Below are 57,671 nucleotides of genomic sequence, written 5' to 3'. Positions count from 1 at the left end.
AATACTTTATCGTGCGGCCCAAAGACGCTCTGTGGACGCAGAATCGTGAAGCGGGTATTGGGGTTGGCCTGCGCCAGCAGTTGGATCACCTCTTCGCTGGCCGCTTTGCTGCGGGCAAACTCGTTGGCGAAACGGTGCGGGCGGAAATCTTCGGTGATATCGCGATGATGATGGTAATCAAAGTACAGCGACGGCGAAGAGATATGGATGAAGTTGCGAACGCCCCACGCGACGGCCCACTCACCCAGACGGCGGGTGGCGCGAACGTTGGCTAAGTCGAAAGCGGCCTGCGTGCCCCACGGCGAGGTAAAACTGGAGCAGTGCCACAGCGTGTCGACGCCGGCCAGCATCACTTTGGCCTGGGAGGAAACCAGCTCGGTCAGGTCAGCATGGACGAATTCCGCGCCCATTTTTTCCAGCAGTTTGCCCATCGCTTCGTTGCGACCGCTCGCTCTGACGCTGATGCCTCTGCTACGCAGATATTCAACCGCGTTTCTGCCTAACCCGCTGGTGGCGCCGGTGACCAGTACCTTCATAATCATCCACAGTGTTAAAAAAGTTTTTCGTGCGCATTCTTCCGTTTATTTCACTCGTATGCAATGGGAAACTAAGACGAAAAAGGGTTATTGCGCACTTTTTCCTGTCGCTTCTTCTGCCAGACGGGTGATACGCCGCGCCATTCCCCGGAAGATAAACAGATGTGCCGGGATCATCAACAGCCAGTACAGTAATCCTGGCATACCGTGTGGATGCCACCAGGCGCGAACGTCCAGTTCCCGATGCGTGCCTTTATCGACCATGGTAAAGCTCAGACGACCAAGGCCCGGCGCCTTCATGCCGAACAGTAAGGTTAGCGCTTTTTCCGGCTCAACGATAATCACCTTCCAGCTGTCGACGGTATCACCTACCTGTAGCATATCTCGCGGCGGGCGGCCTTTGGCGAGCCGATGGCCGACCAGCAGATCCATCGCTGCGCGCGTTTTCCACAGTACGTTACCGAAGAAATAGCCCTCTTTACCGCCCAGACGATTAACTACCTGCCACAGGGCGGGGAGGCTCGCGGAAGTCTGTACGGTAAAGCCAGCTTGCTTGGCAAAAAAGCCGTACTCGGGTCGCCAGCGGGCAAAGGCCTGCGCGTCGTAGCCCCAGTCGCTGGAGTTGGCGAGCTTTTTTTCCTCTTCCAGCGTGCGGCGCACCGCTTCGTCGAAAGGGATCAACTGCTGCGGGATCAGCGCCCGCAGCGTGCGATCGTCCGCCAGCAGATCGTGCTTTAATCCCTGGATCAGCGCTTTGGCGATCGTCGGCGGCACGGAGGTAATTACGTTTAAGAACCACACCGAGATCCAGCTGGTGGGAAGTGGGATCGGGATAAGCGGCCGATGGCGACCGCTGACCGCCATAAAATGTTCAAACTGCTGCTGGTAGGTCAGCTCCTCCGGGCCTGCCGCTTCGAACACGCGGTGCTCCGTTGACGGATGGTTTAAGAGTTCGACCAGGTAGACCAGCAGGTTTTCCAGCGCGATAGGGGTGGTACGCGAACGTACCCAGCGCGGCGGGGTAAGTACCGGCAGGTTGTACACCATGTCGCGCATCACCTCAAAAGCGGCTGAACCTGCGCCGACAATGATGCCGGCACGCAGTTCGCTCACCGGTACGCCCGCGCTGCGCAAAATATCGGCGGTGAGCTGGCGGGCGCGCAGATGCGGGGACTGTTCATGTTCCGGAGCCTGGAGCGAGCTTAAGAAGATCAGCTGCTTAACCGGGGTTATCAGTAGCGCGTCGCGCACGTTTTCCGCCACCCGACGTTCGTGCTTAATAAAATCTTTACTCTCACCCATACCGTGTACCAGGTAGTAGACGGTATCGACGCCGTTAAGCAGCCTGGCGACATCGGTGGTTTTTTCCAGATCGACCGAATAACAGGTCACGCCCGGAAGTTGAAGTTTTTGCAGCCGCTCAATACGACGCGCCACGGCCCGCACGGTATATCCGCGCTGGCTTAATTCAGACACCAGGTGCTGGCCGATATAGCCGCTGGCACCAAAAACCAGAATAGTACGTGGCACGTCAGGCTCCTTAGCGGGCTAAAAAGGCTTTCCAGTGTGAGACGACTTCCGTGAGCTGCTGGCGATTAACGTCCAGATGGGTCACCAGGCGCACGACAGGGGAGGCGTTAATCAATACCCCACGTTCCTTCATGTACTCACCCAACTGGGCAGCGTGAGCGTCGCCGACGCGGACAAACAGCATATTGGTATCATGGCGCATCACATCCGCACCAATCTCACGCAGCTGCCCGGCAAGCCATGCGGCGTTGTTGTGGTCATCCTGCAGGCGGGCAACGTTGTTTTTCAGCGCATACAGCCCGGCTGCCGCCAGAATGCCTGCCTGGCGCATTCCACCGCCGGTCATTTTACGCCAGCGGTTTGCTCGCTTAATGTAGTCGTGGCTGCCAACCAGCAGTGAACCAACCGGTGTGCCGAGGCCTTTAGAGAGGCAGATGGTGAACGAGTCGCAGTACTGGGCGATATCTTTAAGCTCGCAGCCATAGCTGACCAGGGCGTTGAAGATGCGTGCGCCGTCTACGTGCAGTGCCAGGCCGCGCTCGCGGGTAAATTCCCACGCGTCTTTCAGGTACGCTTGCGGCAGCACTTTGCCGTTGTGGGTGTTTTCGATGCTCAGCAGCTTAGTGCGCGCGAAGTGGATATCGTCGGCTTTGATTTTCGCCGCCACTTTATCGAGCGGCAGCGTGCCGTCTGAGGCGGCATCAATAGGTTGTGGCTGGATACTGCCCAGCACCGCGGCACCGCCCGCTTCATACAGATAGTTATGCGCGCCCTGGCCGACAATATACTCTTCACCGCGTTCGCAGTGGCTCAGCAGGGCTACCAGGTTGGCCTGGGTACCGGTAGGTAAGAAAAGCGCCGCCTCTTTACCAGACAGTTCAGCGGCGTATTGCTGGAGGGCGTTAACGGTAGGGTCGTCGCCATAAACATCATCACCGACCGGTGCGGCCATCATCTCTTCCAGCATGGCGCGCGTCGGGCGGGTTACGGTATCACTGCGTAGGTCGATCACGGCATTTCCTTTTAACTCAGAATAATGCCCCCATTTTTACCTGAGCCAGTGGTTTTTCGCCAGTTTGATCGCGTCACCCTCATTCGGTTTTTTATCTTCGGTTCTCTATCGATCCTGGTTACGTTGGGCGCAAATCGAACCAATGGTTAGGGTTAAAATAAGCAATGAGGGTAGTGTATTAACGTTTTAGTCAATGAGATTATTCAATTTTTATATTAGCATTTTTAATGCAAAGTGACGTGTATCATTAATATAAATATACTTTTTATGCCTTTACCCATAATTTAAATTCCCGTAATGACATAGCGTTAATCAAAGTGGTAATAATAATGTGTGTAAAAGAAATGTGATTTTTAAAGCCAGCAACTTAATGATGTTGAATTATTTTTGTTGCAAAGATCATTCCTGTTACATTTTAAAAAATAAAAACATATATGTTTATTGCTATTGTTAAATATCTTTAAAACTCTGGGGAAATGATGATTTCATTTGTGACCAATAATTTTCCACTCATGAAGGGAATGGAAGGCATAATACAAAAGTGTGATAGTTTTAACTGTGAGCCTTGCTTTCTGATCATTGATACAACGATGCCAGAGGCATTGATGTATTTGAATTCCAATAAATTAGTGACGGCATGTGGTATTTTTATGCTTGTTAATAACATAAATGAAATATACCTACTACAGCATGTTAATTTCGTCTGTCCGGTGATATATATCGAATTATCATCAGAAATAAATGAAATTGAATCTAAAGTTAATGATTTTATCAGGAATGCAAAATCCAGAAATAACTGTCATTATAATATTGGAAATATCTTATTTCAAAGACTAGTGCCGAGAAATGAGTTATTGGCGGTTCGAATGTTTTTTATGGGGGAGGATATACTGACAATATCAAAAGAGTTGCGAGTCAGTAAAAAAAGCGCTCTGAATTACATACGCAATGCAATGGTTAAATTAAACTTAAAATTTAGCGTGCAAAGCTATAATTTGTTCCGAACCTACGAATTCCTCGTTCAACGAACGTATCTGAAAAAAGATTGTGGCTATGATGGTGTGTATGATGAAATAAAATGTTTATTGATCAAAAATCGTATCAGGCTAACTATCCTGGCGGTATAAGAATCACCAATTTGTTACCCTCTATAATTTATCCCCGCTATGAGTGCATCATACGTGGGGATAGTATAAACAGAGTATTAGTAACAATACCATTAAGAACATCACCAACAATTTATCTCGCATTCTTTTCTGCATCCATCAGATTATAATACAATGATTTCCATATTCTTCATCAGACATATTTATTGAAGATACCCATGCTACTGACATGGATTGAAAATATACAGCATGAAGGATTGATATTAAATATTAAGCTTGAGTAATTAAGTACTATTCCATTATATGATTAATTATACAAATGTTTATCCGATTGATAAGGTGGTAGCTTATAGTTAAAGTGAAAAATCCTAAAGCCGATTCAAAGTCTGGTTATTTAAAATAGTATAACTAAAGGTCTAAATCAGAACGTCGTGTAATGGATTTATTTCTGACTCCACTAAGTGGTCTATGAGTCGTCGTTCAGTGCTTTTCTTTGTATTTACCCGATTGAATTGTGATACAGGTTACACTTTCAGATTAAATCCGTCGTTTCACTCAAAAAATACCCTTATTTTCAGCAGGTATTTTTCGTAAATGAGAAGTAGTACGGTAAATGTTCTACAGGGATAAACAGGGAAAAAATTTAAATGATTATAAAGTTGCTCCAGGCAGTGAACCGCACGTTGTCGCACGAGGATTTTGGCAAATTATTACTGCGTCTTGTCGTCGGCGGCCTGATGCAGTTCCATGGGCTGCACAAGTTGTTTGATGGGGTTGACGGGATTAGTGCGATGCTGGTAGCAAAAGGGCTGCCGGGCTTTATCGCCTATGGCGTGCTGGTGGGTGAGGTGGTTGCGCCTATCCTGCTGATCCTCGGGGTACTGACCCGCCCTGCGGCGCTGGTGTTAGCGTTTACGATGGTTGTGGCATGGCTGATGGTTGGGCTGGATAAAACCGTCGCACTGGATAAAACCGGGGCATGGGCGATTGAAAGTCTGGTGTACTTCTTTGTGGCGGCGCTGGCGATTGCGTTTCTCGGTGCTGGCAAATATGCGCTGGGCGGGAAATCAGCCTGGCAATAGTTTGGATTCGGACCGACATCTCGGCAGACGGTAATGCAGGAAAGGGTGAAAATGCGCTCGGGTGCTTGAGGCTATCTGCTTCAGGTACTCTGCGGTAGATAGAGAAAAGCCCCACTCGACTCTAAATCGAATGGGGCCCCTATATGCTCGACGCATACAGGCTAGCCTCTTACCCGCCGAAAGGCAAGGAGATGTTAGCCATGAAGCAGCAAAGCTGGAGATTTATCACATTGATAATTATCTGTATTACCGTTGTTATGGTGGTGCTGATAACGAGAAAAGATCTCTGCGAGGTGCGTCTGAAAACGGGGCAAACCGAGGTGGCTGTTTTACGGCTTACGAATCCGAGTAAGAGCACCGGCGGGGAGTCATCCCCGCCACTCTTTATGTGTTGGCTATCTTCATGGCACCCACAGACGTAAAAAAGGCCACCCGGCAAAACCGGGTGGCCTTTTCACATCGTAGCGCCGATTACGCCAGTACCAGATCGCCCTGCGGATGGCAGGAACAGGCCAGTACGTAGCCGTCGGCGATTTCTGCCTCGGTCAACGTCATGGTGCTGGTAACCGTATACTCGCCGGAAACCACTTTGGTTTTACAGCAACCGCAAACGCCTGCGCGGCATGCGGCAACGATTGGCATTTTGTTACTTTCCAGCGCGTCCAGCAGCGTGGTGCCGACCGGTGCGTAGAACTCTTTTGCCGGCTGCAGCTTGGTGAACTTCAGGCCGCTGGTTGCTGCATCAGCCACCGGGGTAAAGAACTTCTCTTTAAAGAAGCGCGTCACGCCAAGCGCCTTCACCTCTTTCTCGACCATATCCATGTACGGCGCTGGGCCGCAGGTCATCACGGTGCGAGAAGCCAGGTCCGGCACGCTTTTCAGCAGTTCAGTACTCAGTCGGCCAGAAACAAAGCCATGGGTTGCATTATTTTCCGCGACCAGCGTGACCGGATACTGGCGCCACTCTTCGGCAAAAATGACATCCTGTGGCGAGCGCACGTTAAAAATAACCTGGACATCGGCCTCTGGACGGTACTTCGCCAACCAGCGACGCATCGACATAATCGGCGTAACGCCGCAGCCGGCGGCCAGCATCAGGAACTTGTCATCTGCTTTATCTTCACAGGTAAATTCACCCATCGCATCGGACAGCCAGATGTAGTCGCCGCGCTTCACATCGCGGGTCAGCCACTGCGAACCGGCACCGTCATCAATACGGCGGACGGTCAGCGTAATGTATTCGCTCACGCCCGGCGTAGAGGAGATAGTGTAAGCACGCAGCGTATCCGCTGAGTTGCGCACGCTGACCAGTGCATACTGCCCGGCGTGGTACGGATAATAGTCGTGGCAGAGCAACGAAATTGTCCATACGTCCGGCGTTTCCTGATGGATGTGGTGAACCTGCATCCGCCATGGGCACTGATGTGTTGGCATTGTCATTCTTTACTCCTTACGCGCTCAGCAGCTGCTTCATATCTTCTTCAACGGTGGTCACGGAACGCAGACCGAATTTCTCGTTGAGGACTGCCAGCAGGTCCGGCGTGAAGAAGCCTGGTGCAGTTGGGCCAGTGACGATGTTTTTCACGCCCAGAGAGAGCAGGGTCAGCAGGATCACAATCGCCTTCTGTTCGAACCAGGAGAGCACCAGAGACAGCGGCAGGTCGTTCACGCCGCAGCCCAGTTTTTCTGCCAGCGTTACCGCCAGGATAATGGCAGAGTAAGCATCGTTACACTGACCGGCATCGACCAGACGCGGCAGGCCTTCGATATCGCCGAACTCCAGCTTGTTGAAGCGGTATTTACCGCAGGCCAGGGTCAGGATCAGGCAGTCATCCGGTACGCTGGTGGCGAAATCGGTGAAGTAGTTACGTTCACCGCGTGCGCCGTCGCAGCCGCCGACCAGGAAGATGTGACGCAGTTTTTCGCGGCTCACCAGATCGATCAGAGTATCCGCTGCGCCCAGCAGGGTCTGACGGCCAAAACCAACGGTGATCAGGTGTGGGATTTCGCTGTACGGGAAGCCAGCCATCTGCTGTGCCTGAGCGATAACCGGGCCGAAGTTGTCGCCTTCAAGGTGGCTTACGCCCGGCCAGCCGACGATGCTACGGGTCCAGATACGGTCGTCGTACGCGCCTACGGTTGGGTCGATGATGCAGTTAGAGGTCATCACGATTGGGCCAGGGAAGCGGGCAAATTCAACCTGCTGGTTCTGCCAGCCGCTGCCGTAGTTACCGATCAGGTGTTTGAATTTACGCAGCTCTGGGTAGCCGTGTGCTGGCAGCATTTCGCCGTGGGTATAGACGTTAACGCCGGTGCCTTCAGTTTGCTCCAGCAGGTTGTAAAGGTCTTTCAGGTCGTGGCCGGAGATCAGAATACATTTACCTTCGGTCGCTTTCACGTTGACCTGAGTTGGCGTTGGGTGACCGTATTTAGTGGTTTCACCGGCGTCCAGAATGCTCATCACTTTGAAGTTCATCTGGCCGATTTCCATTGAACACTCCAGCAGAGCGTTCATGTCGGAAGGCCAGGTGCCCAGCCACGCCATGATTTTGTGGTACTGCGCGTAGATGTCGTTGTCGTACTGGCCGAGAACGTGGGCATGTTCCATATAGGCCGCCGCACCTTTCAGGCCGTACAGGCACAGCAGACGCAGGCCCATAATGTTTTCACCGATAGCTGCTTTATCTTTGTTTGGGGTGAACTCAGCGGCCTGCTGTTGCAGGGCTCCCAGATCGTCGCTGGCCAGCTGCAGGTCAGCCATTGGGTTATCAACGGTGGCGTTGGCATCTACGGCCAGGCACTGTGCTTTCAGCGCATCACGCATCGCGATGGCTTCACGGGCATAGCCAACGATACGTGGGGAATCGAAGTTAACGTTAGTCAGGGTAGAGAAGAACGCGCGCGGGGCGAAGTTATCGACGTCGTGGCTGATAATGCCGTATTCGCGAGCTTTAACCGCCCATGCGGACAGACCTTGCAGGGACGCAATCAGCAGATCCTGCAGATCGGACGTTTCTGCGGTCTTACCGCACATACCCTGTGCATAAGAGCAGCCGTTCCCTGCCGGAGTACGGATGGTTTGTTCACATTGCACACAAAACATGGTCACACCTTTTAAAGTTATATTTAATATACATGTTTAAGGGTAAGCCTGGTGCTTAGCCTTGAAAAGGGATTTCTGGTGCAACTTAAAGGGAGGTTGATTTAGCGCAATTTTGGCGGCAGCCGGGGCTACCGCCATAGAGGTATCAGGCGGTGAAGAAGGCCATCATCAGAGGAACCAACAGGCTCAGCAGGAAGCCGTGGACGATGGCAGGTGGCACCATTTCTACGCCACCGGAACGTTGTAGCACCGGCAGGGTAAAGTCCATTGACGTTGCGCCACATAGCCCCAGCGCCGTTGAGCGACTGCGGCGAACCAGACCGGGGATCAGCATGATGGCGAGCAGTTCGCGCGCGAGGTCATTAAAGAAGGTGGCGCTGCCGATCACCGGGCCATAAGCATCAGTCAGAAGAATACCTGAGAGCGAATACCAGCCGAATCCAGAAGCCATCGCCATTCCGGTTTTAATCGGCAGTCCGAGCAGAAAAGCGTTAATCACCCCGGCTACCATAGAGCTTGCGACCACCACCAGCGCAATTAGCATGCCACGGCGATTGAGAATTATCTGTCGCAGCGTCATACCACTATTTCTCAGCTGAATACCTACAAGGAACAGGAGGAAGATAAGCGTATATTCGCTGGCGTCGGTGGCATGCTGTAAAAAAGCAAAACCGCTTAGTCCAACCACAAAACCGGCTATAACCACAAAGCACAGTTTTAATGATTCCAGCGCCATGGCGACGCGGGACGGTAATTTTTCCTGATGGTGTGGATGCCCCCACGGACGCACTTTTTCAAGCCACATTAGCGCCAGCATATTGCACGCTAAAATAACCACAATACTAATGGCGGAATAGTGGAAAATAGCTAACAGGTTATCCGCCAGATTATCCAGGAATGCCAGACTGATCCCCATAAAGAAGAGAATAAGATAAACAATCCAGCTCAGCAGACGGTTGATTAGCTGCAGCGCGCTGCGGTGGGTGAGGGGGATAAGGTAGCCGATAATGAGTGGCACCAGAATGATTAGCAATCCCGATAACATGGCGAGCTCAGTTCCTTGCAGTGTTGAAATAGCGCACAGACACTACCGAAAACCCCATTCTGAGTAAAGCCACGAAAAAAGAAAGACCCGACAAAGCCGGGTCTTTCTTATGTAGCCCGATCAAGCGAAGCGCCGCCGGGGATACCCGGAGTCGGCGCCTGAGCGCCTCGTCCGGGCTACAGCCGTATTATTTCTTTTCCAGCAGGGTGCGATAAATCAGACCACCGAGGATACCGCCGATAATTGGCATGACCCAGAAGAGCCACAGCTGGTTCAGTGCCCAACCGCCCTGGAAGATAGCCACTGCAGTACTACGCGCCGGGTTAACAGAGGTGTTAGTCACTGGGATGCTGATCAGGTGGATCAGGGTCAGCGCCAGACCGATAGCAATAGGGGCGAAGCCCGCTGGCGCATTTTTATCAGTTGCACCGTGGATAACCAGCAGGAAGCCACAGGTCAGTACGATTTCAATCACGATAGCGGACAGCATGGAGTAGCCACCCGGTGAGTGTTCGCCGTAGCCGTTAGAAGCGAAACCACTGGCTGCTGCGTCAAAGCCTGCTTTACCGCTGGCGATGAGATACAGAATAGCAGCAGCGATAATCCCGCCCACAACCTGAGCAATGATATAACCGATAACGTCTTTAGCTGGGAAACGACCGCCCGCCCACAGGCCCAGCGTCACTGCCGGGTTAAAATGGCCGCCAGAAATGTGCCCTACAGCAAAAGCCATGGTGAGAACGGTTAAACCGAACGCCAGCGCCACACCCGCAAAGCCAATCCCTAACTCTGGGAATGCTGCAGCCAGAACCGCACTGCCGCAACCACCAAATACCAGCCAGAAGGTGCCAAAGCACTCTGCAGCCAATTTTCTAAACATAACCACCTCGAATTAAAAATATCATCGTCATAAAGGATGACGACTGAATTTATACCGGCCTGAATTGAGCGGCAGGCATAGTCAGCGCTATTTTAGAAACTAACGTCATCCCTTAACCAGTTAAATAAATACGCGAACTTTGATACAAAACAATGTGGTGTTAATCCTTGAGCAATTCATTCTTTAATTTAGAGTGTAGTGCATTATTTTCGGAATAATCGTGAAGAGTGATTGAGAGCGCATTTTATTACTTTGCACGGTTAATGACGCCTTCTTCTACCTGAAAGTAATGGAATGAGCGGATGTCAACGCCCCTCCATGCCGCTATACTGCGAGAATGAAAGGAGAGCAGGCGTATTGTGTTACGGAGGAGTTATGCTTCTTGAGCGCACCGAGATTGCAGGGTTTCGCGGCATCAACCGTTTGTCGTTAATGCTGGAACAAAATAATGTCTTAATCGGCGAAAACGCCTGGGGTAAGTCGAGTCTGCTGGATGCATTGACGCTGCTGCTTTCCCCGCATGAAGGGCTGTATCACTTTGTCCGCAACGATTTCTGGTTCCCGCCCGGCGATGTTCAGGGGCGCGAACATCATCTGCATATTATTCTGACCTTTCGCGAGAACGAGCCGGGACGCTACCGCGGGCGTCGCTACCGTGGCCTCACCGGCTGCTGGTCGCTGTGCCCTGACGGCTATCAGCGCATTTTCTATCGCCTGGAAGGTGAACTGGCCGCCGACGGTAGCGTACTGACTTTACGCAGCTTTATCGACAGCGACGGCCAGGCGCTGGAACTGGATGATATCGATGCCTGCGCGCGCGAACTGATTCGCCTGATGCCGGTGCTGCGCCTGCGCGATGCCCGTTTTATGCGTCGTATTCGTAACGGCACCGTGCCGAACGTACCGGATGTCGAGATTACCGCTCGTCAGCTGGATTATTTGTCGCGTGAGCTGGTCACCAGCCCACAGAACCTGAGCGATGGGCAAATTCGCCAGGGGCTCTCGGCGATGGGGCAACTGCTCGAACACTACTTTTCAGAACAGGGATCCGGCCCGGCGATTCAGCGCCTGATGCGTCGGCGCTCTCACGATGAACAGCGTAGCTGGCGCTATCTCGATCTTATTAACCGCATGATAGATAAACCCGGCGCCCGCAATCACCGGGTGATCCTGCTGGGCATGTTTGCCACCTTATTGCAGGCGAAAGGGACGGTCAGGCTGGATAAAGACGCTCGCCCGCTGCTGCTGGTGGAAGACCCGGAAACCCGACTGCACCCCATTATGCTCTCTGTGGCCTGGAGCCTGCTGAACTTGTTGCCATTGCAGCGTATTGCCACCACGAACTCTGGTGAACTGCTGTCGCTGACGCCGATGCAGTACGTTTGCCGTCTGGTGCGTGAATCGTCCCGCGTTTCCGCCTGGCGCTTAGGGCCGGAAGGGATGAACGCTGAAGATAGCCGCCGCATCTCCTTCCATATCCGCTTTAACCGCGCTTCATCGCTGTTTGCCCGCTGCTGGCTGCTGGTGGAAGGCGAGACGGAGACCTGGGTGATTAACGAACTGGCGCGCCAGTGCGGCCATCACTTTGATGCTGAAGGGGTGAAGGTGATTGAATTTGCCCAGTCGGGGTTAAAGCCGCTTATTAAGTTTGCGCGCCGGATGGGCATTGAATGGCACGTGCTGGTCGACGGTGATGAGGCCGGGAAGAAGTATGCCGCCACCGTGCGTGGTTTACTCAACAACGACCGGGATCAGGAACATCATCACCTGACCACGCTGCCGGCGCTGGACATGGAACACTTTATGTATAAGCAGGGATTTTCCAGCGTCTATCATCGCGTTGCTCAGTTACCGGAGAATATCCCGATGAATATGCGTCGGGTGATTACCAAGGCTATCCATCGCTCGTCAAAACCCGATCTGGCCATTGAAGTGGCGATGGAGGCGGGCCGGCGGGGGACTGAAGCCGTACCGCCTTTACTGAAGAAAATGTTTTCCCGCGTCGTCTGGCTGGCGCGCGGGAAGGCAGATTAGCGCTTGCTGGTCTGCAAAATCTGCTGCTGGAGCGTATCCAGCAGCTCGTAGCGGCGGCGGTACTCCGCCCGTTTTTTGCTGGCAATCTCTTCCATGGTTTTACGTGGCAGCATCAGCGGCAGCACGTAATCTCCTTTGCTATCTACCGTTGCGCTGAGCGATTCCCAGAAGCTGTTGTAATCGGCATGCAGTTTGTCGCGTTTTTTACGACGATAGCGCAGGCTCTGGTAGATATGCGTCTCGTTGCTGACGGCGCGAACGTGTTCTACCGACAGCGGTGTCGCCAGCGTTAACAGCGCATCCACCACCAGGCGTTTCGGGAACAGGCCATGACAGGCTTTTGTTGCTGTCTGGATTAGCTGATGTGGAACGTGCGCCTTCGCCCCCTGCAAACCCCCAATATAAAAGGTATCCGCCCCGTTGAACTGGCATAACGTAAACGTTAGCTCCGCCAGCACGGTGTTGTTTTCATCACGAAACGTTAGCGTTGCTTCACCTTCTTTATCCTGCATGGCATCTGCGTTGAGGCGAATAGCGTACTGCTGACCGTCTTTGCCGTTAATGGTCGCCAACAGCGCGCCGTGCGGTGAGAGGTAGCCTTTCGTTACATGTTCCGGCAGATGGCTCAGCAACTGCTGGTAGTGCCAGCTTAACGCCTCGATGGTCTGTTGATGATCGGTGTGGACAGACAACCACGGACGGTGCAGACGGCACGGTAGACCAGGCTGTACATCAAGGATCTGTTTTAAATGTGGTTGTTTTGCCAGGTTCGCCAGCAGCTTGCCGGTCATGCGCGGCGTGCTCAGTGAACGCAGCATGAACTTAAAGCGATAGCCTGGATTTTCCCACGCTCGGCCAGGCGTTAACGCACCGGTTGATAGCAGCCGAAAGAAATGCCAACTGGATTCTGGCTGCAGGGCAGTGGAGAGGGAAAGTTCGGCGAGGCTGGACATAGGAATAATCTCATAAGAAAGATTTGCCTATTTAAGCAACGAGATTCTCAACACAATTTCAACAAATGTAAGAATTGTGGAGATTAATCTTTGTTGATGAAGCGTTTAGGTTTGGTGGCGTCTGTTTTTTTCGTATTTCTACGCACCACATCAGCAGTGCGTAGAAAAAGAGATTAGCGCTGGCCAAAGAGCGTCGACATTTGCGTGCCAATGGTATCCAGCAACTCAAAGCGGCGGCGGTACTCTGCGCGTTTTTTGCTCGCAATTTCGGCAAGATCTTTGCGGGCAATAGTGACAGGGATATGGAAATAGCGGTTTTGATCGCATTCACCGCCTACGGCTTCCCAAAAGCTGTCGTAATCCGAAAGGACGGCTTTGTTTTTATCGTGGTAGCGCTCGCCACGGAAAATATGGACCGTGTTGCTGACGGCGAGAATTTGTTCCACCTGCAGACGGCCTGCAAAGTGGCAAACGGCTTCCATCACCAGGCGTTTCGGGAACAGGCCGTGGCAGGCTTTGGTCGCTTCCTGAATGGCTTCATGAGGAAGTTCACGTTTACCGCCCTGCAGGCCACCGATAAACAGCGTCCGTTGGTTCTGATAGCTCAGGATGGTAAAGGTCATTTCCGCCAGCGTATCGCCATTCGCGTTACGCATCAGGATAGTGCTATCGCCCTCTTTGTCGAGATTGACATCCATGGTCAGTTCAATGCTGAAGACCTCACCGTTTTTCCCCTCTAGTTTTGCAAGTGGGAAATACTGCGAATTCAGATAGGTCTCAAACTCTTCAGGGGACATTGCCTCGGATAACAGCTTATAGTGATAACGCAGCGCATCCACAATCAAAGGGCGAGGGAAATTGACCGCCAGATAAGGACGATGCAGTCGCACCGGCAGGCGAGGTTGACGGGCCATGACCGCGTTAAGATTTGACCATTGAGATAATTCGTGCATCCAATCGCGGTTTAAGCGTGGCATCAATAAAGAACGCACCATAAACTTCCGCCGGAAGCTGTTTTTATGCCAGTGTTCGCTAGGACGCCACTGCCCGCTGAACAGGCTAAAAAACAGCCCAAGGCTGGAGAAAGAATGCGCTGGAGGAAGAGAGTTATCACTGAGCTGAGACATTGATGGCGACCTGATATAAAAAACTTTTCCAAAGTTTACAATTGGAAAACTAAACCAATTCTCAATCATCGGAAAATTCTTAGATATCTTTAGTGATTGTTTATATTTTGTTTACGCTTGCCTTTTCATTCTGATGGATACACTGGGGAATTCAGGATTTTTATGAACATCAAGGGAAAGTTTAAAAAACGCTATGCAATCGCGGCAATCGTCGTGATTATCGCCGTGATAGCAGTCTGGAAAAAGCTGAACGCGCCGTTGCCCAACTACCAGACGTTGATTGTCCGTAAGGGCTCCCTGGAGCAGAGCGTGCTGGCTACCGGTAAGCTTGACGCGCTGCGCAAAGTAGACGTTGGTGCGCAGGTGAGCGGGCAGTTGAAAACGCTGTCGGTAAGCATTGGCGATAAAGTCGCGAAAGATCAGCTGTTGGGGGTGATTGACCCCGAACAGGCGCAAAACCAGATAAAAGAGGTAGAAGCCACGTTGATGGAACTGCGAGCGCAGCGCCAGCAGGCTGAAGCCGAATGGAAGCTGGCGAGTGTAACCCTTTCACGCCAGCAGCAACTGGCAAAAACCCAGGCGATTTCGCGCCAGGATCTGGATACCGCTGCCACCGAAATGGTGGTGAAAAAGGCGCAGATTGGCACAATTGACGCACAAATTAAGCGAAATCAGGCCTCTCTTGATACCGCCAAAACCAACCTCGATTTCACGCGTATCGTCGCGCCTATGGCGGGTGAAGTTACGCAAATTACTACCCTGCAGGGGCAGACGGTGATTGCCGCCCAGCAGGCGCCGAATATTCTGACCCTTGCCGATCTCCGTACGATGCTGGTGAAAGCGCAGGTGTCGGAGGCTGATGTTATCCACCTTAAACCAGGGCAGAAAGCCTGGTTTACGGTGCTGGGTGACCCGCTGACGCGTTATGAAGGCACGCTCAAAGACATTCTGCCAACGCCGGAGAAGGTCAACGACGCCATCTTCTACTATGCCCGTTTTGAAGTGCCTAACCCGCAGGGCGTTTTGCGCCTCGACATGACGGCTCAGGTACATATCCAGCTCAGCGGCGTAAACGATGTGCTGACCATCCCGCTTTCCGCGCTGGGCGAGAACGTGGGAGACAACCGCTACAACGTGCGTCTGCTGCGTAACGGCGAGGTGAAAACCCGTGAAGTCGTGATTGGCGCGCGCAACGACACCGATGTGGAAATTGCCAAAGGGCTGGACGCGGGCGATGAGGTGATTACCGGAGAAGGTAAAACCGGGGCTGCACAATGACCGCACTGCTTGAACTGAGCAACATCCGCCGCAGCTACCCGTCCGGTGACGGCAGCGTGGATGTGCTTAAAGGCATCTCTCTGCAAATTAACGCCGGTGAGATGGTGGCGATTGTCGGCGCTTCCGGCTCGGGTAAATCCACCCTGATGAATATCCTCGGCTGTCTTGATAAGCCTACAAGCGGGACTTATCGGGTTGCCGGGGTCGATGTCGCGACGCTGGATAGCGATGCGCTGGCCGCGCTGCGGCGCGAGCATTTTGGCTTTATCTTTCAGCGCTACCATCTGCTGTCTCACCTGACGGCCGCGCAGAATGTTGAAGTGCCAGCCGTCTATGCTGGCATGGAGCGCAAAGCCCGTCTTGAACGCGCGGAAGAACTGCTGCAGCGTCTTGGGCTTGCCGATCGCGTGGATTATGCCCCTTCGCAGCTTTCCGGCGGCCAGCAGCAGCGCGTCAGTATCGCCCGCGCGCTGATGAACGGCGGCCAGGTGATACTTGCTGATGAACCCACGGGGGCGCTCGATACCCATTCGGGTGAAGAGGTGATGGCTATCCTGCATCAGCTAAAAGAGCAGGGTCACACCATTATTATCGTCACCCACGACCCGCAGGTTGCCGCACAAGCCGAGCGAGTGATTGAGATTCGTGACGGCGAAATTATCCATAATCCGCCCCCGCGTCAGACGACGATGGCGGCGCGCAAACCCGCGGTTCAGAATGCGTCCGGCTGGCAGCAGTTCAGCAACAGCTTCCGCGAAGCGCTGTCGATGGCCTGGCGCGCGATGGTTGCCAATAAAATGCGCACGCTGCTGACCATGCTGGGCATTATCATCGGCATCGCCTCTGTGGTCTCTATCGTGGTGGTGGGCGACGCGGCCAAGCAGATGGTGCTGGCGGATATTCGCGCCATTGGCACCAACACCATTGACGTCTATCCGGGGAAAGATTTCGGCGATGACGACCCGCAGTATCAGCAGTCGTTGAAATACGATGACCTGCTGGCGATTGAAAAGCAGTCGTGGGTCAGTTCCGTCACCCCATCGGTGTCAAAAAACCTGCGCGTCAGGGCGGGCAATATTGATGTCGCCACCAGCGTTCAGGGCATCGGTCAGCACTATTTTAACGTCTACGGTATGACCTTCAGCGAAGGGAACACCTTTAACGATGTGCAGGCCGCGGAGCGTTCACAGGTGGTGGTGCTTGATAGCAACACGCGACGTCAACTGTTCCCGAATAAAGTCAATGTGGTGGGTGAAGTCATCCTGGTCGGCAATATGCCCGCGACGGTTATCGGCGTGGCAGATGAAAAACAGTCGATGTTTGGCAGCAGCAAAATTCTGCGCGTCTGGTTACCTTACTCGACGATGTCCGGGAGGGTGATGGGACAGACGTGGCTCAACTCGATTACCGTCAGGGTGAAAGAGGGTTACGACAGCAGCCTTGCAGAAGAGCAACTCACTCGGCTGTTAAACCTGCGGCACGGGAAGAAAGATTTCTTTGTCTGGAACATGGACAGCGTCTTGAAAACGGCTGAACGCACCACACATACATTACAGCTGTTCTTAACGCTGGTGGCGGTGATTTCGCTGGTGGTGGGCGGCATTGGGGTGATGAACATTATGCTGGTGTCGGTGACCGAGCGTACCCGGGAAATCGGCATTCGTATGGCGGTTGGGGCGCGAGCCAGCAACGTGCTGCAGCAGTTCCTGATAGAGGCGATCCTGGTCTGCCTTGTCGGCGGCGCGATCGGTGTGGCGCTTTCCATGATGATTGCGCTGCTCTTACAGTTGGTGCTGCCGGGATGGGAAATTGGCTTCTCGCCGCTGGCGCTGCTGACGGCATTTATCTGCTCGACGCTGACCGGCGTGCTGTTTGGTTGGTTACCTGCGCGCAACGCCGCCCGGCTCGATCCGGTCGATGCGCTGGCGCGGGAATAAGCGCAAAAGAAATGAAAAAATGCCAGTCAGAAGGACTGGCATTTTGACAGCGGGATGTACACAATGGGGCAGTAACTAGGCGGCTGTTTCTGCTTCCAGAGGGATAATCACGCTGGCATGATTACCTTTCGGCCCCTCGTGGACATCAAACTGGACGGATTGCCCGGCTTTTAACGTTCTGTACCCATCCATCTGGATGGTGGAGTAATGGGCGAAGATGTCCTCGCCACCGCCTTCCGGGCAAATAAAACCGAACCCTTTAGCATTGTTGAACCACTTAACAGTACCCATTTCCATACTTCGACATCCTTCGTAACACTATTATACGTTTATAAGTAGATGGAATGAACCGGTGGTGGAGTCAGGAGTTGTTCAAAACCTCACCAACTCTCGCCAGTACAATTTAGATATTTCGCACAATGCGTCAAGCGTTTGAGGGAGGCTGAAGGGGGAAAATGCATCAAAATTTGAAGCAGTTAACGCTATTGACGGGAATGTGACAGAGTTCGCGAATGACAGCTATAGGTGATAGCTATCTATGATCTACAGTAAATTTAGAACGTGTATGCACAGGAGCAAGTGGCGGCGTAGCAGACGGTAAATGTGTCATTAATACCGTCAATACTACGAGGCGCTAAAGTGCAAACAGGAACGTCAGCAGCACGAGATGACACCCACAATGATGACTGACAATGAGTAAGACCAGAGACTGGCTGGATTTCGACCAGCTTTCGGCAGATAAACTTCAGGATGGGCTTAAGCCCCCATCGATGTATAAAGTGATATTGGTCAATGATGATTACACTCCGATGGAGTTTGTTATTGACGTGTTACAAAAATTCTTTTCTTATGATGTAGAACGCGCAACACAACTGATGCTAACGGTTCACTATCAGGGTAAAGCAATTTGTGGTGTCTTTACGGCAGAAGTCGCCGAGACCAAAGTTGCCATGGTGAATCAGTACGCGAGGGAGAACGAGCATCCACTGTTGTGTACGCTGGAACAAGCCTGATACAGGCATGAAAATTGGGGGAGGTGCCTATGCTCAATCAAGAACTGGAACTCAGTTTAAACATGGCTTTCGCCAGAGCGCGCGAGCACCGTCACGAGTTTATGACCGTCGAGCATCTGTTGCTGGCTCTGCTTAGCAACCCATCAGCCCGTGAAGCGCTGGAAGCGTGCTCGGTCGATCTGGTGGCGCTGCGTCAGGAACTCGAAGCCTTCATCGAACAAACCACGCCGGTGCTACCGGTCAGTGAAGAAGAGCGTGAAACGCAACCGACGCTCAGCTTCCAGCGTGTTCTGCAGCGCGCGGTCTTCCACGTCCAGTCTTCTGGGCGTAGCGAAGTCACCGGCGCTAACGTCCTCGTGGCGATTTTCAGCGAGCAGGAGTCGCAGGCTGCGTATCTTCTGCGTAAACATGAAGTCAGCCGCCTTGACGTGGTGAACTTCATCTCTCATGGCACGCGTAAAGACGAGCCAAGTCAGCCTTCCGATTCCGGGAATCAGCAGACTAACGAAGAGCAAGCAGGCGGGGAGGAACGTATGGAAAACTTCACCACCAATCTTAATCAGCTTGCTCGCGTCGGGGGAATTGACCCGCTGATTGGCCGCGACAAAGAGCTGGAGCGCGCCATTCAGGTGCTGTGCCGTCGCCGTAAGAATAACCCGCTACTGGTGGGTGAATCCGGTGTCGGTAAAACGGCGATTGCGGAAGGCCTCGCGTGGCGCATTGTGCGTGGCGATGTGCCGGAAATCATGGCCGACTGCACTATCTACTCGCTCGATATCGGTTCGCTGCTGGCGGGCACCAAGTATCGCGGCGATTTCGAAAAACGCTTTAAAGCTCTGCTCAAGCAGTTAGAGCAGGACACCAACAGCATTCTGTTCATCGACGAAATCCACACCATCATCGGTGCGGGTGCCGCGTCGGGTGGGCAGGTAGATGCCGCGAACCTGATTAAACCGCTGCTCTCCAGCGGCAAAATTCGGGTAATGGGCTCCACCACGTACCAGGAGTTCAGCAATATCTTTGAGAAGGACAGGGCGCTTGCGCGTCGTTTCCAGAAAATCGATATTACCGAACCGTCGGTAGAAGAGACCGTACAGATCCTGAACGGCCTGAAGCCGAAATACGAAGCGCACCACGATGTCCGTTACACCGCGAAAGCGGTACGTGCGGCAGTGGAGCTGGCGGTGAAATACATCAACGATCGTCATCTGCCGGATAAGGCCATTGACGTGATTGATGAGGCAGGCGCTCGCGCCCGTCTGATGCCGGTGAGCAAGCGTAAGAAAACGATCAACGTGGCGGACATCGAATCCGTGGTCGCGCGTATTGCGCGTATCCCGGAGAAAAGCGTCTCCCAAAGCGATCGCGATACGCTGAAAAACCTCGGCAACCGTCTGAAGATGCTGGTATTCGGCCAGGATAACGCTATTGATGCGTTGACCGAAGCCATTAAGATGAGCCGCGCAGGCCTCGGCCACGATCATCGTCCGGTGGGCTCCTTCCTGTTTGCTGGCCCGACTGGGGTGGGTAAAACGGAAGTAACCGTCCAGTTGGCGAAGGCGATGGGCATCGAACTGCTGCGTTTCGATATGTCCGAGTATATGGAACGCCATACGGTGAGCCGCCTGATCGGTGCGCCTCCGGGATACGTTGGTTTTGACCAGGGCGGCCTGCTGACCGATGCGGTTATCAAGCATCCGCACGCGGTACTGCTGCTGGACGAAATCGAAAAAGCGCACCCGGACGTCTTTAACCTGCTGCTGCAGGTGATGGACAACGGCACGCTGACCGATAACAACGGTCGTAAAGCCGATTTCCGTAACGTGGTGCTGGTGATGACCACCAACGCCGGCGTACGTGAAACCGAGCGTAAATCGATTGGCCTTATCCAGCAGGACAACAGCACCGACGCGATGGAAGAGATCAAAAAGATCTTTACGCCAGAGTTCCGTAACCGTCTCGACAACATTATCTGGTTCGATCATCTGTCGACTGACGTGATCCACCAGGTCGTCGATAAGTTCATCGTCGAGTTGCAGGTTCAACTGGATCAGAAAGGCGTGTCGCTGGAAGTCAGCCAGGAGGCCCGCAACTGGCTGGCCGAGAAAGGCTACGACCGTGCGATGGGCGCGCGTCCTATGGCGCGTGTGATTCAGGACAACCTGAAAAAACCGCTGGCCAACGAACTGCTGTTTGGCTCGCTGGTTGACGGCGGCCAGGTCACCGTGGCGCTCGACAACGAGAAGAACGAGCTGACCTACGGCTTCCAGAGTGCGCAGAAGCATAAGCCAGAAGCGGCGCATTAACGTTAATCACATGCGGTAAAAACAAAAACCGAGCTGACAACAGCTCGGTTTTTTTATGCGCCATCTTCGGTGTTTCACGCTGACATTCCATTTTCGCAAATTTGAACAGCTGGATAATAACCAGACGTAAGGGTTGGCATGATGGAGGCAGAAGATAACCAGGCGGTGGCATAATGTTTTCGAAATTGTTATCGGTGATTTTACTCACCTGCGCGTTATTCTCTGGCCAACTTATGGCCGGCCATAAAGGACATCAGTTTTTGTGGGTTAAAAATGCCGATCACCAGCTACGTCATGAAGCGGATAGCGATGAGCTACGCGTGGTGGCGGAAGAGTCAGCGGAAGGGCTGCGTGAGCACCATCACTGGCAAAAATCGCGTAAACCGGAAGCGCACAATTTATGAGGTCATGTGGAAAAGGAAAAAAAATGCCCCGCAATAAGCGAGGCATTACTATTCAGCAAATAGCGCTCGGCGAAAGTAGCGCCAGACGCTCATTATCTGCGGAGGTTAGCGACTACGGAAGACAATGCGGCCTTTGCTCAGGTCGTACGGGGTCAGCTCAACAGTCACTTTGTCGCCCGTCAGGATACGGATGTAGTTTTTGCGCATTTTACCGGAGATATGTGCAGTAACCACGTGCCCGTTTTCCAGTTCTACGCGGAACATGGTATTAGGTAACGTATCAAGAACGGTACCCTGCATTTCAATATTGTCTTCTTTGGCCATCTAATCCTCTGGGGTATCACTACCGTAATTTGAACCGGCAAGATAATGCCGAAGTTCATCAAGTAAGTAAAGAATTGTCCGTCTTAATCGGCGAAAGTCGTTTTTGCGCATTACCCTTTCACCACACAAATGCATCGTGTGATGGGCACGAACCAGGCCGGAAACAGCAGGATAAACGTGGGCGTTATCTGACTCGAAGATTCCCAAACGTCGGCGGGGTAAAAGGCAGAAGCGACTCTCGTCGGCAATTATATCATCCTGATGGCAATTGTGCTGAAATCATTTACGCTTCAGGTAAAAAGAGCGCTCGGGGTACCCAAAACTTATCGGCAAGCGGCTGCATGCGGAGCGTATTGAGATGCTCGAGGTAGTCGCGACGCGGGATTTCCTCCGCGCCCAGGGAAGCGGTGTGGCTATTGAGCACCTGACAGTCGATGAGTTTGCCACCCGCCTGACGGAATGCCTCGCAAAAGACGTACAGCGCCGTCTTAGAGGCGTTCTCCGCGCGGCTGAACATCGACTCGCCGCAGAACAGTTCGCCCATGGCAACGCCGTACATGCCGCCTACCAGCGTGTTTTCCTGCCATACCTCGATAGAGTGCGCATGACCAAGTTCATGCAGGCGATGATAGGCCTGGCTGATACTGGTTGTGATCCAGGTACCTTCGTGACGATCCTGCGCGCAGCCGGCGATCACATCGCTAAAGGCGTAGTTGATCGTCACGCGATAAGGGGAGGTTTTGTGAAACCGCTTCATGCTGCGGCTGAGGTGAAACTGCTCAGGCCACAGCACGGCGCGGGGATCCGGCGACCACCAGAGAATGGGATCGCCGGGCGAAAACCACGGAAAAATGCCGCGCTGATAGGCCATCAGCAGGCGCGCGGGGCCGAGATCGCCCCCTAAAGCGAGCAGTCCGTTTGGTTCACGTAATGCGCCCTCAGGCGAGGGAAACGCGATCGAGTGTCGAGAAAGCTGGACAAGGCGCATGTCGCGATGACCTCACGAAACAGGGTTAACTAATCATAGTCTACAGACGCTGTTTAAACTGGTAGTAACGGCCTTGTTTTGCCAGCAGTTCTGCGTGATTACCTTGCTCAATAATTTGCCCGTTGTCCATGACAATTATCTGATTAAATCGCGCCAGCCCGCGCAGACGATGGGTCACCATCAGCAGCGTTTTATGACGCATTACGTCGGCCAGTAGTTCAAGCACCTGGCTCTCGGTGGTGGCGTCTAACCCTTCGGTCGGTTCGTCCAGCATCATCAGCGGTGCATCGTGCAGCAATGCCCGCGCAATCCCCAGTCGACGCAGCTCGCCGCCGGAAAGCTGACGTCCACCTTCACCCAGCCAGCTGTTCAGCCCGGCGTCTTCCAGCAGCTTCTCAAGACCGGTACGGCGCAGAACCTCGCTGAGCGCTTCATCGCTCGCGTCAGGCTTCGCCAGCAACAGGTTGTCGCGCAGGGTCGCGCTGAACAGATGCACGCGCTGCGGCACCAGGCTGATGGTCTGACGCAGCGTCTGCTCATCAAACTGGGTCAGCGGCATGCCGTTCAGCAGAATCTCGCCCTGCTGTGGGTCCCAGGCGCGGGTGAGTAACTGGAGCAGCGTCGATTTACCGCAGCCGGTACGGCCGAGGAGGGCGATATGCTGACCCGCAGTAATATTCAGAGACAGATTATTCAGCGCAGGCTGCGTTTGCTGAGGGTAGGTGAATGACACCCGATCCAGCGTCAGCGATACCTGTTGAGGACGCGCCACGGCCTGCTCTGGGAAGGTCACTTCCGGTTGCTGTTCAATAATCTGGCTGATACGCAGCGCTGAGGCGATAACCTGCCCAAGATGCTGGAAGGCGCCGGTCACTGGCGCCAGCGCTTCAAAGGCCGCCAGCGCACAGAATACAAACAGCGCAATCAGCGCGCCGGGTTGGCTGTTGCTACCAACGCCGCCAGCGGCTAACCACAGCATGGAGACCACGGCGACGCCGCCAATTAGTAGCATTAACGCCTGTGACAGAGCGGTCAGTTCAGACTGACGGCGCTGGGCGTCGTGCCAGTTGAGTTCGGTTTGCTCCATCTGCTTCCGATAACGCTGGCTGGCGTTAAAGATAGTCAGCTCTGCCTGCCCCTGCAGCCAGCCGGTTAACTGTTGGCGATACTGCCCGCGCAGGCTCGTCAACTGCTCACCTGTGGGTTTACCTGCGCGATAGAACAGCGGCGGTAGAACCAGCAGCGTGGCCAGCATAATGCCGCCGAGGGTAAGCGCCAGACCAACGTCCAGCAGACTAAGCCCGGCAGTCACCACCAGAATGACGACTAATGCACCGACTAATGGCGAAATGACGCGCAGATAGAGGTGGTCGAGCGTATCGACGTCCGCCACCATGCGGTTGAGCAGTTCGCCCTGACGAAAACGCGCCAGCCCGGCGGGCGACAGCGGCAGCAGCTTGCTGAAGGTAAAGACGCGCAGATGTTGTAAAACGCGGAAGGTCGCATCATGACTGACCAGGCGCTCAAAGTAGCGCCCGGCAGTACGGATAATCGCCGCGCCGCGCACGCCAGCGGCAGGCAGCATGTAGTTGAAGGTGTAAGCGCCCGCGAACCCGACAACCGCTGAAGCAGAAAGGAACCAGCCGGAAAGGGTCAGTAAGCCAATGCTCGCAAGCAGGGTGATAATCGCCAGAACAACGCCCAGGCTTAACAGCCACTTGTGACGTTTATAGAGCGCCAGATAAGGCAACAGTGCGCGCATTTAAATCTCCTCCTGACGGCTAGCCAGCAGGCTGGCAAACACGCCGTTAGCATCAACCAGCTGCTGATACGTTCCCTGCTCAATAATCTGACCGTTTTCCATCACCCAGATAGCATCCCAATCGGTAATACCTTCCAGCTGGTGGGTGACCATCAGCGTGGTTTGTTGGGTGGAGGCTTCGGTCAGCGCCTGCATCACACGCTGCTCGCTGTGGGCATCCAGACTGGCGGCAGGTTCATCCAGCAGCAGCAGACGGCAGGGGGCGAGTAGGGCGCGGGCGACAGCGACGCGCTGAGCCTGACCCACGGACAAACGTGCGGCCTGTTCGCCGACCACGGTGTCGATACCGTCAGGAAGCTGTGGCAGGAATTCGCTGACCCAGGCTTTATCCAGCGCCTGCTGCAACTGTTGCTCGCTGGCCTCCAGATTGCCGAGCAGGACGTTCTCACGCAGCGTAGCCGCCGGAAGCTGCGGGTTTTGCCCGACCCAGCTCATCATGCGGTGCCAGCCTTCCGGGTGCAGATTGCGTAATTCAACGCCGTTCACTTTCAGCGAACCGCTGTAGGGAAGGAAGCCGGACAGGGCGTTCAACAGCGAGCTTTTCCCGGAGCCGCTCAGGCCAACCAGCACGGCGCGTTGCCCGGCGTTAAGCGTAAAGTTCAGCGGCCCAACCAGCATTTTGCCTTCCGGCGAGGTGATAAACAGATCCACGGCGCTGAGAGTAACCGGTTCGCTGGTCTCCAGCGTCTGGTCGCCCTGTTCCGGATGCGCCAGCGGCGCTTCGAGGAATGTTTTCAGGCTGTCGGCGGCACCCACGGCCTGTGCCTTGGCGTGATAGAAGGTGCCTAAATCACGCAGCGGCTGGAAGAACTCAGGGGCCAGGATCAGCGCCAGGAAACCGGAGGAGAGCGTCACGGCAGTGCCGTAGCTGCCGAAGTTTAGTTCGCCAAGGTAGGAGAAGCCGAAATAGACGGCGACCAGCGCAATGGAGAGCGAAGTAAAGAACTCCAGCACGCCGGAGGAGAGGAAGGCCAGTCGCAGGACTTCCATCGTACGTTGACGGAAATCCTGCGAGGCCTCGCGAATGCTTTCCGTTTCTGCTTCGCCACGACCAAAGATACGCAGCGTATCCATGCCCCGCAGACGGTCGAGGAAGTGACCGCTCAGGCGCGCCAGCGCCAGGAAGTTGCGACGGTTGGCATCGGCCGCGCCCATTCCCACCAGGGCCATAAACAGCGGAATTAACGGTGCCGTCATCAGCAGTATTAATGCGGCGACCCAGTTGGAAGGGAAGATCGCGACCACAATCAGCAGCGGCACGCAGGCTGCCAGCGCCATCTGCGGCAGGTAGCGGGCATAGTAATCGTGCATGTCATCGATTTGCTCGAGGATAAGCGTCGCCCAGCTACCGGCTGGCTTGCCCTGAATCCAGGCCGGACCAGCCTGCTGCAGGCGGTCGAGCACCTGGCGGCGAATTTCAAATCGAATCTGTTGCCCGGCGTGAAAACCAACGCGCTCCCGCAGCCAGACAACCCAGGCGCGCAGGATAAAGATCAGCACCAGCTGGATAAACGGCAGCAGCAACGCTTCTCGCGGGATGTTCTCCATAATCATGTGATGGAGAATGCGGGCAAGGAACCAGGCCTGGGCGATGATCAGTACACCGCTAACGAAGCCGAGCAGACGGGAGGTCATCAACCAGCGGCGTGACAGGACGCTTTGCTGTTTGAGCCAGCGGGTGAGTTCTTGTTGGCGACTTTTATTCATTGGGCGCTTAGCAGGTGCTTATGGCTAATGGTTTCAGTTATGGGCGCGGCAATGTTACATCGCAGAAAAAATAAAGGCGACTTATCGTCGCCTTTTTTACTTTTGTTACTGACTTGTAAAGATTATTTGCACGCGTCAGCCAGACCGTCGAGGTAGCGCTCAGCGTCCAGCGCGGCCATACAGCCGGTACCCGCAGAGGTGATCGCCTGACGGTAAATGTGGTCCATCACGTCACCCGCCGCGAACACACCAGGAATGCTGGTTTGTGTTGCGTTGCCGTGAATGCCGGACTGCACTTTGATGTAGCCGTTTTCCAGCGCCAGTTGACCTTCGAAGATCGCGGTATTTGGGCTGTGGCCGATAGCGACGAACAGACCCGCGACGTCCAGCGACTCAATGTCGTCGTTTTCAGTAGAACGCAGACGCAGACCGCTCACGCCCATCTGGTCGCCGGTCACTTCTTCCAGCGTACGCTTGGTGTGCAGCACGATGTTGCCGCTTTCCACTTTATCCATCAGACGTTTGATCAGGATTTTTTCAGCACGGAATGAATCACGGCGGTGAATCAGATGCACTTCTGATGCGATGTTGGACAGATACAGCGCTTCTTCCACGGCGGTGTTGCCGCCGCCGATGACCGCGACTTTCTGGTTGCGGTAGAAGAAACCGTCGCAGGTAGCACAGGCGGAAACGCCGCGGCCTTTAAACGCTTCTTCCGACGGCAGGCCCAGGTAGCGAGCAGAGGCGCCGGTGGCGATGATTAACGCATCGCAGGTGTATTCACCGCTGTCGCCGGTGAGACGGAACGGACGGTTTTGCAGATCCACGCTGTGGATGTGATCGAAAATAATTTCGGTCTCAAACTTAGTGGCGTGCTCGTGCATACGTTCCATCAGCAGCGGACCGGTCAGGTCGCTTGGATCGCCAGGCCAGTTTTCCACTTCTGTGGTGGTGGTCAGCTGACCGCCTTTTTCCAGCCCGGTAATCAGTACCGGCTGCAGGTTTGCGCGTGCAGCATAGACCGCAGCGGTGTATCCCGCAGGTCCAGAACCAAGGATTAACAACTTACTGTGTTTGGCCGTGCCCATGAGATCCCCATAATTGTTGGCAGACATTGCTCTGGATTGTAGGGAATTTGTAGACGTAAAAAAAGAGCACAGCGATTTTGTTAACGATATGTGTAATAGAATGAGCCGATTGATTGGCTATTTTAACATCAAAAAATATAACTATTTCTACTGCCAGGCTGATGATTATAAGACGATTACATGTGAAACCGGACCCAGGATTCATGAATATCTGGCATGTTGTACTAAAAAAAGATGTTTTGCTTTGACAATCCCCTAAGCTTTTGCGACAACATTCAAGGAAGAAGAAAAGCAGTGTTTCGCGTGTGGTGAATTTTCATGCACGCAAATGCCATTTTTACCCGGATCACTGAAATCTACGTATGGTGTGGACAGACATCATACGTGATGTCGGAGGGTGGCCGTGAGGCGCCGGGGCTTCTCATACGCATACCCTGGGATATTCGTCGTTGCAGCAACAATGGCGCATTGAAATCGGGAGAAGGCTCTGAACAGTGAAGTGCACAGAGTCAAGACAGGAGTAGGGAAGGAATACAGAGAGACAATAATAATGGTAGATAGTAAAAAACGCCCTGGCAAAGATCTCGACCGCATCGACCGCAACATTCTCAATGAACTGCAAAAAGATGGGCGTATTTCGAACGTCGAGCTTTCCAAAAGAGTAGGACTTTCTCCGACCCCGTGCCTTGAGCGCGTACGTCGTCTGGAACGACAGGGTTTTATTCAGGGCTATACCGCGCTGTTAAACCCGCATTACCTGGATGCATCGCTGCTGGTTTTTGTTGAGATTACTCTGAATCGCGGTGCGCCAGACGTGTTTGAACAATTTAACGCCGCTGTGCAAAAACTTGAAGAAATTCAAGAGTGTCACTTGGTTTCCGGCGATTTCGACTATCTGTTGAAAACCCGCGTACCGGACATGTCGGCTTACCGTAAACTTCTTGGCGAGACCCTGCTGCGCCTGCCAGGCGTGAACGACACCCGTACTTACGTCGTTATGGAAGAGGTTAAGCAGAGTAATCGTCTGGTAATTAAGACCCGCTAAAACGGAACAGGTGCAAAATCAGCGTAGTTTGATTACACTCCTGTTAATCCATACAGCAACAGTGTCGGCGCAATCTGGCACTGTTGTCCGTTTTAGCATTCGGCACCTGGAGAGCCTTTCTTGAGCCAGGAATATACAGAAGACAAAGAAGTCAAACTCACAAAACTCAGCAGCGGACGCCGACTCCTTGAGGCGTTACTCCTTTTATGCGCCATTTTTGCCGTTTGGTTAATGGCTGCACTACTGAGCTTCAATCCTTCCGATCCTAGCTGGTCGCAAACGGCCTGGCACGAACCGATCCACAATTTATGTGGCGCACCAGGCGCATGGCTGGCCGATACGCTGTTCTTCATCTTTGGCGTAATGGCTTATACCATACCGGTCATTATTGTTGGTGGCTGCTGGTTTGCCTGGCGGCATCGTTCGAACGATGAGTACATCGACTACTTCGCCGTCTCGCTGCGCCTGATTGGCGTACTGGCGATCATCCTTACTTCATGCGGCCTCGCGGCGATAAACGCCGATGACATCTGGTACTTTGCCTCCGGTGGCGTGATTGGCAGCCTGCTCAGCACCGCGCTGCAACCGATGCTGCACAGCAGCGGCGGGACCATCGCGCTACTCTGTATCTGGGCCGCGGGCCTGACGCTGTTTACCGGCTGGTCATGGGTCAGCATTGCCGAAAAAATGGGCAGTTGGATCCTCAACATTCTGACGTTCGCCAGCAACCGAACCCGTCGTGACGACACCTGGGTTGATGAAGACGAGTACGAAGAAGAAGACGAATATGAAGACGACGGCGAGGAGACGCAGAAAGCGTCGCGTGAATCTCGTCGTGCGCGCATCCTGCGAGGTGCACTGGCGCGCCGTAAGCGGATCGCCGAAAAATTCTCTAACCCGATGGTGCGTAAAACGGACGAGGCGCTGTTCTCTGGCCGTCGTATGGACGAACCGGAAGAGGCGGGCCACTGTGGGGCTCAGGTCGATCCTGATGATGTGCTGTTCTCTGGTGCCAGCGCGACGCGTGCCGCCGAATATGATGAGTACGACCCTCTACTGAGAGGTCATACCGTCGCTGAGGCCGTTGCCGTTACAGGCACAGCGGCGTGGGCCGCCGACCCAACATTAGCTGCGCCGTCCATGAACGAGCAGCCTGTTGCTGCACCTGCCGTTGAATGGCAGGCCGTTCCTGCTCCAACGGCGGGTGAACCGGTTATTGCACCGACGCCAGAAGGATGGCCGCCGGTGCAGCAACCTGCTTATGAGCAGCCGCAGTATGCGCAACCGCAGCAGCCTGCTTATGAGCAGCCGCAGTACGCGCAACCTCAGCAGCCTGCTTATGAGCAGCCGCAGTATGCGCAACCTCAGCAGCCTGCTTATGAGCAGCCGCAGTATGCGCAACCGCAGCAGCCTGCTTATGAGCAGCCGCAGTACGCACAACCTCAGCAGCCTGCTTATGAGCAGCCGCAGTACGCACAACCTCAGCAGCCTGCTTATGAGCAGCCGCAGTACGTACAGCCGCAGCAGCCTGCTTATGAGCAGCCGCAGTATGCGCAACCTCAGCAGCCTGCTTATGAGCAGCCGCAGTACGCACAACCGCAGCAGCCTGCTTATGAGCAGCAGCAGTACGCACAACCTCAGCAGCCTGCTTACGAACAGCTACAGCAAGAACAGCCATATACTGCTGAATCGGAATATCTGAACGTGCCTCAGGCTGAACCAGCACCTGTCGTTGAGCCAGAACCGGTGGTGGAAGAGGAGGTTAAACCTGCTCATCGTCCGCCGCTGTACTATTTCGAAGAAGTGGAAGAGAAACGCGCACGTGAGCGTGAACAGCTGGCGGCGTGGTATCAACCCATTCCGGAACCGTTAGCGCCAATGGAACAGCGGGCATCGACCGCGCCGTCCATTCCGGTTTCTGTGCCAGAACCTTCCACTGCCGTTGCACCGGTTGCTGCCAGCGTTCGCCATGCGGCAGCGGCAGCCGCTGGAACCGCCGCCGCAGCTGCGGCCTCAGCGCCGCTGTTTAGCCCAGCTGACGGCCCGCGCTCGCAGGTCAAAGAAGGCATTGGCCCACAGTTGCCGCGCCCTAATCGCGTTCGCGTGCCGACGCGCCGTGAGCTGGCCTCATACGGCATCAAGCTACCGTCGCAGCGGATGGCCGAGGAGCGCGCTGCTCGTGAAGCTGAGCGCTATCAGCCTGAGGATAATCAGCCGCTGACCGACGATGAAGCCGATGCGCTGCAGCAGGATGCGCTGGCTCGCCAGTTTGCCGCCTCGCAGCAGCAACGTTATGGCGAAGAAGCGGACGAGCAGGATAGCTATGCGTTCGAAGAGAACGATGAAGATGCCGCCGCAGAAGCGGAACTGGCGCGCCAGTTCGCCGCGTCTCAGCAGAATCGCTATGCCAGTGAGCAGCCAGAGGGGGCGCATCCGTTCTCCCTCGACGATTTTGAATTCTCGCCGATGAAAACACTGGTGGATGAGACACCGAAAGCGCCGTTGTTCACGCCGAGCGTGATGCCGGAGCCTGCGGTGACGCCGCCGCCTCAACAGCATTATCAACAGCAACAACCGCCGCAGCATGCTCAAAGCTATCACCAGCCTCAGCATGCGCCGCAGCAACAGTATGCTCAGCCGCAACAGCATGTGCAGCAGCCTGCACATCAGCCGGTAACGCCACCGCAGCAGGAGAGCCTGATTCACCCGCTGCTGATGCGTAACGGTGACGATCGTCCGCTGCAAAAGCCGACGACGCCGCTGCCGTCGCTGGATCTTTTAACGCCGCCGCCAACGGAAGTGGAACCGGTAGATACCTTTGCGCTGGAACAGATGGCGCGTCTGGTGGAAACCCGACTGGCCGACTATCGCATTAAAGCGGACGTTGTGAACTACTCGCCAGGTCCGGTTATCACCCGCTTCGAGCTGAATCTGGCACCGGGCGTGAAGGCTGCGCGTATTTCGAACCTGTCCCGTGACCTGGCGCGTTCGCTGTCGACCGTTGCTGTGCGCGTGGTAGAAGTTATTCCTGGCAAACCGTACGTTGGCCTGGAACTGCCGAATAAAAAACGTCAGACCGTCTACCTGCGCGAAGTGCTGGATTGTGACAAATTCCGCGATAACCCATCGCCGCTGACGGTGGTGCTGGGTAAAGATATTGCCGGTGAGCCGGTGGTGGCCGATCTCGCGAAAATGCCACACCTGCTGGTTGCCGGTACCACCGGTTCCGGTAAGTCCGTCGGCGTGAACGCCATGATCCTCAGTATGCTCTATAAAGCGCAGCCTGAAGACGTCCGCTTCATCATGATCGACCCGAAAATGCTGGAACTGTCAGTGTATGAAGGGATCCCGCATCTGCTGACTGAAGTGGTCACCGACATGAAAGACGCCGCTAACGCCCTGCGCTGGAGCGTCAACGAAATGGAGCGTCGCTACAAGCTGATGTCGGCGCTTGGCGTACGAAACCTTGCCGGTTATAACGAAAAAATTGCCGAAGCGGCGCGCATGGGCCGTCCGATTCCGGACCCTTACTGGAAACCGGGCGACAGTATGGATGCCACGCATCCGGTGCTGGAAAAACTGCCGTATATCGTCGTGCTGGTCGATGAATTTGCCGACCTGATGATGACCGTCGGCAAGAAAGTGGAAGAACTGATCGCCCGTCTGGCACAGAAAGCGCGTGCAGCGGGTATCCACCTGGTGCTGGCAACCCAGCGTCCATCGGTGGATGTGATTACCGGTCTTATTAAGGCCAACATTCCAACCCGTATTGCGTTTACGGTTTCCAGTAAAATTGACTCCCGTACTATCCTTGACCAGGGCGGCGCTGAGTCACTGCTGGGCATGGGGGATATGCTCTATGCCGGTCCGAACTCGAACAACCCGGTGCGCGTGCACGGCGCATTTGTCCGTGACCAGGAAGTCCACGCGGTGGTACAGGACTGGAAAGCGCGCGGTCGTCCGCAGTATGTTGATGGCATCACCTCCGACAGTGAAAGCGAAGGCGGTGGCGGTGGCTTTGATGGCGGCGAAGAGTTAGATCCGCTGTTCGATCAGGCGGTCAATTTCGTGACCCAGAAACGCAAAGCGTCAATCTCCGGCGTACAGCGTCAGTTCCGCATTGGCTACAACCGCGCTGCGCGTATCATCGAACAGATGGAAGCGCAGGGGATCGTCAGCGAACAGGGGCACAACGGCAACCGTGAGGTGCTGGCACCGCCGCCGTTCGATTGATTGCAAAGATGGGTAAATAAGTCAAAATTCAGTATTTTCTTCTGTCACCGCTCTGGGCGAAGTCTTAGAGTGAGTGCCAGAGGCTCTCCTGCCGGGAGCATGAGGCTAATTAAGGATTATTAATGAAAAAGATCGCGATCACGTGTGCATTACTTTCCAGCTTTGTTGTCAGCAGCGTATGGGCTGATGCCGCAGGCGACCTGAAAAGCCGTCTCGATAAAGTCAGCAGCTTCCATGCTAGCTTCACTCAGAAAGTGACTGACGGCAGCGGCAACGCGGTTCAGGAAGGTCAGGGCGATCTGTGGGTAAAACGTCCAAACCTGTTTAACTGGCATATGACCCAACCAGATGAAAGCATCCTGGTGTCTGACGGTAAAACCCTGTGGTTCTACAACCCGTTTGTTGAGCAGGCTACCGCCACCTGGCTGAAAGACGCGACCGGCAACACGCCATTTATGCTGATTGCGCGTAACCAGGCCAGCGACTGGCAGCAGTACAATATCCAGCAGACCGGTGATGATTTCGTACTAACGCCGCGCGGCAACAATGGCAACCTGAAGAAATTCACCATCAACGTAGGGCGCGATGGCACAATCCATCAGTTCAGCGCGATTGAGCAGGACGATCAGCGCAGCAGTTACCAGCTGAAGTCGCAGCAGAACGGCGCAATTGACGCCTCCAAATTCACCTTTACACCGCCGCAGGGCGTGACGGTGGACGATCAGCGTAAGTAAGAGGCCGGCGTGAGCAATTTGTCGCTCGATTTTTCCGATAATGCATTTCAACCTCTGGCCGCCCGTATGCGGCCAGAAAACTTAGCGCAGTATATCGGCCAGCAGCATCTGCTGGCTGCAGGTAAGCCATTGCCTCGCGCTATTGAAGCCGGCCATCTGCACTCGATGATCCTTTGGGGGCCGCCGGGCACCGGCAAAACGACCCTGGCGGAAGTGATTGCTCGCTACGCCAGTGCCGATGTTGAACGGATCTCCGCTGTCACCTCCGGGGTGAAAGAGATTCGCGAGGCCATTGAGCGCGCTCGACAGAACCGCAACGCCGGTCGCCGCACCATTCTGTTCGTCGATGAAGTCCACCGTTTCAACAAAAGCCAGCAGGACGCCTTTCTGCCGCATATTGAAGATGGCACCATCACCTTTATCGGTGCAACCACTGAAAACCCTTCGTTTGAGCTCAATTCGGCGCTGCTCTCCCGTGCGCGCGTCTACCTGCTGAAATCCCTGACCACTGAGGATATTGAGCAAGTACTTACTCAGGCGATGGAAGACAAAGCGCGCGGCTACGGCGGGCAAGATATTGTTCTACCTGACGAGACGCGTCGTGCAATTGCTGAACTGGTGAACGGCGACGCCCGGCGTGCGCTGAACACGCTGGAAATGATGGCCGACATGGCAGAGCTTGATGATTCCGGCAAGCGCGTGTTGCAGCCTCAACTTCTGACCGAAATTGCCGGTGAGCGCAGTGCCCGCTTTGATAACAAAGGCGACCGCTTCTATGACCTGATTTCGGCGCTGCATAAATCGGTTCGCGGCAGCGCGCCCGATGCCGCGCTCTACTGGTATGCCCGTATTATCAGCGCAGGCGGCGATCCGCTGTACGTTGCGCGCCGCTGCCTGGCCATTGCCTCTGAGGATGTCGGTAATGCTGACCCGCGCGCTATGCAGGTGGCGATTTCGGCTTGGGATTGCTTTACCCGCGTCGGCCCGGCCGAAGGGGAGCGTGCTATCGCCCAGGCGATTGTCTACCTGGCCTGTGCGCCGAAAAGCAACGCGGTCTACACCGCCTTTAAAGCCGCAATGGCTGATGCTCGCGAACGCCCTGATTACGATGTGCCAGTGCATCTGCGCAATGCGCCGACCAAACTGATGAAAGAGATGGGCTATGGGCAGGAGTATCGCTACGCCCACGATGAGCCCAACGCCTACGCTGCCGGCGAAGAGTATTTCCCCAGCGAAATGGCACAAACGCGCTACTATCACCCGACTAACCGAGGTCTTGAAGGCAAGATTGGCGAAAAGCTCGCCTGGCTCGCTGAACAGGATCAAAATAGCCGCACAAAACGCTACCGCTAGTGCAGTCGTTGCGGTAATGTTGTCGATGTACCTCTGCGACCACGGGCTGTGGTCGCATACTCCACTTTCAATTCGATAAGCATAGGATAAGCATGCTCGATCCCAATCTGCTGCGTACAGAGCCAGACGCAGTCGCAGAAAAACTGGCACGCCGGGGCTTTAAGCTGGATGTAGATAAACTTCGCGCTCTTGAAGAGCGTCGTAAAGTACTGCAGGTAGAAACTGAAAATCTGCAGGCAGAGCGTAACTCGCGATCGAAATCCATCGGCCAGGCGAAAGCACGCGGGGAAGACATTGAGCCTTTACGCCTGGAAGTGAACAAGCTTGGCGAACAACTTGATGCCGCTAAATCAGAGCTGGATGTTCTGCTGGCTGAGATTCGCGATATTGCACTGACCATCCCGAACATCCCGCATGACGACGCACCGATTGGCCGTGACGAAAACGACAACGTTGAAGTTAGCCGCTGGGGCACGCCGCGCGAATTCGATTTCGAGATCCGCGATCACGTGACGCTGGGCGAAATGCACAGCGGGCTTGATTTTGCCGCGGCAGTGAAGCTGACCGGTTCACGTTTCGTCGTGATGAAAGGCCAGATTGCCCGTATGCACCGCGCACTGTCGCAGTTCATGCTGGATCTGCACACTGAACAGCACGGCTATAGCGAAAACTATGTGCCTTACCTGGTGAACCAGGACACGCTGTATGGTACGGGCCAGCTGCCAAAATTCGCCGGTGACCTGTTCCATACTCGTCCGCTGGAAGAAGAAGCTGACAGCAGCAACTACGCGCTGATCCCAACGGCAGAAGTACCGCTGACCAACCTGGTGCGCGATGAAATCATCGACGAAGACGATCTGCCGATAAAAATGACCGCACACACGCCGTGCTTCCGCTCCGAAGCGGGTTCCTACGGTCGTGACACTCGTGGTCTGATCCGTATGCACCAGTTCGATAAAGTTGAGATGGTGCAGATCGTGCGTCCAGAAGATTCCATGGAAGCGCTGGAAGAGATGACGGGCCATGCGGAGAAAGTCCTGCAGTTGCTGGGTCTGCCGTATCGTAAAATTATCCTCTGCACCGGTGATATGGGCTTCGGCGCCTGCAAAACCTATGACCTCGAAGTCTGGGTTCCAGCGCAGAATACCTACCGCGAGATCTCCTCTTGCTCTAACGTCTGGGATTTCCAGGCGCGCCGCATGCAGGCTCGCTGCCGCAGCAAGTCCGACAAGAAAACGCGTCTGGTTCACACCCTGAACGGGTCTGGCCTGGCCGTAGGTCGTACGCTGGTTGCCGTGCTGGAAAACTACCAGCAGGCAGATGGTCGCATTGAAGTGCCTGAGGTACTGCGTCCATACATGAACGGTCTGGAATACATCGGTTAATCCTTCCTGTTCTACAAAAAAGCGCCGCAAGGCGCTTTTTTTATATCCGCATTGATACTGAACAATACCTCTCTCGGTAGAACGTTTAATACTCCCTTCTAAGTAACACCAGCATATAAAACTACAATAATAACATTTCGTTATATAAATAACTATATAACGAATCATGTTTTCAATGTTAGCAACGAAGTGAGAGTCCATGAAAACTGAAACCCCCGATGCTTTACTGGCAGCTGAGGTCAGCCGTCGTGGTTTGATGAAAACCACGGCCATAGGCGGACTGGCGATGGCCAGCAGTGCGTTTACGCTTCCCTTCAGCCGTATTGCGCACGCCGCAGAAGCGATTGCGCCGACTACGGCGGTAGAGCGCGTGACCTGGAGTGCGTGTACGGTAAACTGTGGAAGCCGCTGCCCGCTGCGCATGCATGTTGTCGATGGCGAGATTAAATACGTCGAAACGGATAACACCGGCGATGATAACTACGATGGTCTGCATCAGGTTCGCGCCTGTCTGCGCGGCCGCTCTATGCGTCGTCGCGTCTATAACCCGGACCGTCTGAAGTACCCGATGAAGCGGGTTGGCAAACGTGGCGAAGGCAAATTCGAGCGCATCAGCTGGGAAGAAGCCTTTGATACCATTGCCGATAATATGAAACGGCTGATCAAAGATTACGGCAACGAATCTATCTATCTTAACTACGGCACCGGTACCCTCGGCGGTACGCTGACTCGCTCCTGGCCACCGGGTAAAACGCTGGTGGCACGTCTGATGAACTGCTGTGGTGGTTATCTGAACCACTACGGTGACTACTCTTCCGCACAGATTGCCGCAGGCCTGAACTACACCTACGGCGGCTGGGCCGACGGCAACAGCCCGTCAGATATCGAAAACAGCAAGCTGGTCGTGCTGTTTGGGAATAACCCTGGTGAAACACGCATGAGCGGCGGCGGGGTGACCTACTACCTGGAGCAGGCGCGTCAGAAATCTAATGCGCGTATGATTATCGTTGACCCGCGTTATACCGATACCGGTGCCGGGCGCGAAGACGAGTGGATCCCAATCCGCCCGGGCACCGATGCGGCGTTGGTTTCGGCGCTGGCGTGGGTGATGATCACTGAAAACCTGGTCGATCAGCCGTTCCTCGATAAATACTGCGTCGGTTACGACGAAAAAACGCTCCCTGAAGGTGCGCCGGCCAACGGTCACTACAAAGCCTATATCCTTGGGCAGGGCAGCGATGCCACGGCGAAAACGCCGGAGTGGGCATCCACCATTACCGGTATTCCTGCTGAGCGCATCGTGAAACTGGCGCGCGAAATTGCGCTAGCCAAACCGGCCTATATCTCCCAGGGCTGGGGCCCGCAGCGTCACGCTAACGGTGAAATTGCCACCCGCGCTATCTCCATGCTGTCGATTCTGACCGGTAACGTCGGGATCAACGGTGGTAACAGCGGCGCACGTGAAGGCTCCTATGAGGTGCCGTTTGAGCGTATGCCAACGCTGGAAAACCCGGTACAGACCAGTATCTCCATGTTTATGTGGACTGATGCGATCGTCCGCGGGCCGGAAATGACGGCGCTGCGAGATGGCGTGCGTGGCAAAGACAAACTGGATGTACCGATCAAAATGATCTGGAACTACGCCGGTAACTGCCTGATTAACCAGCACTCTGAAATCAACCGTACCCATGAAATTCTGCAGGATGATAAGAAGTGCGAAATGATTGTGGTGATTGACTGCCACATGACCTCATCGGCGAAATATGCCGATATCCTGCTGCCGGACTGCACCGCGTCTGAGCAGATGGATTTCGCGCTGGATGCCTCCTGCGGCAACATGTCCTACGTTATCTTTACCGATCAGGTCATCAAACCGCGCTTTGAGTGCAAAACGATTTATGAGATGACCACGGAGCTGGCAAAACGCATGGGCGTTGAGCAGCAGTTCACCGAAGGGCGGACGCAGGAAGGATGGATGCGTCATCTGCACGAACTTTCTCGTCAGGCTGTGCCGGAACTACCGGACTTCGATACCTTCCGTAAGCAAGGTATCTTCAAACAACGTGACCCGGAAGGGCATCACGTGGCCTATAAAGCCTTCCGTGAAGATCCACAGGCCAATCCGCTGACCACGCCGTCCGGAAAAATTGAGATCTACTCCCAAGAGCTGGCACAAATTGCTGCGACCTGGGAACTGGCTGAAGGCGATGTGATCGATCCGTTACCGATCTACACCCCGGGCTTTGAAAACTACAACGATCCACTGGCCGATAAATTCCCGCTGCAGCTGACCGGTTTCCACTATAAAGCCCGCGTTCACTCGACTTACGGCAACGTCGATGTACTGAAAGCGGCCTGTCGTCAGGAGATGTGGATCAACCCACTGGATGCGCAGAAACGCGGGATTAAGAACGGCGATCGCGTGCGTATCTTTAACGACCGTGGGGAAGTGCATATTGAAGCTAAGGTAACACCGCGCATGATGCCGGGCATCGTCGCGTTGGGTGAGGGGGCCTGGTATAACCCGGATGCTAAAGGTATCGATCAGGCGGGGAGCATTAACGTGCTGACCACTCAACGTCCGTCGCCGCTGGCGAAAGGCAACCCATCGCACACGAACCTTGTCCAGGTTGAGAAGGTGTAAGGAGTAACCGATGACTACCCAATATGGCTTTTTTATTGACTCCGCTCGTTGCACCGGTTGTAAAACCTGTGAGCTGGCCTGTAAAGATTACAAAGACTTAACCCCGGACGTTAGCTTCCGTCGTATTTACGAATACGCGGGCGGTGACTGGCAGGAGGACAACGGCGTCTGGAATCAGAACGTCTTTGCTTACTATCTCTCCATCGCCTGTAACCACTGCGAAGACCCGGCCTGTACCAAAGTATGCCCTAGCGGCGCGATGCACAAACGCGAAGATGGCTTTGTGGTGGTCAACGAAGATGTCTGCATCGGCTGCCGTTACTGCCATATGGCCTGCCCGTATGGTGCGCCGCAGTACAACGAAGCTAAAGGTCACATGACCAAATGCGATGGCTGTCATGAACGTGTGGCGGAAGGCAAAAAGCCGATTTGCGTGGAATCCTGCCCGCTGCGTGCGCTGGACTTTGGTCCTATCGAAGAGCTGCGTCAGAAGCACGGTACGCTTGCGGCGGTCGCGCCGCTGCCGTCCGCGCACTTCACCAAGCCCAGCATTGTGATTAAACCCAACGCCAATGCACGTCCGTGCGGCGATACCACTGGCTATCTGGCCAATCCGAAGGAGGTGTAAGATGGGAAGTGGATGGCATGAATGGCCGTTGATGATCTTCACGGTGTTTGGGCAATGTGTGGCGGGCGGATTTATCGTTCTGGCGCTGGCATTGATGAAAGGGCAACTGCCTCGTGAAAAGCAGCAACGTATAGTGCTGAGCATGTTTGCGCTGTGGGTGCTGATGGGCATTGGCTTTATCGCTTCGACCATGCACCTCGGTTCGCCGATGCGTGCCTTTAACTCGTTGAACCGCGTCGGTGCCTCCTCGCTGAGTAACGAAATTGCCAGCGGTGCAATCTTCTTTGCCGTCGGCGGTATCGGCTGGCTGCTGGCGGTTACCAATAAGCTCTCCTGCGCGCTGCGCAGCGTGTGGCTGGTGGTGACGGCGGTGCTGGGCGTGGTGTTTGTCTGGATGATGGTGCGTGTCTATAACACTATTGATACCGTTCCCACCTGGTACACCATCTGGACGCCGCTGAGCTTCTTCCTGACGCTGTTTATCGGCGGCCCGCTGCTCGGTTATCTGCTGTTGCGCTGGGCTAGCGTTGAAGGCTGGGGCATGCGCCTGCTGCCGGTTATCAGCCTGGCGGCGCTGGTGGTGAGCGTGATTGTCACCACGATGCAGGGCGTAGAGCTGGCGTCGATTCAAAGCTCAATTCAGCAGGCTTCGGCTCTGGTTCCCGACTATGGCTCGCTGATGGCGTGGCGTATTATCGCCATCGCCCTGGCGCTGGTTTGCTGGGTGGGGCCGCAGCTTAAAGGCCACCAGCCAGCACTGCCGCTATTGAGCCTGGCGTTTGTGCTGGTGCTGGTCGGTGAGATGCTGGGTCGCGGCGTTTTCTATGGCCTGCACATGACCGTCGGTATGGCGGTCGCCAGCTAAGCAAAATAAGCTGCCAGGGCGTTCCAGCCCTGGCACTTTTTGTTCATGAATTTTTTCGACTGAACCTTCTTCTACTGTTTCGCCTATTTTCCAATAAAAACAAAATAATAAGATAACTTAAGCGTAGCTTATCGTTGCGTTGAATAAGAAACGTCAATCGTTGAGCCAGAAAGCCTCCCGTCGTTGAAATCAGGTGGATTGACAATGTTTTTGGCAGTGGCATGATGCGCACGAAATCTGTCTATCCTCACGGTTTGAACCCATGTCCACCTATACTCGCCCAGTGCTATTGCTGCTCTGCGGCTTACTCTTATTGACGCTGGCGATCGCGGTATTAAACACGCTCGTCCCGCTCTGGCTCGCCCATGAAAACTTGCCAACCTGGCAGGTGGGAGTGGTCAGCTCGTCCTATTTTACCGGCAACCTGGTCGGTACCATGCTCACCGGCCGACTGATTAAGCGCGTTGGCTTTAATTTCAGCTACTATATTGCGTCGCTGATTTTCGCCGCGGGCTGCGTGGGGCTGGGCTTTATGGTGGGGTTCTGGAGCTGGATGTTCTGGCGCTTTATCGCGGGCGTTGGCTGCGCCATGATTTGGGTGGTAGTGGAGAGCGCGCTGATGTGCAGCGGCACCTCGCGCAACCGTGGTCGTCTGCTGGCGGCCTACATGATGATGTATTACATCGGTACCGTGCTGGGGCAGATTATCGTTAGCCGCCTGCCGACAGATATGGCGACCATTCTTCCGCTGATGACCGGCGTGGTGCTGGCAGGCATTCTGCCGCTGCTGTTTACCCGAATCCTGAACCAGCAGGACGACGCTCAGGACGCGAGCACGCGTGTCTGGCCGATGTTCAAACTGCGTCAGGCGCGTCTGGGCGTAAATGGCTGTATTATTTCCGGTATCGTGCTGGGCTCACTCTATGGCCTGATGCCGCTGTACCTGAACCACCGCGGCGTCAGTGACTCCGGGATCGGCTTCTGGATGGCGGTGATGGTCAGCGCGGGCATTCTGGGGCAGTGGCCGATTGGTCGTCTGGCCGACCGCTATGGCCGTCTGATGGTACTGCGCGTGCAGGTCTTTGTGGTGATTGTCGGCTGCCTGGGCATGCTGAGTCAGGCTGCGATGGCACCGGCGCTGTTTATCCTCGGCGCAGCGGGCTTTACGCTGTATCCGGTGGCGATGGCCTGGGCGTGTGAGAAAGTGGAGCATCATCAGCTGGTCTCCATGAACCAGGCGCTGTTGCTGAGCTATACCATTGGTAGCCTGGTTGGGCCGTCGCTGACGGCGATGCTGATGCAAAACTACTCTGATAACCTGCTGTTTATCATGATTGCCGGGGTATCGTTCGTCTATCTGATGATGCTGCTGCGCAAAGCCGGGCACCATCCTACGCCGGTGGCTCACGCCTGACACCGCGGGCGCGTTATATTTCCATAACGCGCCATTCTTCCCGACATCGCTATACTGAATGATGCCACGTTGCTGGCGCGTTGGCGGGAGCGAGACTATATCCTGCTGAATTTATAACCATACTCCGATTAAATGTGCGAGCCGTTAGAGTTTTGCACCATCCTATTACCCTTTTAGGGTTAGTACTCGCATAATCTCCGTCGAAAAAAATCGCACTCGCGAATAATAACATTCAAGGAACGGAATTTATGGCAAGCGAACAAGAAAAGCAGTTGCGGTGGTATAACATCGCGCTGATGTCGTTTATTACGGTTTGGGGTTTCGGCAACGTCGTCAACAACTACGCCAACCAGGGGCTGGTGGTTGTTTTCTCATGGCTATTTATCTTTGCACTTTATTTCACACCCTATGCGCTTATCGTCGGTCAGCTTGGTTCGACCTTTAAAGACGGTAAGGGCGGTGTCAGTACCTGGATTAAAAATACGATGGGGCCGGGGCTGGCCTATCTGGCTGCCTGGACCTACTGGGTCGTCCATATTCCTTACCTGGCACAGAAGCCTCAGGCCATCCTGATTGCGCTCGGCTGGGCGATAAAGGGAAATGGCTCGCTTATCACCGAATATGGCGTGGTGGCGCTCCAGGGCTTCACGCTGGTGCTTTTCGTCTTCTTCATGTGGGTGGCATCCCGAGGGATGAAATCGCTGAAGCTGGTAGGGTCGATTGCCGGGATCGCCATGTTCGTGATGTCGCTGCTGTACGTGGTGATGGCGGTGACGGCGCCGGCTATTACTGAGGTGAAAATTGCCACCACCAACATCACCTGGCAAACCTTTATCCCGCACTTTGACTTTACCTATATCACCACCATCTCGATGCTGGTATTTGCCGTGGGCGGCGCGGAAAAAATCTCGCCTTACGTCAATAACACCCGTAATCCGGGCAAAGAGTTCCCGCGTGGGATGATCTTCCTGGCGGTGATGGTTGCGGTGTGTGCCATCCTCGGGTCGTTGGCGATGGGGATGATGTTCGACTCAAATAATATTCCTAACGACCTGATGGCGAACGGACAGTACTACGCGTTCCAGAAGCTGGGCGATTATTACCATATGGGCAACACCCTGATGGTGATTTACGCTATCGCGAACACCCTAGGGCAGATTGCCGCGCTGGTGTTCTCGATTGATGCGCCGTTAAAGGTACTGCTCAGCGATGCCGACAGTCGCTATATCCCACAGAAGCTCTGTAAAACCAATGCGTCAGGTACGCCGGTCAACGGCTATCTGTTAACGCTGGTGCTGGTGGCGCTGCTGATTATGCTGCCGACGCTTGGCATCGGTGATATGAACGATCTCTACAAATGGCTGTTGAACCTGAACTCGGTGGTGATGCCGCTGCGCTATCTGTGGGTGTTCGTGGCATTTATCGCAGTGATTCGTCTGGGGCAGAAATACCAGTCGGAGTATGTCTTTATCCGTAACCGGAAGCTTGCGCTGACCGTTGGTGTATGGTGCTTCCTGTTTACCGCGTTTGCCTGTCTGACCGGTATCTTCCCGAAAATGGCCGCCTTTACGCCGGAGTGGGCCTTCCAGCTGTCGCTTAACGTCGCCACGCCGTTTGTGCTGGTGGGATTAGGACTGATCTTCCCGCTGCTGGCGCGCAAGAAGTCGTAAAAGAAAACCCGGCATTAAGCCGGGTTTGTTGTCTGTAGCCCGGCCGAGCGTAAGCGACGCCGGGAGGGCAGGGGATGATTAATACATCACCTTGTGACCATACTGCTCGAGAATGCCCTTCACGCGTTCCATGGTCTCTTTCTTCGGCGGGTGCACGCCATCCAGCTTGTACTCTTCACCCATCGCGACCCACTTGTGTTTACCCAGCTCGTGATAAGGCAGCAGTTCGATTTTCTCAACGTTGCCCATATCGCGGGTAAACTCGCCGAGACGATGCGCAGAATCGTCATCATCTGACCAGCCTGGTACCACGACGTAGCGGATCCAGACGTTAATGTTTTTCTTCGACAGGTACTGGGCAAACTCCAGCGTACGATGGTTGGAGACGCCGACCAGGTTCTGGTGAATGTCGTCGTTCATCTGTTTGAGATCGAGCATGACGAGGTCGGTAACTTCCAGTAGTTCATCAATCACCGGATCGTAACGACGGACAAAACCGTTGGTGTCGAGACAGGTATGAATACCTTCTTTGTGACAAGCGCGGAACCAGTCGCGCACAAACTCGGCCTGCAGAATGGCTTCACCGCCGGACGCGGTCACGCCGCCGCCGGAAGCATTCATAAAGTGGCGATAGGTCACCACCTCTTTCATCAGCTCTTCAACGGTGATCTCTTTACCGCCGTGGGTGTCCCAGGTATCGCGGTTGTGGCAATACAGGCAGCGCATCAGGCAGCCCTGGAAGAAGGTAATAAAACGGATGCCTGGGCCATCAACGGTGCCACAGGACTCAAAGGAGTGAATACGACCAATTACAGACATTGCGGTGTTATCTCCAGTTCTTCCCGGCTTTACAGCCAGGTTTGCGAGCACGGTTATAAAGCCGCGTCGAGTTTATTTTGCTTGTTAACTTCAGTATAGAAGTCAGCAAGCAAAATCCACTCAGCGAGTGTTGATTATAAGAAAGGCCCCACCGAGGTGGAGCCTTCATTTTACGCGTTTTTAATCGCGATTTCAGTCAAATCTATTAGATAGATTGAGTGAAAGTACGGGTAATAACGTCCTGCTGCTGTTCTTTAGTCAGGGAGTTAAAACGTACTGCGTAGCCAGATACACGGATGGTCAGCTGAGGATATTTCTCAGGGTTTTCCATCGCGTCGAGCAGCATTTCGCGGTTCATAACGTTAACGTTCAGGTGCTGACCGCCTTCGATAGACGCTTCGTGGTGGAAGTAACCGTCCATCAGACCGGCCAGGTTGGTTTTACGAACGTCGTCGTCTTTACCCAGAGCGTTAGGAACGATAGAGAAGGTGTAAGAGATACCATCTTTAGCGTAAGCAAACGGCAGTTTAGCAACGGAAGTCAGAGAGGCAACAGCACCTTTCTGGTCACGACCGTGCATTGGGTTAGCACCTGGGCCGAATGGAGCGCCAGCGCGACGACCGTCTGGGGTGTTACCGGTTTTCTTACCATAAACCACGTTAGAGGTGATGGTCAGAACAGACTGAGTCGGGATAGCGTTACGGTAAGTAGTCAGTTTCTGAATTTTCTTCATGAAACGTTCTACCAGGTCAACCGCCATGTCATCGACGCGAGCGTCGTTGTTACCAAACTGCGGGTATTCGCCTTCGATTTCGAAGTCAACAGCCAGACCGTTTTCATCACGAATCGGTTTAACTTTCGCATATTTGATTGCAGACAGGGAGTCAGCAGCAACGGACAGACCAGCGATACCACACGCCATGGTGCGGATAACGTCACGGTCGTGCAGCGCCATCAGAGAGGCTTCGTAGCTGTACTTGTCGTGCATGTAGTGGATGACGTTCAGCGCGGTGACGTACTGTTTAGCCAGCCAATCCATGAAGTGGTCCATACGATCCATAACTTCGTCGTAGTTCAGAACGTCGCCTTTCATTGGCTCAGTTTTAGGACCAACCTGCATTTTCAGTTTTTCATCAACGCCGCCGTTGATGGCGTACAGCATGGTTTTCGCCAGGTTTGCACGTGCACCGAAGAACTGCATTTGTTTACCAACGATCATTGGGCTTACGCAGCAAGCGATAGCGTAGTCATCGTTGTTAAAGTCAGGACGCATCAGGTCATCGTTCTCGTACTGCAGAGAAGAGGTGTCGATGGACACTTTAGCGGCATATTTTTTGAACGCCAGTGGCAGTTTCTCAGACCACAGAACGGTGATGTTCGGCTCTGGAGAAGGACCCATGGTGTACAGGGTGTTCAGGAAGCGGAAGCTGTTTTTGGTAACCAGAGTACGGCCATCAACGCCCATACCACCGATAGATTCAGTTGCCCAAATCGGGTCACCGGAGAACAGTTCATCATATTCAGGGGTACGCAGGAAGCGAACCATACGCAGTTTCATGACCAGGTGGTCAATCATTTCCTGAGCGTCTTGTTCAGTGATTTTGCCTGCTTTCAGGTCACGTTCGATGTAGATATCCAGGAAGCTGGAAGTACGACCGAAGGACATTGCCGCGCCGTTCTGAGATTTAACCGCAGCCAGGTAGCCGAAGTAAGTCCACTGGATAGCTTCCTGAGCGCTGGTAGCTGGACCAGAGATGTCGTAGCCGTATTTAGCAGCCATCTCTTTGATCTGACCCAGTGCACGGTGCTGTTCAGAGATTTCTTCACGCAGACGGATAGTCGCTTCCAGGTTTACGCCGTTTTCCAGGTCAGACTGCAGAGACAGGAACTGTGCGTATTTGTCTTTCATCAGGAAGTCGATACCGTACACCGCGATGCGACGGTAGTCACCGATGATACGACCACGGCCGTAAGCATCTGGCAGACCAGTCAGAACGCCAGATTTACGGCAGTTCAGAATGTCTTTGGTGTAAACATCGAATACGCCCTGGTTGTGGGTTTTGCGGTATTCGGTGAAGATTTTTTTCAGCATCGGGTCCAGCTCGCGATTGTACGCTTTGCAAGAACCTTCAACCATTTTAATACCACCGAACGGGATAATCGCACGTTTCAGTGGAGCTTCAGTCTGCAGACCAACGATTTTTTCCAGCGCTTTGTTGATGTAACCAGCGTCATGGGAAGTAATGGTAGATGCAACAGAGGTGTCAAAGTCAACTGGCGCGTGAGTGCGGTTTTCCAGTTTAACGCCTTCCATTACGTTATCCCACAGCTTGGTGGTCGCGTCAGTTGCGCCAGCCAGGAAGGATTCGTCACCCTCATATGGGGTGTAGTTTTTCTGGATGAAGTCACGTAAGTTTACTTCATTCTGCCAATCACCTTTGGTAAAACCTTCCCAGGCTGCGGCTAACTTTTCATTAAGTTCGGACATGTAACACCTACCTTCTTAAGTGGACTTTTTATTTACTGCCTGGAGCAATCGTCAATTAATGACGGTCACCGCCACGCAGGTAAATGACCCAGTATGTCAACCCGACCAGCAAACCGCCGCCGATGATGTTCCCGATAGTGACAGGAATCAGGTTATCGGTGATGAAGTGCATCACGGTCAGGTGAGAGAAACTTTCCGGAGTTGAACCAATAGCGGTCCAGAATTCCGGGCTAGCAAAATCGCGTATTACGATACCCATAGGGATCATAAACATGTTTGCGATACTGTGCTCAAAGCCGCTGGCAACGAACATGGCAACCGGTAAAACCATAATCATGGCTTTATCCATCAGGCTGCGACCAGAATAGCTCATCCACACTGCCAGGCAGACCATCAGGTTCGCCAGGATGCCGAGAGCGACGGCTTCGATAAATGTATGGTGCATTTTGTGGTCAGCGGTCTGCAGGACGTTAAGCCCCCATCCGCCGTTGGCCGTCATGTACTCGCCGGATAGCCACATCAGCAGTACAAACAGCAGTGCGCCAATCAGGTTACCAACATAGACGTTGAGCCAGTTTTTCGCCAATTGACCCCAGGTAATGCGGCCGCTGGCTTTCGCCACCACGATCAGCACGGTAGAGGTAAAGAGGTCTGCGCCACAAATCACGCAAAGAATTAAGCCCAGGGAGAAGCAAATACCACCAATGAGTTTCGCGATGCCGAATGGCATACCTGCGGTACCCGTGGTTGCGGTAATGTAAAAAACAAAAGCAATCGAGATAAAGACGCCCGCAGTAATCGCCAGATAAAAGGTTTTCAGCGGATGCTTGGTTGCTTTATAGACACCTGCTTCTTCGGCAACTTTGGCCATCGCAGCAGGAAGGAGTAGATCAAAAGGGTTGTCAGCTTTCACACTAACTCTCTCTTTTTATTTAATCGGCGACGAGATACTAACAAAGCATTATAGATGAGAATTTGATATAGATCATATCTCGCCTGGCTTATAGGCCTGAAGATCGAATGGTTTTTCAACGATCGCAGGGTAATTGTTTGAATTATAACATAAAAATAATTTTTAAGATTTGCAAATTCAGTTGAATTTTTTCTTTACCCTTCATTTTATTGGTTAATTAAAATGGAGTAATGATCGGGTAAATTAACAACAAGCGTAAGCTACTAAATATAGTATTTACTTATATTTAACTTTATTTTCACACATTCGCGAGGCGAAGCGCGAAAATAAAAAAAGGGGCCAACAATTGGCCCCGTAATATAGCGTAGACGGTACGTTAAACCTACTTTTTCTGCGGGAAAAGCCTTATTTCGCCCAGAAAGCGGCTTTCGCGCGCTGCAGCTTCTCGTAAGCCTGTAGCAGAGACTGATGCGCCGGGAAGGCTTCCAGAGAACCATCTGCTGGTTGCAGGCCGTAGAAGGCCTCTTCACCGCTCAGCGCCGCGCTGGCGGCTTCAACAGCCTCTGCACCGTACATACGTACGAACGCGTTCAGGTACTGCAGCGGCTCGCGCTCTTCTTCCTGAGACAGCAGCAGCAGCGTCTGCAGGCAGCGGTAGTAGTTGGCGCGCTCAGGGCTGAATACCGACGCGTTGAACTCCATCGTCCACTCGGTCCAAATCAGCGCCTGCTCGAGATCGCCGCCCGCCAGTGCCAGCATCGCTTTCAGCTCGCCAACGCGCAGGGTAGACCAGCCGTTGTTCGGGCCGGTTGCCAGACCCAGCAGTTCACGTACGCGGGTGAAATCGTCCAGACCTTCGTCATCCATCTGCTCGATCAGATTCAGGTACTCCTCTTTTTCCCACTCGCTGCCCGGCAGGGAGAGAATGGTGTCGCGCAGGTGGCTGCCCATATTGTTGTTGGCGAGCCACAGATCTTCTGCCGGATAGATATCGGACATACCCGGAACGATGATGCGGCAGGCGTACACGCTCAGGTGCTCGTAGTCGGCGATGTACACTTCTTTATCTTCTTCTTTGAAGATAGCCATCAGGGTCGCGAACTCTTCTTCGGTGGTGCCTGAGAAGTTCCAGTCGGCAAACGGATAGTCGGCGTCCTGTTTAAACATATCCCAGGAGATAAGACCGCTGGAGTCGATGAAGTGGGTTTCGAGGTTGGTATGTTCAGCGACTTCTTCGTCGTCGAAGGTTGGCGGGGTGAACACGTCGAGATCTTTCAAGCCGCGGCCTTGCAGCAGCTCGGTGACCGTACGTTCCAGCGCTACGCCGAAATCAGGGTGCGCGCCGAAGGAGGCGAAGCAGGTGCCGTTGGCTGGGTTGAACAGTACCACGCAGATAACCGGGTATTTACCGCCCAGTGAACCGTCGTAAGCGAAGATTGGGAAACCTTCCGCTTCCAGCGTTTTGATGGACTCAACGACGCCAGGGTAGCGCGCCAGCACCTCGGCCGGGATTTCCGGCAGGCTGATGCTTTCCGCGATGATACGGTTTTTCACGTAGCGTTCGAAGACTTCCGACAGCCCCTGAACGCGCGCTTCGTTGCGGGTGTTGCCCGCAGACATGCCGTTAGAAACGTACAGGTTGGCCACGATGTTCATCGGGATATAGATGGTTTCACCGTCAGACTGACGGGTGAACGGCAGGCCGCATACGCCGCGATCGTCGTTGCCAGACTGCAGGTCAACCAGCATGCTGGCGGTCAGCTGATCGTCAGGATCGTAGAAAGCGCGCAGGCGAGCGTCGAGCAAACCTTCCGGTACTTCATCGTCGTCGGTCAGCGGGAACCATTTTTCGTTCGGGTAGTGAACGAACGGGTCGTTAGCGATTTTGTCGCCCAGCCAGAAGTCAGCGAAGAAATAGTTGGTGGAGAGGCGTTCAAAATACTCGCCCAGCGCGGAGGCCAGCGCGGCTTTTTTGGTTGCGCCTTTACCGTTGGTAAAGCACAGAGAGCATGCCTTATCACGAATATGCACCGACCAGACGTTAGGAACCGGGTTCAGCCAGGAAGCTTCTTCAATATCGAAGCCCAGGTCGAGCAGCTTTTGCTGGAAGCGAGCGATGGAATCTTCCAGAGCGGCATCTTTGCCGGGAATATAGGTTTGCGTCATAGCAATCTCTTTTGTCGTACGGAAAGCGCGCAATGATACGGGGTTTGCATGACAATCGCTATACGCTTCATCCTTCAAGTTGTCTCTGCGTTGGCTGCGCTCGTTTACCCCAGTCACGTACTTATGTACGCTCCTGGGGATTCACTCCCTTGCCGCGTTACTCGGCTTGCAGCCTCGCCCCTTCGGGGCCAGCGCGAGCGCTGTTCAAAACGCTCTAGCGTTTTGTGATGCAACTTGAATGATTTTGCGTAGAAACTTCATCCAGCAAATACAAATAGCGAAATAGACCATTTTGTTTCGTCAAGCCGATAGATTCTGTTGTGTGATTTTCTACGCATTTTTGCCCTGTGCGGGATTATCCGTTGCGGGCTGTGTCACTGAATGATAAAACCAATAGCCACAGGAATAACTTATGCCCGCGCGTTTGATGACGCGCGAGGCATGCGGTCAGACAACATTGCAATGTGGTGAGGGTTATGGCTCAGGTTTTTAATTTCAGTTCAGGTCCGGCAATGCTTCCGGCAGATGTCCTTAAACTGGCGCAAAAAGAACTTTGCGACTGGAACGGATTAGGCACGTCGGTAATGGAAGTTAGCCACCGCGGTAAAGAGTTTATCCACGTGGCAGAGGAAGCAGAAAAAGATTTCCGCGACCTGCTTAACATCCCTTCCAACTACAAAGTGCTGTTCTGCCACGGCGGCGGTCGCGGTCAGTTCGCGGGCGTACCGCTGAACATTCTCGGCGACAAAACCACGGCGGACTACGTTGACGCAGGCTACTGGGCGGCAAGTGCGGTTAAAGAAGCGAAAAAATATTGCACCCCGAACGTCATCGACGCCAAAGTGACCGTTGACGGCAAGCGCGCGGTGAAACCGATGCGCGACTGGCAGCTCTCTGACAATGCGGCTTATCTGCACTACTGCCCGAACGAAACCATCGATGGTATTGCCATTGAAGAGACGCCAGACTTTGGTAAAGACGTGATTGTCGCCGCCGACTTCTCCTCAACCATTCTTTCGCGCCCAATCGACGTGAGCCGCTACGGCGTTATCTACGCTGGTGCGCAGAAAAACATCGGCCCGGCAGGCTTAACGCTGGTTATCGTGCGTGAAGACCTGCTGGGTAAAGCACACGTTGCCTGCCCATCTATTCTCGACTACACCGTGCTGAACGATAATGATTCCATGTTCAACACGCCGCCGACCTTCGCCTGGTATCTGGCTGGTCTGGTCTTCAAATGGCTGAAGGAGCAGGGCGGTGTTGCCGCAATGGACCGCATTAATCAGCAGAAGGCCGATCTTCTGTATAACATCATTGATGGCAGCGATTTCTATCGTAACGACGTGGCAAGCGCCAACCGTTCACGTATGAACGTGCCGTTCCAGCTGGCGGACAGCGCGCTGGACAAACTGTTCCTCGAAGAGTCCTTTGCGGCGGGTCTGCATGCGCTGAAAGGCCACCGCGTGGTAGGCGGGATGCGTGCTTCTATCTACAACGCCATGCCGCTGGCAGGCGTACAGACGCTGACGGAATTCATGCAGGATTTCGAGCGTCGTCACGGTTAATCTGGCTTTTTTTATTCATCCCCACGGTCTGCCCGTGGGGTTTTTACTTCTGTTTTTGAGAGTTGAGTTTCATGGAATCCCTGACGTTACAACCTATCGCGCGCGTCGATGGCACGATTAACCTGCCTGGTTCTAAAAGCGTGTCTAACCGCGCTTTGCTGCTGGCGGCTTTAGCGCGCGGCACGACCGTTCTGACTAACCTGCTGGACAGCGATGATGTCCGCCACATGCTGAACGCGTTGAAGGCGCTGGGAATTCAATACACCCTGTCTGATGACCGCACCCGCTGTGAAGTGACCGGTAATGCAGGCCCGTTACAGGCCTCGAGCGAGCTGGAACTGTTCCTGGGCAACGCCGGTACCGCAATGCGTCCGCTGGCGGCAGCGCTGTGCCTTGGCACCAATAATATCGTCCTGACCGGCGAACCGCGCATGAAAGAGCGCCCGATTGGTCACCTGGTCGACGCTCTGCGTCAGGGCGGCGCGCAGATTGAATATCTGGAGCAGGAAAACTATCCACCGCTGCGCCTGAAGGGCGGTTTTAACGGCGGGAGCGTCGAGGTCGATGGCAGCGTCTCCAGCCAGTTCCTGACCGCGCTGCTGATGACAGCACCGCTGGCGCCACAGGATACGACCATCACCATTAAAGGTGACCTGGTATCCAAACCGTATATCGACATCACACTGCACTTGATGAAAACGTTTGGTGTTGAAGTGGAAAACCAGAACTACCAGCGCTTTATCGTGCGTGGTGGCCAGCAGTACGTCTCTCCGGGCCAGTATCTGGTTGAGGGCGATGCTTCGTCCGCTTCCTATTTCCTTGCCGCTGGCGCCATTAAAGGCGGCACCGTCAAGGTGACGGGGATTGGCCGCTATAGCGTGCAGGGTGATATTCGCTTTGCTGACGTGCTGGAAAAAATGGGCGCAACCATTACCTGGGGCGACGACTTTATTGCCTGTACCCGCGGCGAGTTGAACGCTATCGATATGGACATGAACCATATTCCTGATGCGGCGATGACTATCGCGACGGCAGCGCTGTTTGCGAAAGGCACAACCACGCTGCGCAATATCTACAACTGGCGCGTAAAAGAGACTGACCGCCTGTTCGCGATGGCGACCGAACTGCGTAAAGTGGGCGCGGAAGTGGAAGAGGGCGAAGACTACATTCGCGTTACGCCACCGGCAGCGCTGAATTTTGCCGAGATTGGCACCTACAACGATCACCGTATGGCGATGTGCTTCTCGCTGGTGGCGCTGTCGGATACGCCGGTCACCATTCTTGACCCGAAATGCACGGCGAAAACTTTCCCGGACTATTTCGAACAGCTGGCGCGTATCAGTACGTTAGCGTGATAGTCAGTTTTGTCTGTATAAACGCCGGTGAAATGCCGGCGTTTTCGTTCATCTCTGAGGACGAAAAGTAAATCCGTGTCAGTTTTAAACCTCCCTCGACGCCAGCCCTCTATACTTATCTATTCTCCTGTACTTCATGGGGCTAATTCTGGAATTCGCAGACAAAGGTAACCGTCTGGCCCAGAGATGCGTATAATGCGCGGCGTTTACGTTGTATATGCCTTTTATTAAGGAGAAAGAGATGACGGCAATTGCCCCGGTAATTACCATTGACGGCCCAAGCGGCGCGGGTAAAGGCACGCTGTGCAAAGCAATGGCAGAAGCATTGCAATGGCATTTGCTGGACTCAGGTGCCATCTATCGTGTGCTGGCTTTAGCCGCGCTGCACCACCATGTGGATGTGGCATCAGAAGACGCGTTAGTGCCGCTGGCCGTGCATCTGGACGTACGCTTCGTCTCTACGGACGGCACGCTGGAAGTTATTCTGGAAGGCGAAGACGTCAGCGGTGAAATTCGCACTCAGGAAGTGGCCAATGCGGCATCCCAGGTGGCGGCATTCCCACGCGTGCGCGAAGCACTTTTGCGCCGTCAGCGCGGCTTCCGCGAAGCTCCTGGGCTGATTGCCGATGGTCGTGATATGGGCACCGTGGTGTTCCCGGATGCGCCGGTGAAAATTTTCCTTGATGCCTCATCGGAAGAACGTGCGCACCGCCGCATGCTACAGTTGCAGGAAAAGGGCTTTAGTGTTAACTTTGAGCGCCTTTTGGCAGAGATAAAGGAGCGTGACGACCGCGATCGCAATCGTGCTGTTGCGCCACTGGTTCCTGCCGCCGATGCTTTAGTGTTGGATTCCACCACCTTAAGCATTGAGCAAGTAATTGAAAAAGCGTTAGACTATGCGCGCCAGAAACTGGCACTCGCGTAAAACGCGACCGAATTTGCAGTACCCCCGTTGCAATGGATTGACAGCGGGTATGTGAAACAACCCCATCCGACATGGTGTCAGGTGGACGTTAATATTAACCTGAAGATTAAACATGACTGAATCTTTTGCTCAACTGTTTGAAGAATCCTTAAAAGAAATCGAAACCCGCCCGGGTTCCATCGTTCGTGGTGTTGTTGTTGCTATCGACAAAGATATCGTACTGGTTGACGCCGGTCTGAAATCTGAGTCTGCCATTCCGGCAGAGCAGTTCAAAAACGCCCAGGGCGAGCTGGAAATCCAGGTTGGTGACGAAGTTGACGTTGCTCTGGATGCAGTAGAAGACGGCTTCGGTGAAACCCTGCTGTCCCGTGAGAAAGCTAAACGTCACGAAGCTTGGATCACGCTGGAAAAAGCTTACGAAGAAGCTGAAACTGTAGTTGGTGTTATCAACGGCAAAGTTAAAGGTGGCTTCACTGTTGAGCTGAACGGTATTCGTGCGTTCCTGCCAGGTTCCCTGGTAGACGTTCGTCCAGTGCGTGATACTCTGCACCTGGAAGGCAAAGAGCTTGAGTTCAAAGTAATCAAGCTGGACCAGAAGCGTAACAACGTTGTTGTTTCTCGTCGTGCCGTTATCGAATCCGAAAACAGCGCAGAGCGCGATCAGCTGCTGGAAAACCTGCAGGAAGGCATGGAAGTTAAAGGTATCGTTAAGAACCTCACTGACTACGGTGCATTCGTTGATCTGGGCGGCGTTGACGGCCTGCTGCACATCACCGATATGGCTTGGAAACGCGTTAAGCACCCAAGCGAAATCGTAAACGTTGGCGACGAAATCACTGTTAAAGTGCTGAAGTTCGACCGCGAGCGTACTCGTGTTTCTCTGGGCCTGAAACAGCTGGGCGAAGATCCATGGGTAGCTATCGCTAAGCGTTATCCAGAAGGTACCAAACTGACTGGTCGCGTGACCAACCTGACCGACTACGGCTGCTTCGTTGAAATCGAAGAAGGCGTTGAAGGCCTGGTTCACGTTTCCGAAATGGATTGGACCAACAAAAACATCCACCCATCCAAAGTTGTTAACGTTGGTGACGTAGTGGAAGTTATGGTTCTGGATATCGACGAAGAACGTCGTCGTATCTCCCTGGGTCTGAAGCAGTGCAAAAACAACCCATGGCAGCAGTTCGCGGAAACCCACAACAAGGGCGACCGTGTTGAAGGTAAAATCAAGTCTATCACTGATTTCGGTATCTTCATCGGCCTGGACGGCGGCATCGACGGCCTGGTTCACCTGTCTGACATCTCCTGGAACGTTGCAGGCGAAGAAGCAGTTCGTGAATACAAAAAAGGCGACGAAATCGCTGCAGTTGTTCTGCAGGTTGACGCAGAACGTGAACGTATCTCCCTGGGCGTTAAACAGCTCGCAGAAGATCCGTTCAACAACTGGGTTGCTCTGAACAAGAAAGGCGCTATCGTTAACGGTAAAGTCACTGCAGTTGACGCTAAAGGCGCAACCGTAGAACTGGCCGACGGCGTTGAAGGTTACCTGCGTGCTTCTGAAGCATCCCGTGACCGCGTTGAAGATGCAACTCTGGTTCTGAGCGTTGGCGACGACGTTGAAGCTAAATTCACCGGTGTTGATCGTAAAAACCGCGCAATTAGCCTGTCCGTACGTGCTAAAGACGAAGCTGACGAGAAAGATGCAATCGCTACTGTTAACAACAAACAGGAAGAAGGCAATTTCTCCAACGCAATGGCTGAAGCATTCAAAGCAGCTAAAGGCGAGTAATCTTACGCATTCGGGTTTAACAACCTGAAATGTGATGAGTTTACTTGACAGATTGCAGGTTTCAGCCTGTAATCTAGCACAAAGGGCGGCTACGGCCGCCCTTGTTTAATAAGCTGTTAGCTAATTTTCCTTGAAAGGAAACCGGAGGAATCATGACCAAGTCAGAATTGATTGAAAGACTTGCCAGCCAGCAATCCCATATCCCTGCTAAGGCAGTGGAAGATGCGGTGAAAGAGATGCTGGAGCATATGGCTTCTACCCTGGCACAGGGTGAGCGCATTGAAATCCGCGGTTTCGGCAGCTTCTCTCTGCACTACAGAGCACCACGTACCGGGCGTAACCCGAAGACTGGCGACAAAGTGGAACTGGAAGGCAAGTACGTGCCGCACTTTAAGCCGGGTAAAGAACTGCGCGATCGCGCCAATATTTACGATTGAGTTTCTTCCGCCGTCTGGCGATAAACTTGGTTGAGAGAAAAGCACCTACGGGTGCTTTTTTCATGTCTGCGGTTCGGCCCTGGGCTGCTATCTGGAACCCATCCCGCATTTTCATTGTTATTTCTGCACGTCCCGAATCTTCTTCGGAATCCGCTTCGCAATGGGAATAATTGCGGCAAGACAGGACTATCTGCACGCGCGACACTCCAGGAAACAAGGAGGTGTTGATGCGTTTACCTGGGCTTGCTTGCTGCACGTTAGCTGGCATTTTACCGCTGACCATACTGCCAGATTTACCCTCACTTAGTGTCGTCTATTTCGCTATCGCGGCGTTGATAGCATTAGGCCTGTGTGTACCGTCAGGAAAATCTGCAAGCATCACCGGCCTGATATTTTGTTGGGGGGTGCTGTCGGCATGGCAGGTGCAATGGCCCGCTGAGGTTATCCCAGGAAAAAACCGTCAGGTTGAGATTGTCCTGACGCAGAGCGATGGGCAAACAACGCATCAGGGAAAGATAACGCACCTGGACGGGAAACGCCTGTTTCCCGGCCCTCTGATTACACTGTATGGCAACTATTTGCCGCAACAGCCCTGCGTGGGGCAGCGCTGGCGCATGACGATTCGCGCCCGGGCGGTGCATGGGCAGCTTAACGACGGTGGATTTGACGCCCAGCGCTACGCCTTATCGCAACACCGCCCGTTAACCGGCCGTATGGTGACGGCGCAGATACTGGATAACCGCTGTAGCCTGCGCGCTCGGTACCTTGCGTCGCTGCAAACGACGCTGGATGGTTTTCGTTGGCGGGAGGTGATGCTAGCGCTGGGTATGGGCGAGCGGCTGTCGGTATCGCTGGAGATCAAAACGCTCATGCAGGAGACCGGAACATCACACCTTATGGCGATTTCCGGGCTGCATATCGCGCTGGGCGCATCGCTTGGCTGGCTGCTCATCCGCGGCATCCAGTTTTTCCTGCCCGGCTGGCTTATCAACTGGCGATTGCCGTTAATCATCTCGCTGGCGAGCGGGTTTGCCTATGCGTGGCTGACCGGAATGCAGCCTCCAGCGCTACGAACCGTTGTGGCGGCGCTGATCTGGTGCGCCTTACGCCTGAGTGGTCGACGCTGGACGGGGTGGGAGGTGTGGCTTTGCTGTCTGGCGGCAATTGTGTTTATCGACCCGCTTGCGGTGCTTTCCGATAGCCTATGGCTGTCGGCATTTGCCGTCGCCACGCTCATCTTCTGGTACCAGTGGGCCCCGCTGCCAACGGAAGGCTATCCCCACATGCTGCGTCCGCTGGTGGGTCTTATCCATCTGCAACTGGGGCTTATGTTGCTGTTAGCTCCGCTGCAGATCCTGCTATTTCATGGCGTCAGCACGACGTCGCTTTTTGCAAACCTGATTGCGGTTCCGGTGGTGACGTTTGTGGCGGTCCCGCTGATTCTGTTTGCCATGCTGATGCACCTGTGCGGGCCAATAATGGTGGAAATGGCAGCATGGCACGCTGGCAATGGAGTCATGTCGGCGGTGTTTGGCTATCTGCGCTTGCTGCCTGCGGGGTGGTGGAATATCGGAAGCGCATGGTTAGGTGTTTCTCTGCTGCCGTGGATGGCATTAGCATTGTGGCGGCTACACGGCTGGCTTCGGTATCCCGCTTTAGTACTCTCACTGTGCGTGCTGCTCTCTTTTCCCATCTGGCGAAAAACGCCGCCAGATCGCTGGCAGGTCATCATGCTGGACGTAGGACAAGGGCTGGCGATGGTTATTTCTCGGGGGGATAAAGCCTTACTCTATGATACTGGCCTGGCATGGCCGGAGGGCGATAGCGGTGAGCAGTTGATTATTCCCTGGCTACGCTGGCATCAACTCACACCGCAGGGAATCATTCTCAGCCACGATCATCTGGATCACCGAGGCGGATTGTTGTCGCTGCAAAAAGCCTGGCCGCAGGCGTGGATCAAAAGTCCGTTGG

Annotated in this window: 44 protein-coding genes and 1 pseudogene (2 of these 45 cut by a window edge); 25 read left to right on the top strand and 20 right to left on the bottom strand. The window is 54.1% G+C overall.

Annotated elements, in window-relative coordinates:
• From FHC49_RS23985 to ltaE, 3 genes are all read right to left on the bottom strand, one after another.
• Positions 1–536, bottom strand: the 5' portion of a protein-coding gene (locus FHC49_RS23985) for an NAD(P)-dependent oxidoreductase (protein ID WP_185666607.1). 478 nt of this gene lie to the left of the window's left edge; 536 of the gene's 1,014 nt are visible here — the first part of the coding sequence; its start codon is at positions 534–536; the stop codon falls past the left edge of the window.
• 87 nt (positions 537–623) lie between these two features.
• Complete coding sequence (locus FHC49_RS23980; protein ID WP_220441029.1) at positions 624–2,066, bottom strand: SDR family oxidoreductase; 1,443 nt, start codon at positions 2,064–2,066, stop codon at positions 624–626.
• 10 nt (positions 2,067–2,076) lie between these two features.
• Positions 2,077–3,078 (bottom strand): low-specificity L-threonine aldolase, encoded by a 1,002-nt coding sequence (gene ltaE / locus FHC49_RS23975; RefSeq protein ID WP_220441028.1) that lies wholly within the window; start codon positions 3,076–3,078, stop codon positions 2,077–2,079.
• Positions 3,079–3,554: 476 nt separating this feature from the next.
• Here ltaE and FHC49_RS23970 point away from each other — a divergent pair, with 476 nt between their 5' ends.
• The 3 genes from FHC49_RS23970 (at position 3,555) to FHC49_RS24855 (ending at position 5,688) form a co-directional block, all read left to right on the top strand.
• The gene (locus FHC49_RS23970; RefSeq protein WP_220441027.1) at positions 3,555–4,205 is read left to right on the top strand and encodes a hypothetical protein; all 651 of its coding nucleotides are present in this window, start codon (positions 3,555–3,557) and stop codon (positions 4,203–4,205) included.
• A 626-nt stretch (positions 4,206–4,831) separates the two neighbouring features.
• Positions 4,832–5,266, top strand: coding sequence for a DoxX family protein (locus FHC49_RS23965; protein WP_220441026.1), 435 nt, complete (start codon positions 4,832–4,834; stop codon positions 5,264–5,266).
• A 143-nt stretch (positions 5,267–5,409) separates the two neighbouring features.
• Positions 5,410–5,688 carry a Hok/Gef family protein gene (locus tag FHC49_RS24855; RefSeq protein WP_370631790.1) on the top strand — a complete coding sequence of 93 codons (279 nt, stop codon included), beginning with the start codon at positions 5,410–5,412 and terminating at the stop codon, positions 5,686–5,688.
• 49 nt (positions 5,689–5,737) lie between these two features.
• Here the strand turns inward: FHC49_RS24855 and hcr are convergent, their stop codons facing one another.
• The 4 genes from hcr to aqpZ all read right to left on the bottom strand — a co-directional run bounded on the left by hcr (position 5,738) and on the right by aqpZ (position 10,294).
• A complete protein-coding gene (gene hcr / locus FHC49_RS23955) occupies positions 5,738–6,706 on the bottom strand; it encodes an NADH oxidoreductase (protein WP_220441025.1) in 969 nt (322 codons plus the stop codon).
• 10 nt (positions 6,707–6,716) lie between these two features.
• Entirely contained in the window at positions 6,717–8,369 is a 1,653-nt protein-coding gene (gene hcp / locus FHC49_RS23950; RefSeq protein ID WP_220441024.1) for a hydroxylamine reductase, read from the bottom strand.
• 145 nt (positions 8,370–8,514) lie between these two features.
• Positions 8,515–9,414, bottom strand: coding sequence for a lysine exporter LysO family protein (locus FHC49_RS23945; protein WP_185666596.1), 900 nt, complete (start codon positions 9,412–9,414; stop codon positions 8,515–8,517).
• Positions 9,415–9,601: 187 nt separating this feature from the next.
• Positions 9,602–10,294 carry an aquaporin Z gene (aqpZ, locus tag FHC49_RS23940; protein ID WP_185666594.1) on the bottom strand — a complete coding sequence of 231 codons (693 nt, stop codon included), beginning with the start codon at positions 10,292–10,294 and terminating at the stop codon, positions 9,602–9,604.
• Positions 10,295–10,669: 375 nt separating this feature from the next.
• Here aqpZ and FHC49_RS23935 point away from each other — a divergent pair, with 375 nt between their 5' ends.
• A complete protein-coding gene (locus tag FHC49_RS23935; RefSeq protein WP_185666593.1) occupies positions 10,670–12,328 on the top strand; it encodes an ATP-dependent endonuclease in 1,659 nt (552 codons plus the stop codon).
• On the opposite strand, the gene FHC49_RS23930 is transcribed toward FHC49_RS23935, so the two are convergent.
• Both FHC49_RS23930 and FHC49_RS23925 read right to left on the bottom strand, forming a co-directional pair.
• Positions 12,325–13,281, bottom strand: coding sequence for a VirK/YbjX family protein (locus FHC49_RS23930; RefSeq protein ID WP_220441023.1), 957 nt, complete (start codon positions 13,279–13,281; stop codon positions 12,325–12,327). The genes FHC49_RS23935 and FHC49_RS23930 overlap by 4 nt on opposite strands.
• A gap of 173 nt (positions 13,282–13,454) precedes the next feature.
• Entirely contained in the window at positions 13,455–14,408 is a 954-nt protein-coding gene (locus FHC49_RS23925; RefSeq protein ID WP_220441022.1) for a VirK/YbjX family protein, read from the bottom strand.
• 162 nt (positions 14,409–14,570) lie between these two features.
• On the opposite strand from FHC49_RS23925, the gene macA reads away from it, so the two are divergent.
• Complete coding sequence (gene macA, locus FHC49_RS23920; protein ID WP_220441021.1) at positions 14,571–15,686, top strand: macrolide transporter subunit MacA; 1,116 nt, start codon at positions 14,571–14,573, stop codon at positions 15,684–15,686.
• Positions 15,683–17,623, top strand: coding sequence for a macrolide ABC transporter ATP-binding protein/permease MacB (gene macB / locus FHC49_RS23915; protein WP_220441020.1), 1,941 nt, complete (start codon positions 15,683–15,685; stop codon positions 17,621–17,623). Before macA ends, macB begins: the two co-directional genes overlap by 4 nt.
• A gap of 75 nt (positions 17,624–17,698) precedes the next feature.
• Here the strand turns inward: macB and cspD are convergent, their stop codons facing one another.
• Positions 17,699–17,920, bottom strand: a complete 222-nt coding sequence (cspD, locus tag FHC49_RS23910) for a cold shock-like protein CspD (RefSeq protein ID WP_035896359.1) — start codon at positions 17,918–17,920, stop codon at positions 17,699–17,701.
• A 395-nt stretch (positions 17,921–18,315) separates the two neighbouring features.
• Here cspD and clpS point away from each other — a divergent pair, with 395 nt between their 5' ends.
• The 3 genes from clpS to FHC49_RS23895 all read left to right on the top strand — a co-directional run bounded on the left by clpS (position 18,316) and on the right by FHC49_RS23895 (position 21,346).
• The gene (gene clpS / locus FHC49_RS23905) at positions 18,316–18,636 is read left to right on the top strand and encodes an ATP-dependent Clp protease adapter ClpS (protein ID WP_035896358.1); all 321 of its coding nucleotides are present in this window, start codon (positions 18,316–18,318) and stop codon (positions 18,634–18,636) included.
• Between the two features lie 29 nt (positions 18,637–18,665).
• Complete coding sequence (clpA, locus tag FHC49_RS23900; RefSeq protein ID WP_035896357.1) at positions 18,666–20,942, top strand: ATP-dependent Clp protease ATP-binding subunit ClpA; 2,277 nt, start codon at positions 18,666–18,668, stop codon at positions 20,940–20,942.
• A gap of 173 nt (positions 20,943–21,115) precedes the next feature.
• Positions 21,116–21,346 carry a DUF2554 family protein gene (locus tag FHC49_RS23895; protein WP_185666586.1) on the top strand — a complete coding sequence of 77 codons (231 nt, stop codon included), beginning with the start codon at positions 21,116–21,118 and terminating at the stop codon, positions 21,344–21,346.
• A 105-nt stretch (positions 21,347–21,451) separates the two neighbouring features.
• Here FHC49_RS23895 and infA read toward each other — a convergent pair whose 3' ends face one another.
• The 6 genes and pseudogenes from infA to trxB form a co-directional block, all read right to left on the bottom strand.
• Positions 21,452–21,670 (bottom strand): translation initiation factor IF-1, encoded by a 219-nt coding sequence (infA, locus tag FHC49_RS23890; protein WP_002211347.1) that lies wholly within the window; start codon positions 21,668–21,670, stop codon positions 21,452–21,454.
• Positions 21,598–21,753: pseudogene (locus FHC49_RS24515) on the bottom strand (hypothetical protein); the annotation flags it as partial. The pseudogene FHC49_RS24515 and the gene infA, both read right to left, overlap by 73 nt.
• A gap of 200 nt (positions 21,754–21,953) precedes the next feature.
• On the bottom strand, positions 21,954–22,658 hold the full coding sequence (gene aat / locus FHC49_RS23885) for a leucyl/phenylalanyl-tRNA--protein transferase (protein WP_220441019.1): 705 nt from the start codon (positions 22,656–22,658) through the stop codon (positions 21,954–21,956).
• A 40-nt stretch (positions 22,659–22,698) separates the two neighbouring features.
• Positions 22,699–24,420 (bottom strand): cysteine/glutathione ABC transporter ATP-binding protein/permease CydC, encoded by a 1,722-nt coding sequence (cydC, locus tag FHC49_RS23880; RefSeq protein ID WP_220441018.1) that lies wholly within the window; start codon positions 24,418–24,420, stop codon positions 22,699–22,701.
• Entirely contained in the window at positions 24,421–26,187 is a 1,767-nt protein-coding gene (gene cydD / locus FHC49_RS23875; RefSeq protein WP_220441017.1) for a cysteine/glutathione ABC transporter permease/ATP-binding protein CydD, read from the bottom strand.
• Positions 26,188–26,309: 122 nt separating this feature from the next.
• Positions 26,310–27,275, bottom strand: coding sequence for a thioredoxin-disulfide reductase (gene trxB, locus FHC49_RS23870; protein ID WP_185666580.1), 966 nt, complete (start codon positions 27,273–27,275; stop codon positions 26,310–26,312).
• 550 nt (positions 27,276–27,825) lie between these two features.
• Between trxB and lrp the strand changes: the two genes are divergently transcribed.
• The 10 genes from lrp to FHC49_RS23820 all read left to right on the top strand — a co-directional run bounded on the left by lrp (position 27,826) and on the right by FHC49_RS23820 (position 43,246).
• Complete coding sequence (lrp, locus tag FHC49_RS23865; protein ID WP_000228469.1) at positions 27,826–28,320, top strand: leucine-responsive transcriptional regulator Lrp; 495 nt, start codon at positions 27,826–27,828, stop codon at positions 28,318–28,320.
• 120 nt (positions 28,321–28,440) lie between these two features.
• On the top strand, positions 28,441–32,553 hold the full coding sequence (locus FHC49_RS23860; RefSeq protein ID WP_220441016.1) for a DNA translocase FtsK 4TM domain-containing protein: 4,113 nt from the start codon (positions 28,441–28,443) through the stop codon (positions 32,551–32,553).
• Positions 32,554–32,675: 122 nt separating this feature from the next.
• Positions 32,676–33,287, top strand: coding sequence for an outer membrane lipoprotein chaperone LolA (lolA, locus tag FHC49_RS23855; RefSeq protein WP_185666578.1), 612 nt, complete (start codon positions 32,676–32,678; stop codon positions 33,285–33,287).
• Between the two features lie 9 nt (positions 33,288–33,296).
• A complete protein-coding gene (rarA, locus tag FHC49_RS23850; protein ID WP_220441015.1) occupies positions 33,297–34,640 on the top strand; it encodes a replication-associated recombination protein RarA in 1,344 nt (447 codons plus the stop codon).
• Positions 34,641–34,732: 92 nt separating this feature from the next.
• The gene (gene serS / locus FHC49_RS23845) at positions 34,733–36,025 is read left to right on the top strand and encodes a serine--tRNA ligase (protein WP_185666576.1); all 1,293 of its coding nucleotides are present in this window, start codon (positions 34,733–34,735) and stop codon (positions 36,023–36,025) included.
• Positions 36,026–36,224: 199 nt separating this feature from the next.
• Positions 36,225–38,669, top strand: coding sequence for a dimethylsulfoxide reductase subunit A (gene dmsA, locus FHC49_RS23840; protein WP_220441014.1), 2,445 nt, complete (start codon positions 36,225–36,227; stop codon positions 38,667–38,669).
• A 10-nt stretch (positions 38,670–38,679) separates the two neighbouring features.
• Complete coding sequence (locus FHC49_RS23835) at positions 38,680–39,297, top strand: DMSO/selenate family reductase complex B subunit (protein WP_035892446.1); 618 nt, start codon at positions 38,680–38,682, stop codon at positions 39,295–39,297.
• 1 nt (position 39,298) lies between these two features.
• Positions 39,299–40,162 (top strand): dimethyl sulfoxide reductase anchor subunit family protein, encoded by an 864-nt coding sequence (locus FHC49_RS23830; protein ID WP_220441013.1) that lies wholly within the window; start codon positions 39,299–39,301, stop codon positions 40,160–40,162.
• A 262-nt stretch (positions 40,163–40,424) separates the two neighbouring features.
• Positions 40,425–41,576, top strand: a complete 1,152-nt coding sequence (locus tag FHC49_RS23825) for an MFS transporter (RefSeq protein WP_220441012.1) — start codon at positions 40,425–40,427, stop codon at positions 41,574–41,576.
• A gap of 248 nt (positions 41,577–41,824) precedes the next feature.
• Entirely contained in the window at positions 41,825–43,246 is a 1,422-nt protein-coding gene (locus tag FHC49_RS23820) for an APC family permease (protein ID WP_185666572.1), read from the top strand.
• A 78-nt stretch (positions 43,247–43,324) separates the two neighbouring features.
• Here FHC49_RS23820 and pflA read toward each other — a convergent pair whose 3' ends face one another.
• The 4 genes from pflA to ycaO all read right to left on the bottom strand — a co-directional run bounded on the left by pflA (position 43,325) and on the right by ycaO (position 49,632).
• On the bottom strand, positions 43,325–44,065 hold the full coding sequence (gene pflA / locus FHC49_RS23815) for a pyruvate formate lyase 1-activating protein (protein ID WP_035892443.1): 741 nt from the start codon (positions 44,063–44,065) through the stop codon (positions 43,325–43,327).
• Positions 44,066–44,270: 205 nt separating this feature from the next.
• The gene (pflB, locus tag FHC49_RS23810) at positions 44,271–46,553 is read right to left on the bottom strand and encodes a formate C-acetyltransferase (RefSeq protein WP_185666571.1); all 2,283 of its coding nucleotides are present in this window, start codon (positions 46,551–46,553) and stop codon (positions 44,271–44,273) included.
• Positions 46,554–46,608: 55 nt separating this feature from the next.
• The gene (gene focA / locus FHC49_RS23805) at positions 46,609–47,466 is read right to left on the bottom strand and encodes a formate transporter FocA (RefSeq protein WP_035892441.1); all 858 of its coding nucleotides are present in this window, start codon (positions 47,464–47,466) and stop codon (positions 46,609–46,611) included.
• 405 nt (positions 47,467–47,871) lie between these two features.
• Positions 47,872–49,632, bottom strand: a complete 1,761-nt coding sequence (ycaO, locus tag FHC49_RS23800; RefSeq protein ID WP_185666570.1) for a 30S ribosomal protein S12 methylthiotransferase accessory factor YcaO — start codon at positions 49,630–49,632, stop codon at positions 47,872–47,874.
• 476 nt (positions 49,633–50,108) lie between these two features.
• Here ycaO and serC point away from each other — a divergent pair, with 476 nt between their 5' ends.
• The 6 genes from serC to FHC49_RS23770 form a co-directional block, all read left to right on the top strand.
• The gene (serC, locus tag FHC49_RS23795; RefSeq protein ID WP_220441011.1) at positions 50,109–51,197 is read left to right on the top strand and encodes a 3-phosphoserine/phosphohydroxythreonine transaminase; all 1,089 of its coding nucleotides are present in this window, start codon (positions 50,109–50,111) and stop codon (positions 51,195–51,197) included.
• 71 nt (positions 51,198–51,268) lie between these two features.
• On the top strand, positions 51,269–52,552 hold the full coding sequence (gene aroA, locus FHC49_RS23790) for a 3-phosphoshikimate 1-carboxyvinyltransferase (RefSeq protein WP_185666568.1): 1,284 nt from the start codon (positions 51,269–51,271) through the stop codon (positions 52,550–52,552).
• Positions 52,553–52,793: 241 nt separating this feature from the next.
• A complete protein-coding gene (gene cmk, locus FHC49_RS23785) occupies positions 52,794–53,477 on the top strand; it encodes a (d)CMP kinase (protein WP_185666567.1) in 684 nt (227 codons plus the stop codon).
• 112 nt (positions 53,478–53,589) lie between these two features.
• The gene (gene rpsA, locus FHC49_RS23780) at positions 53,590–55,263 is read left to right on the top strand and encodes a 30S ribosomal protein S1 (RefSeq protein ID WP_185666566.1); all 1,674 of its coding nucleotides are present in this window, start codon (positions 53,590–53,592) and stop codon (positions 55,261–55,263) included.
• 152 nt (positions 55,264–55,415) lie between these two features.
• Positions 55,416–55,700, top strand: a complete 285-nt coding sequence (gene ihfB / locus FHC49_RS23775; RefSeq protein WP_015965094.1) for an integration host factor subunit beta — start codon at positions 55,416–55,418, stop codon at positions 55,698–55,700.
• A gap of 227 nt (positions 55,701–55,927) precedes the next feature.
• Positions 55,928–57,671, top strand: partial view of a ComEC family protein gene (locus FHC49_RS23770; RefSeq protein ID WP_220441010.1) — the 5' portion only. 518 nt of this gene lie beyond the right edge of the window; the window shows 1,744 of its 2,262 coding nt (coding positions 1–1,744); it begins with the start codon at positions 55,928–55,930; its stop codon lies beyond the right edge, outside the window.

The organism is Kluyvera sp. EC_51 (assembly GCF_019584505.1).
Taxonomy (GTDB): Bacteria; Pseudomonadota; Gammaproteobacteria; order Enterobacterales; family Enterobacteriaceae; genus Kluyvera; species Kluyvera sichuanensis.
The sequence above is the reverse complement of the archived record's forward strand: the minus strand, read 5'-3'. Positions and strand labels throughout refer to the sequence as shown.

What these genes read in the sequence shown, in the direction of transcription:
- serC (WP_220441011.1), top strand. Translation starts at nt 50,109, where the DNA reads ATGGCTCAGGTTTTTAATTTCAGTTCAGGTCCGGCAATGCTTCCGGCA.
- macB (WP_220441020.1), top strand. Translation starts at nt 15,683, where the DNA reads ATGACCGCACTGCTTGAACTGAGCAACATCCGCCGCAGCTACCCGTCC.
- clpA (WP_035896357.1), top strand. Translation starts at nt 18,666, where the DNA reads ATGCTCAATCAAGAACTGGAACTCAGTTTAAACATGGCTTTCGCCAGA.
- macA (WP_220441021.1), top strand. Translation starts at nt 14,571, where the DNA reads ATGAACATCAAGGGAAAGTTTAAAAAACGCTATGCAATCGCGGCAATC.
- FHC49_RS23895 (WP_185666586.1), top strand. Translation starts at nt 21,116, where the DNA reads ATGTTTTCGAAATTGTTATCGGTGATTTTACTCACCTGCGCGTTATTC.
- aat (WP_220441019.1), bottom strand. Translation starts at nt 22,658, where the DNA reads ATGCGCCTTGTCCAGCTTTCTCGACACTCGATCGCGTTTCCCTCGCCT.
- FHC49_RS23930 (WP_220441023.1), bottom strand. Translation starts at nt 13,281, where the DNA reads ATGTCCAGCCTCGCCGAACTTTCCCTCTCCACTGCCCTGCAGCCAGAA.
- infA (WP_002211347.1), bottom strand. Translation starts at nt 21,670, where the DNA reads ATGGCCAAAGAAGACAATATTGAAATGCAGGGTACCGTTCTTGATACG.
- clpS (WP_035896358.1), top strand. Translation starts at nt 18,316, where the DNA reads ATGAGTAAGACCAGAGACTGGCTGGATTTCGACCAGCTTTCGGCAGAT.
- FHC49_RS23970 (WP_220441027.1), top strand. Translation starts at nt 3,555, where the DNA reads ATGATGATTTCATTTGTGACCAATAATTTTCCACTCATGAAGGGAATG.
- aqpZ (WP_185666594.1), bottom strand. Translation starts at nt 10,294, where the DNA reads ATGTTTAGAAAATTGGCTGCAGAGTGCTTTGGCACCTTCTGGCTGGTA.
- FHC49_RS23925 (WP_220441022.1), bottom strand. Translation starts at nt 14,408, where the DNA reads ATGTCTCAGCTCAGTGATAACTCTCTTCCTCCAGCGCATTCTTTCTCC.
- FHC49_RS23825 (WP_220441012.1), top strand. Translation starts at nt 40,425, where the DNA reads ATGTCCACCTATACTCGCCCAGTGCTATTGCTGCTCTGCGGCTTACTC.
- FHC49_RS23835 (WP_035892446.1), top strand. Translation starts at nt 38,680, where the DNA reads ATGACTACCCAATATGGCTTTTTTATTGACTCCGCTCGTTGCACCGGT.
- cydD (WP_220441017.1), bottom strand. Translation starts at nt 26,187, where the DNA reads ATGAATAAAAGTCGCCAACAAGAACTCACCCGCTGGCTCAAACAGCAA.
- FHC49_RS23945 (WP_185666596.1), bottom strand. Translation starts at nt 9,414, where the DNA reads ATGTTATCGGGATTGCTAATCATTCTGGTGCCACTCATTATCGGCTAC.
- FHC49_RS23965 (WP_220441026.1), top strand. Translation starts at nt 4,832, where the DNA reads ATGATTATAAAGTTGCTCCAGGCAGTGAACCGCACGTTGTCGCACGAG.
- hcp (WP_220441024.1), bottom strand. Translation starts at nt 8,369, where the DNA reads ATGTTTTGTGTGCAATGTGAACAAACCATCCGTACTCCGGCAGGGAAC.
- FHC49_RS23935 (WP_185666593.1), top strand. Translation starts at nt 10,670, where the DNA reads ATGCTTCTTGAGCGCACCGAGATTGCAGGGTTTCGCGGCATCAACCGT.
- FHC49_RS23820 (WP_185666572.1), top strand. Translation starts at nt 41,825, where the DNA reads ATGGCAAGCGAACAAGAAAAGCAGTTGCGGTGGTATAACATCGCGCTG.
- dmsA (WP_220441014.1), top strand. Translation starts at nt 36,225, where the DNA reads ATGAAAACTGAAACCCCCGATGCTTTACTGGCAGCTGAGGTCAGCCGT.
- trxB (WP_185666580.1), bottom strand. Translation starts at nt 27,275, where the DNA reads ATGGGCACGGCCAAACACAGTAAGTTGTTAATCCTTGGTTCTGGACCT.
- cmk (WP_185666567.1), top strand. Translation starts at nt 52,794, where the DNA reads ATGACGGCAATTGCCCCGGTAATTACCATTGACGGCCCAAGCGGCGCG.
- ihfB (WP_015965094.1), top strand. Translation starts at nt 55,416, where the DNA reads ATGACCAAGTCAGAATTGATTGAAAGACTTGCCAGCCAGCAATCCCAT.
- lolA (WP_185666578.1), top strand. Translation starts at nt 32,676, where the DNA reads ATGAAAAAGATCGCGATCACGTGTGCATTACTTTCCAGCTTTGTTGTC.
- cydC (WP_220441018.1), bottom strand. Translation starts at nt 24,420, where the DNA reads ATGCGCGCACTGTTGCCTTATCTGGCGCTCTATAAACGTCACAAGTGG.
- pflB (WP_185666571.1), bottom strand. Translation starts at nt 46,553, where the DNA reads ATGTCCGAACTTAATGAAAAGTTAGCCGCAGCCTGGGAAGGTTTTACC.
- pflA (WP_035892443.1), bottom strand. Translation starts at nt 44,065, where the DNA reads ATGTCTGTAATTGGTCGTATTCACTCCTTTGAGTCCTGTGGCACCGTT.
- rpsA (WP_185666566.1), top strand. Translation starts at nt 53,590, where the DNA reads ATGACTGAATCTTTTGCTCAACTGTTTGAAGAATCCTTAAAAGAAATC.
- FHC49_RS24855 (WP_370631790.1), top strand. Translation starts at nt 5,410, where the DNA reads ATGCTCGACGCATACAGGCTAGCCTCTTACCCGCCGAAAGGCAAGGAG.
- FHC49_RS23830 (WP_220441013.1), top strand. Translation starts at nt 39,299, where the DNA reads ATGGGAAGTGGATGGCATGAATGGCCGTTGATGATCTTCACGGTGTTT.
- serS (WP_185666576.1), top strand. Translation starts at nt 34,733, where the DNA reads ATGCTCGATCCCAATCTGCTGCGTACAGAGCCAGACGCAGTCGCAGAA.
- hcr (WP_220441025.1), bottom strand. Translation starts at nt 6,706, where the DNA reads ATGACAATGCCAACACATCAGTGCCCATGGCGGATGCAGGTTCACCAC.
- aroA (WP_185666568.1), top strand. Translation starts at nt 51,269, where the DNA reads ATGGAATCCCTGACGTTACAACCTATCGCGCGCGTCGATGGCACGATT.
- ycaO (WP_185666570.1), bottom strand. Translation starts at nt 49,632, where the DNA reads ATGACGCAAACCTATATTCCCGGCAAAGATGCCGCTCTGGAAGATTCC.
- lrp (WP_000228469.1), top strand. Translation starts at nt 27,826, where the DNA reads ATGGTAGATAGTAAAAAACGCCCTGGCAAAGATCTCGACCGCATCGAC.
- cspD (WP_035896359.1), bottom strand. Translation starts at nt 17,920, where the DNA reads ATGGAAATGGGTACTGTTAAGTGGTTCAACAATGCTAAAGGGTTCGGT.